60 protein-coding genes (1 of these 60 cut by a window edge) are annotated in these 47,788 nt (G+C 66.3%); 40 read left to right on the top strand and 20 right to left on the bottom strand.

All coding sequences use genetic code 11. The features are described from left to right. The 8 genes from ACFE7K_RS05135 to ACFE7K_RS05100 all read left to right on the top strand — a co-directional run. Positions 1-1,202, top strand: a 1,202-nt coding sequence (locus tag ACFE7K_RS05135; RefSeq protein ID WP_375397095.1) for a hypothetical protein, incomplete at its 5' end; no start/stop codon positions are given. After that, a complete protein-coding gene (locus tag ACFE7K_RS05130; RefSeq protein WP_375397094.1) occupies positions 1,202-1,576 on the top strand; it encodes a hypothetical protein in 375 nt (124 codons plus the stop codon). The genes ACFE7K_RS05135 and ACFE7K_RS05130, both read left to right, overlap by 1 nt. A gap of 88 nt (positions 1,577-1,664) precedes the next feature. Next, positions 1,665-2,666, top strand: a complete 1,002-nt coding sequence (locus ACFE7K_RS05125) for a hypothetical protein (protein WP_375397093.1) — start codon at positions 1,665-1,667, stop codon at positions 2,664-2,666. A 1-nt stretch (position 2,667) separates the two neighbouring features. After that, positions 2,668-3,069 (top strand): hypothetical protein, encoded by a 402-nt coding sequence (locus tag ACFE7K_RS05120; RefSeq protein ID WP_375397100.1) that lies wholly within the window; start codon positions 2,668-2,670, stop codon positions 3,067-3,069. Beyond that, positions 3,060-3,596 carry an RNA 2'-phosphotransferase gene (locus tag ACFE7K_RS05115; protein WP_375397092.1) on the top strand — a complete coding sequence of 179 codons (537 nt, stop codon included), beginning with the start codon at positions 3,060-3,062 and terminating at the stop codon, positions 3,594-3,596. Before ACFE7K_RS05120 ends, ACFE7K_RS05115 begins: the two co-directional genes overlap by 10 nt. Positions 3,597-3,608: 12 nt before the next feature. Further along, entirely contained in the window at positions 3,609-3,875 is a 267-nt protein-coding gene (locus ACFE7K_RS05110; protein WP_375397091.1) for a sigma factor-like helix-turn-helix DNA-binding protein, read from the top strand. A 188-nt stretch (positions 3,876-4,063) separates the two neighbouring features. Next, positions 4,064-4,420, top strand: a complete 357-nt coding sequence (locus ACFE7K_RS05105; RefSeq protein ID WP_375397090.1) for a type II toxin-antitoxin system RelE/ParE family toxin — start codon at positions 4,064-4,066, stop codon at positions 4,418-4,420. A gap of 1 nt (position 4,421) precedes the next feature. Beyond that, positions 4,422-4,742, top strand: coding sequence for an XRE family transcriptional regulator (locus ACFE7K_RS05100; RefSeq protein WP_375397089.1), 321 nt, complete (start codon positions 4,422-4,424; stop codon positions 4,740-4,742). 480 nt (positions 4,743-5,222) lie between these two features. Here ACFE7K_RS05100 and ACFE7K_RS05095 read toward each other — a convergent pair whose 3' ends face one another. Further along, the gene (locus tag ACFE7K_RS05095; RefSeq protein ID WP_375397088.1) at positions 5,223-5,636 is read right to left on the bottom strand and encodes a hypothetical protein; all 414 of its coding nucleotides are present in this window, start codon (positions 5,634-5,636) and stop codon (positions 5,223-5,225) included. Positions 5,637-5,899: 263 nt separating this feature from the next. Between ACFE7K_RS05095 and ACFE7K_RS05090 the strand changes: the two genes are divergently transcribed. The 23 genes from ACFE7K_RS05090 (at position 5,900) to ACFE7K_RS04980 (ending at position 21,028) form a co-directional block, all read left to right on the top strand. Next, positions 5,900-6,607: a flagellar hook-basal body protein gene (locus ACFE7K_RS05090; RefSeq protein ID WP_375397087.1), complete on the top strand. Its 708-nt coding sequence runs from the start codon at positions 5,900-5,902 to the stop codon at positions 6,605-6,607. Next, a complete protein-coding gene (locus ACFE7K_RS05085; protein ID WP_375397086.1) occupies positions 6,604-7,377 on the top strand; it encodes a flagellar hook-basal body protein in 774 nt (257 codons plus the stop codon). The genes ACFE7K_RS05090 and ACFE7K_RS05085 overlap by 4 nt, the downstream gene beginning before the upstream one ends. Continuing rightward, positions 7,377-8,036, top strand: a complete 660-nt coding sequence (locus ACFE7K_RS05080) for a flagella basal body P-ring formation protein FlgA (RefSeq protein ID WP_375397085.1) — start codon at positions 7,377-7,379, stop codon at positions 8,034-8,036. The genes ACFE7K_RS05085 and ACFE7K_RS05080 overlap by 1 nt, the downstream gene beginning before the upstream one ends. Next, positions 8,033-8,608, top strand: coding sequence for a flagellar basal body L-ring protein FlgH (locus ACFE7K_RS05075; RefSeq protein ID WP_375397084.1), 576 nt, complete (start codon positions 8,033-8,035; stop codon positions 8,606-8,608). The genes ACFE7K_RS05080 and ACFE7K_RS05075 overlap by 4 nt, the downstream gene beginning before the upstream one ends. Further along, the gene (gene flgI, locus ACFE7K_RS05070) at positions 8,608-9,744 is read left to right on the top strand and encodes a flagellar basal body P-ring protein FlgI (protein WP_375397083.1); all 1,137 of its coding nucleotides are present in this window, start codon (positions 8,608-8,610) and stop codon (positions 9,742-9,744) included. Before ACFE7K_RS05075 ends, flgI begins: the two co-directional genes overlap by 1 nt. An 11-nt stretch (positions 9,745-9,755) precedes the next feature. Next, on the top strand, positions 9,756-10,103 hold the full coding sequence (locus ACFE7K_RS05065; protein WP_375397082.1) for a flagellar basal body rod protein FlgB: 348 nt from the start codon (positions 9,756-9,758) through the stop codon (positions 10,101-10,103). Next, positions 10,100-10,528, top strand: coding sequence for a flagellar basal body rod protein FlgC (gene flgC / locus ACFE7K_RS05060; RefSeq protein ID WP_375397081.1), 429 nt, complete (start codon positions 10,100-10,102; stop codon positions 10,526-10,528). The genes ACFE7K_RS05065 and flgC overlap by 4 nt, the downstream gene beginning before the upstream one ends. Continuing rightward, positions 10,525-10,842, top strand: a complete 318-nt coding sequence (locus ACFE7K_RS05055) for a flagellar hook-basal body complex protein FliE (RefSeq protein WP_375397080.1) — start codon at positions 10,525-10,527, stop codon at positions 10,840-10,842. The genes flgC and ACFE7K_RS05055 overlap by 4 nt, the downstream gene beginning before the upstream one ends. Positions 10,843-10,894: 52 nt before the next feature. After that, positions 10,895-12,142: a flagellar basal-body MS-ring/collar protein FliF gene (gene fliF, locus ACFE7K_RS05050; RefSeq protein WP_375397079.1), complete on the top strand. Its 1,248-nt coding sequence runs from the start codon at positions 10,895-10,897 to the stop codon at positions 12,140-12,142. Between the two features lie 4 nt (positions 12,143-12,146). Beyond that, complete coding sequence (locus ACFE7K_RS05045; protein WP_375397078.1) at positions 12,147-12,473, top strand: hypothetical protein; 327 nt, start codon at positions 12,147-12,149, stop codon at positions 12,471-12,473. After that, positions 12,470-13,099: a hypothetical protein gene (locus ACFE7K_RS05040; protein WP_375397077.1), complete on the top strand. Its 630-nt coding sequence runs from the start codon at positions 12,470-12,472 to the stop codon at positions 13,097-13,099. Before ACFE7K_RS05045 ends, ACFE7K_RS05040 begins: the two co-directional genes overlap by 4 nt. Then, positions 13,096-14,397 (top strand): FliI/YscN family ATPase, encoded by a 1,302-nt coding sequence (locus ACFE7K_RS05035; protein WP_375397076.1) that lies wholly within the window; start codon positions 13,096-13,098, stop codon positions 14,395-14,397. Before ACFE7K_RS05040 ends, ACFE7K_RS05035 begins: the two co-directional genes overlap by 4 nt. Further along, positions 14,394-14,843: a hypothetical protein gene (locus ACFE7K_RS05030; RefSeq protein WP_375397075.1), complete on the top strand. Its 450-nt coding sequence runs from the start codon at positions 14,394-14,396 to the stop codon at positions 14,841-14,843. Before ACFE7K_RS05035 ends, ACFE7K_RS05030 begins: the two co-directional genes overlap by 4 nt. Further along, positions 14,840-15,607: a hypothetical protein gene (locus ACFE7K_RS05025; protein ID WP_375397074.1), complete on the top strand. Its 768-nt coding sequence runs from the start codon at positions 14,840-14,842 to the stop codon at positions 15,605-15,607. The genes ACFE7K_RS05030 and ACFE7K_RS05025 overlap by 4 nt, the downstream gene beginning before the upstream one ends. Before the next feature lies 1 nt (position 15,608). Next, positions 15,609-16,052: a flagellar hook assembly protein FlgD gene (locus ACFE7K_RS05020; RefSeq protein WP_375397073.1), complete on the top strand. Its 444-nt coding sequence runs from the start codon at positions 15,609-15,611 to the stop codon at positions 16,050-16,052. A 1-nt stretch (position 16,053) separates the two neighbouring features. Further along, positions 16,054-17,238 carry a flagellar hook-basal body complex protein gene (locus tag ACFE7K_RS05015; protein WP_375397072.1) on the top strand — a complete coding sequence of 395 codons (1,185 nt, stop codon included), beginning with the start codon at positions 16,054-16,056 and terminating at the stop codon, positions 17,236-17,238. A gap of 14 nt (positions 17,239-17,252) precedes the next feature. Beyond that, positions 17,253-18,017, top strand: coding sequence for a FliM/FliN family flagellar motor switch protein (locus ACFE7K_RS05010; RefSeq protein WP_375397071.1), 765 nt, complete (start codon positions 17,253-17,255; stop codon positions 18,015-18,017). 85 nt (positions 18,018-18,102) lie between these two features. Further along, positions 18,103-18,321, top strand: coding sequence for a FliM/FliN family flagellar motor switch protein (locus tag ACFE7K_RS05005; protein ID WP_375397070.1), 219 nt, complete (start codon positions 18,103-18,105; stop codon positions 18,319-18,321). Then, positions 18,318-18,665: a hypothetical protein gene (locus ACFE7K_RS05000; protein ID WP_375397069.1), complete on the top strand. Its 348-nt coding sequence runs from the start codon at positions 18,318-18,320 to the stop codon at positions 18,663-18,665. Before ACFE7K_RS05005 ends, ACFE7K_RS05000 begins: the two co-directional genes overlap by 4 nt. Continuing rightward, a complete protein-coding gene (gene fliP, locus ACFE7K_RS04995) occupies positions 18,662-19,381 on the top strand; it encodes a flagellar type III secretion system pore protein FliP (RefSeq protein WP_375397068.1) in 720 nt (239 codons plus the stop codon). The genes ACFE7K_RS05000 and fliP overlap by 4 nt, the downstream gene beginning before the upstream one ends. Then, entirely contained in the window at positions 19,378-20,112 is a 735-nt protein-coding gene (locus ACFE7K_RS04990; RefSeq protein WP_375397067.1) for a sigma-70 family RNA polymerase sigma factor, read from the top strand. Before fliP ends, ACFE7K_RS04990 begins: the two co-directional genes overlap by 4 nt. A gap of 46 nt (positions 20,113-20,158) precedes the next feature. Then, the gene (locus tag ACFE7K_RS04985) at positions 20,159-20,671 is read left to right on the top strand and encodes a hypothetical protein (RefSeq protein WP_375397066.1); all 513 of its coding nucleotides are present in this window, start codon (positions 20,159-20,161) and stop codon (positions 20,669-20,671) included. Positions 20,672-20,677: 6 nt separating this feature from the next. Beyond that, on the top strand, positions 20,678-21,028 hold the full coding sequence (locus ACFE7K_RS04980) for a hypothetical protein (protein ID WP_375397065.1): 351 nt from the start codon (positions 20,678-20,680) through the stop codon (positions 21,026-21,028). Between the two features lie 19 nt (positions 21,029-21,047). Here ACFE7K_RS04980 and ACFE7K_RS04975 read toward each other — a convergent pair whose 3' ends face one another. Genes ACFE7K_RS04975 through ACFE7K_RS04955 form a run of 5 tightly spaced genes read right to left on the bottom strand, consistent with a single transcriptional unit; the run spans position 21,048 to position 26,363 of the window. Continuing rightward, positions 21,048-22,190, bottom strand: coding sequence for a tetratricopeptide repeat protein (locus ACFE7K_RS04975; RefSeq protein ID WP_375397064.1), 1,143 nt, complete (start codon positions 22,188-22,190; stop codon positions 21,048-21,050). A 7-nt stretch (positions 22,191-22,197) separates the two neighbouring features. Then, positions 22,198-24,219: a flagellar biosynthesis protein FlhA gene (locus tag ACFE7K_RS04970; RefSeq protein ID WP_375397063.1), complete on the bottom strand. Its 2,022-nt coding sequence runs from the start codon at positions 24,217-24,219 to the stop codon at positions 22,198-22,200. Next, on the bottom strand, positions 24,212-25,276 hold the full coding sequence (locus ACFE7K_RS04965; protein ID WP_375397062.1) for a flagellar biosynthesis protein FlhB: 1,065 nt from the start codon (positions 25,274-25,276) through the stop codon (positions 24,212-24,214). Before ACFE7K_RS04965 ends, ACFE7K_RS04970 begins: the two co-directional genes overlap by 8 nt. Before the next feature lies 1 nt (position 25,277). After that, positions 25,278-26,042: a flagellar biosynthetic protein FliR gene (locus ACFE7K_RS04960; protein ID WP_375397061.1), complete on the bottom strand. Its 765-nt coding sequence runs from the start codon at positions 26,040-26,042 to the stop codon at positions 25,278-25,280. A 6-nt stretch (positions 26,043-26,048) separates the two neighbouring features. Next, the gene (locus tag ACFE7K_RS04955; protein WP_375397060.1) at positions 26,049-26,363 is read right to left on the bottom strand and encodes a flagellar biosynthetic protein FliQ; all 315 of its coding nucleotides are present in this window, start codon (positions 26,361-26,363) and stop codon (positions 26,049-26,051) included. A gap of 208 nt (positions 26,364-26,571) precedes the next feature. On the opposite strand from ACFE7K_RS04955, the gene ACFE7K_RS04950 reads away from it, so the two are divergent. The 8 genes from ACFE7K_RS04950 (at position 26,572) to ACFE7K_RS04915 (ending at position 33,978) form a co-directional block, all read left to right on the top strand. Then, on the top strand, positions 26,572-26,841 hold the full coding sequence (locus tag ACFE7K_RS04950) for a hypothetical protein (RefSeq protein WP_375397059.1): 270 nt from the start codon (positions 26,572-26,574) through the stop codon (positions 26,839-26,841). Continuing rightward, the gene (locus ACFE7K_RS04945; protein ID WP_375397058.1) at positions 26,838-27,983 is read left to right on the top strand and encodes an acyl-CoA dehydrogenase family protein; all 1,146 of its coding nucleotides are present in this window, start codon (positions 26,838-26,840) and stop codon (positions 27,981-27,983) included. Before ACFE7K_RS04950 ends, ACFE7K_RS04945 begins: the two co-directional genes overlap by 4 nt. 108 nt (positions 27,984-28,091) lie before the next feature. After that, the gene (locus tag ACFE7K_RS04940) at positions 28,092-29,135 is read left to right on the top strand and encodes an enoyl-CoA hydratase/isomerase family protein (protein ID WP_375397057.1); all 1,044 of its coding nucleotides are present in this window, start codon (positions 28,092-28,094) and stop codon (positions 29,133-29,135) included. A gap of 24 nt (positions 29,136-29,159) precedes the next feature. Beyond that, on the top strand, positions 29,160-29,933 hold the full coding sequence (locus ACFE7K_RS04935) for an enoyl-CoA hydratase (RefSeq protein WP_375397056.1): 774 nt from the start codon (positions 29,160-29,162) through the stop codon (positions 29,931-29,933). A gap of 3 nt (positions 29,934-29,936) precedes the next feature. After that, positions 29,937-30,821 carry a 3-hydroxyisobutyrate dehydrogenase gene (gene mmsB, locus ACFE7K_RS04930; RefSeq protein ID WP_375397055.1) on the top strand — a complete coding sequence of 295 codons (885 nt, stop codon included), beginning with the start codon at positions 29,937-29,939 and terminating at the stop codon, positions 30,819-30,821. Further along, on the top strand, positions 30,818-31,276 hold the full coding sequence (locus tag ACFE7K_RS04925; protein WP_375397054.1) for a GreA/GreB family elongation factor: 459 nt from the start codon (positions 30,818-30,820) through the stop codon (positions 31,274-31,276). The genes mmsB and ACFE7K_RS04925 overlap by 4 nt, the downstream gene beginning before the upstream one ends. A 55-nt stretch (positions 31,277-31,331) precedes the next feature. After that, the gene (locus ACFE7K_RS04920; protein ID WP_375397053.1) at positions 31,332-32,996 is read left to right on the top strand and encodes an MFS transporter; all 1,665 of its coding nucleotides are present in this window, start codon (positions 31,332-31,334) and stop codon (positions 32,994-32,996) included. Continuing rightward, positions 32,968-33,978 (top strand): alanine racemase, encoded by a 1,011-nt coding sequence (locus tag ACFE7K_RS04915; protein WP_375397052.1) that lies wholly within the window; start codon positions 32,968-32,970, stop codon positions 33,976-33,978. The genes ACFE7K_RS04920 and ACFE7K_RS04915 overlap by 29 nt, the downstream gene beginning before the upstream one ends. 105 nt (positions 33,979-34,083) lie before the next feature. Here the strand turns inward: ACFE7K_RS04915 and ACFE7K_RS04910 are convergent, their stop codons facing one another. After that, the gene (locus ACFE7K_RS04910) at positions 34,084-35,067 is read right to left on the bottom strand and encodes an alpha/beta fold hydrolase (protein ID WP_375397051.1); all 984 of its coding nucleotides are present in this window, start codon (positions 35,065-35,067) and stop codon (positions 34,084-34,086) included. A 98-nt stretch (positions 35,068-35,165) separates the two neighbouring features. On the opposite strand from ACFE7K_RS04910, the gene phaR reads away from it, so the two are divergent. Further along, positions 35,166-35,741 carry a polyhydroxyalkanoate synthesis repressor PhaR gene (gene phaR / locus ACFE7K_RS04905; RefSeq protein WP_375397050.1) on the top strand — a complete coding sequence of 192 codons (576 nt, stop codon included), beginning with the start codon at positions 35,166-35,168 and terminating at the stop codon, positions 35,739-35,741. Between the two features lie 3 nt (positions 35,742-35,744). Here the strand turns inward: phaR and ACFE7K_RS04900 are convergent, their stop codons facing one another. From ACFE7K_RS04900 to ACFE7K_RS04840, 13 genes are all read right to left on the bottom strand, one after another. Next, complete coding sequence (locus ACFE7K_RS04900) at positions 35,745-37,199, bottom strand: hypothetical protein (protein ID WP_375397049.1); 1,455 nt, start codon at positions 37,197-37,199, stop codon at positions 35,745-35,747. 8 nt (positions 37,200-37,207) lie between these two features. Continuing rightward, entirely contained in the window at positions 37,208-38,422 is a 1,215-nt protein-coding gene (locus tag ACFE7K_RS04895) for an aspartyl protease family protein (protein WP_375397048.1), read from the bottom strand. A gap of 98 nt (positions 38,423-38,520) precedes the next feature. Next, on the bottom strand, positions 38,521-40,032 hold the full coding sequence (locus ACFE7K_RS04890) for a CpaF family protein (RefSeq protein ID WP_375397047.1): 1,512 nt from the start codon (positions 40,030-40,032) through the stop codon (positions 38,521-38,523). Between the two features lie 57 nt (positions 40,033-40,089). Next, entirely contained in the window at positions 40,090-41,409 is a 1,320-nt protein-coding gene (locus tag ACFE7K_RS04885; protein ID WP_375397046.1) for a glycosyltransferase, read from the bottom strand. 23 nt (positions 41,410-41,432) lie between these two features. Then, positions 41,433-41,690 (bottom strand): ATP synthase F1 subunit epsilon, encoded by a 258-nt coding sequence (locus ACFE7K_RS04880; RefSeq protein WP_375397045.1) that lies wholly within the window; start codon positions 41,688-41,690, stop codon positions 41,433-41,435. Positions 41,691-41,770: 80 nt separating this feature from the next. Beyond that, on the bottom strand, positions 41,771-43,243 hold the full coding sequence (atpD, locus tag ACFE7K_RS04875; RefSeq protein ID WP_375397044.1) for a F0F1 ATP synthase subunit beta: 1,473 nt from the start codon (positions 43,241-43,243) through the stop codon (positions 41,771-41,773). 56 nt (positions 43,244-43,299) lie between these two features. Then, complete coding sequence (locus tag ACFE7K_RS04870; protein ID WP_375397043.1) at positions 43,300-43,647, bottom strand: DUF2442 domain-containing protein; 348 nt, start codon at positions 43,645-43,647, stop codon at positions 43,300-43,302. Further along, positions 43,587-43,817, bottom strand: coding sequence for a DUF4160 domain-containing protein (locus ACFE7K_RS04865; RefSeq protein WP_375397042.1), 231 nt, complete (start codon positions 43,815-43,817; stop codon positions 43,587-43,589). The genes ACFE7K_RS04870 and ACFE7K_RS04865 overlap by 61 nt, the downstream gene beginning before the upstream one ends. 3 nt (positions 43,818-43,820) lie before the next feature. Continuing rightward, complete coding sequence (locus ACFE7K_RS04860) at positions 43,821-44,708, bottom strand: F0F1 ATP synthase subunit gamma (protein ID WP_375397041.1); 888 nt, start codon at positions 44,706-44,708, stop codon at positions 43,821-43,823. Between the two features lie 29 nt (positions 44,709-44,737). Next, entirely contained in the window at positions 44,738-45,133 is a 396-nt protein-coding gene (locus tag ACFE7K_RS04855; protein ID WP_375397040.1) for a hypothetical protein, read from the bottom strand. 49 nt (positions 45,134-45,182) lie between these two features. Beyond that, positions 45,183-46,712, bottom strand: a complete 1,530-nt coding sequence (atpA, locus tag ACFE7K_RS04850) for a F0F1 ATP synthase subunit alpha (RefSeq protein WP_375397039.1) — start codon at positions 46,710-46,712, stop codon at positions 45,183-45,185. A gap of 9 nt (positions 46,713-46,721) precedes the next feature. Continuing rightward, on the bottom strand, positions 46,722-47,327 hold the full coding sequence (locus ACFE7K_RS04845; protein ID WP_375397038.1) for a F0F1 ATP synthase subunit delta: 606 nt from the start codon (positions 47,325-47,327) through the stop codon (positions 46,722-46,724). 164 nt (positions 47,328-47,491) lie between these two features. Continuing rightward, positions 47,492-47,788 carry the 3' portion of a hypothetical protein gene (locus ACFE7K_RS04840; RefSeq protein WP_375397037.1) on the bottom strand. Its footprint extends 285 nt past the window's final position, so only the last 297 of its 582 coding nucleotides appear in the window; the start codon falls outside the window, past its right edge; the stop codon is at positions 47,492-47,494.

The following is a 47,788-nucleotide window of genomic DNA, read 5'->3' as shown; positions in this document are numbered from 1 at the left end:
GGATCGGCCGGCAACTGGCCGCCACCATGGCCGGCGGCCTCGCCAACGCCGCCGCGCGCAGCCTGATCGACGGCACCGACTTCGGCGACAATGTCCTCGCCGCGCTCCCGGATGTGATCGGGCAGACGATCGGGAGTCTGGTGGCCGATGGGGTTGCGGGGAGCGGCCGTAAGTCGGGCAAGATGTCCGCTGGCGAGGCGGCGTTCTTGGCCGAGGCGGAGACGAGCGCCAATGCGGTGCCGGCGGCGGAAGCGAACCTGGCTTATGCTGCGGGCGCCGCCTCGGCGGGTGCTGGCGCTCAGGGCAGGGACAATGGCAACGATATCGTCGTGACCGGCACGCGGTTGCGCGATGCGGTCTATCGGCCGGGGATCGACAATGGGCTGTTCTTCCGGGTGCAGGAGACCGAGCCCAATCCGCGGGCGCGGATGGGCGGCAATGGCGGCCCGCCATTGGAGGACTGGCGGATATTGCGCCAGTTGAGCCAGCCGCTGCCGACCGGGCCATCGGGGGCGCTGTTCGGGGTGCTCGACAATCTGCTCGACATCACCGGTCCGGCGGTCGAGCTTCAGAGCGACCTGCTCGATTTGTCGATCCGCAACAGCATCGGCGAGATATTGTCGATCGACCCCGACCATAACTGGCCGGACCGGTTGGGGGCGTCGGGCGCGGAAGGCCAGTCGCTGCGCTGGAAGCTGGCCAATGCCGACTTCTATCGCGGCGAGCTGGCGGCGACCAAGTATATCGTTCAAGGCGATGTCGGCGCGCTCCAGAACGAGACGCTCCGGGTCTATCAGGGGTTCGTCGATCAACGTTACGAACAGGCGCTCAACGAATTTAAGGCCGGAACGTTGACACCCTCACCCGGCTGGTCGCCCGAGCAGGCGATCGGCAGCAGGATGGACGAACTGGCCAGACGCGATATGCGTGCCTGGTATGCCCAGCATAGCATCAACCCCGGCTTCGACATCAACGTCACCGTGAACAACCGGCTGGCGACCCAGCCCGAGGGTGGCTATCGCATCCCCGATGTCCGGGTCGGCGGGGTGGTGTTCGATGCCTCGCTCAGCGCCAAGCAGAGCGGCGCTGCGCAAATCCGGGGATATTACTCGTCACCGGTTGTGAAGACCGTGATCATAGTGAGGCCGACAATGATGACCAATGGTGGTGCTTATGCCCTTCCGAGAAGCGGGGGACGCTGATGGGGATCCAGAGAGTATTTTACATCCCGAAGACACTGGGCGAATTAGCAGATCAGTTCGCCGGCATGGCAACAGACGCTCCGGAATATAAAGGCATCTATGACCCCATCTATGAACCTCATGATGGCCCCGCGGGCGAGTTCGCGGCGACGCGCAAGGGGTTGGCGAACGTGCGATCTAAACTGGGCGAGCGTGGCTACGAGTATCTGCTGGCGCGGATCGAGGAGAACTGGGCGCGGTTGCAGACGGGTGACACGGAGGACCTGCGCCAGCTCAAGCTGAGCTTCGGGGAGATGATCCACTTCTTGCGGACGAAGCAATACAAGGCAGCGGACCTGGCGGGCGACTGGGCGGAGCATACGGAGGTTCGCTGATCTGTCGGCGGCCTCGGGCGGCCTCGCCGACTTCGACTGGAGCGCCGACGATGCCCCGCTCACCCGCATCGACTCGTCCGCCATCGCCATGGCCACGGCACTCGACCTGGGCGGCGGCGGCGGCGACATCGTGGTCACCGGACGGCGGGGCCTGGCCGTGACGAACGGAACAGGATCGATATATTCGTCGGCGGTGATGGCGACCCGGCTGCAGGCCGAGGCGATTTGGTCGGCACGAAATGCGGGGTTGTCCAACGCCGACCCAGAGGCGCTTATCCGCATGGCCACCGGTGGCGATGGCCAAGGCGGGCCGGCAGCCTTGGCCGGGGACATCGTGGTCGAGGGCACGCGCAAGTTCGGCGCTGCGGCGGCCAACGTCATACTCGACATCCAGGAGAAGATCGACACGGTCTACACGCCGTTCGAGCGGCAGGTGGTGCAATACGGGTTCGCTGCGCTGCGCGGCGGCCCGATCGGGGTGGTCGCCACCTATGGCATCAACACCGCCATCGAGCGCCTGACCACGATCCCCTCGGTCGGGGAAACGATCAACGGCCTGGCCACCAGGATCAGCGAGACCGCGCTGACAATCGTCAGCGACACCTCCATCGGCCTGGAAAACGACAGTACCCGTAGAGACCGCGATACCGCCCTGGTCATCGGTGCCGCAGGCACCCTGCTCGGCATCACCGCCCTAGGCAAAATCACGCTAAACCGCATCGGAAGGGTCGGCGCAGGAAGAACAGTGCTGGGCGAGGCCAATTTCGCCCAGAAGTCTTTCAAGGCTACTTTCAGCGAGGAAGGGGCATTTGCTGGCCGGAGGGTAAGCGATGTGGCTGGTGATATTCGTGCTGGCCGCATCTCGCCTTCTGACGTGCCGCTTGATTACATAGTGCGCGAGGGTAAACCCATCATCCTGAACACGCGGTCCGCACAGGCGCTCGAACAAGCAGGTGTGCCGAGAGGGCAATGGAATGGCATCAACAGAACCGGTAATGCGGAGTTTGAATTGCGACTAGACGGGCAGTTGAACCGCAACAGGCTTGGTCCCCAAGGGACCCCGACCGTTCGACCAGGGAGTGGACACTAGCGTGAACAACAGCAACCGGACTGCACTATACGAGATACCAGTCCCATCTACAGATTTTATCGCAGACGCGATTTTGTGCGGAAACGTAATACGTTACGGATACGAAAGTGAGGGCCATAACGTAAAATCAGGTCTCATCTTTAACAAAGTGAAGGCAAAAAGAACTCGCGCAGAGGGAGCATGCACCAAATGGCACATAGAAGGTGCATATGATACCCTAGTAGAAATTGAAGAATCGGAATGGATTAATGAAATCCTAGCCGAAACTCTAATTAGTAGAGAGAAGAGCGGTGAAGTGTGGGAGCTTCATCACTATCTTATATATATAGATGGGTCGGGCTGTATTGAAGTTGTCGCGGCATCTTGGAAGGTGCTTGACGAGGAACGAGGGTCGTGGACTTAACCCCCTTGAGTCGCATCGTCTCACATGCCCTTCGCCACGAGCCGTGGCTGTATGAGCTGGAACTAGACGATGGTGGGTGGGTGTCCGTGGACGCCCTGCTTGCTGCGCTTCGCGCTGAGAAACCTGCTTGGGCGGGTTTGAGCAAGGCCGATCTGTCGCGAATGATCGAGCAGTCGGAGAAGAAGCGCCACGAGCTGCGCGCTGGTGAAATCCGTGCGCTATACGGCCACTCGACCGCCCAAAAGCTCATGAAGGAACCTGCTCAGCCGCCTGTCGTGCTGTTCCATGGCACGACCCTCGAAACCGCAAGGCGGATACGGGAAGAAGGGCTGAAGCCGATGGGGCGGCAGTATGTCCACCTATCGATCGACACGATCACTGCCGAGCAGGTTGGCAAGCGCAAGACCCCCGAGCCGGTGATCTTGCATGTTCGGGCGGACGAGGCATACAAGGCCGGCGTCCCCTTCTACCGTGGGAATGATCTGGTCTGGCTCGCCGATGTCATCGCGCCTGAATTTATCGAGTGAGGCTGCCGAGGTGTGCTGACGCAGGCACTGATCGGTGCCCGCTTCGACGGGCTGCCGGCGTTGCCGCGCACGGTGTTCCTGCTGCGTCACCTGAACGGTCTGGAGGGGGCGGCGATCGGGGTGCGGCTTGGCATCGCGGCCGAGGACGTGGAGCGCGAGCTGGCGGATGCGCTGCGGGTGCTGGCGTGGGGATCAGCCGAGGCCGAGGCCGGCGTCATGCCCGTCGATCGCGCCGAGCTGTGCGCCGTCGCGGATGCCGAGCGCGTCGGTGAGGGCTGAGCGGCTGTCGGTATAGACCGCTGCGCTCGCCCTGGCGCGGCTGATCGCGACATAGGCGGACCTGGCATTGACGGTGTTGGCGCGGAACGCTTCGAGGTGAGCGATGACGTGGGTGGCGGTTGCGCCCTGGGCGCTGAACATAGCTTGCAGCCTATGGACAAGCCATAGCTTATAGGCTATATCCAATCATGCCTTGGACGGTGTTCTATCATGATGCTTTCCTCCTCGAGATGGAGGCGCTGGACGAGTCCGTGCAGGAGGGGCTGTTAACGATGGTCGAACTGTTGACGCTGAGTGGTCCGTCGCTTGGTCGGCCGCATGCCGATACGCTGGCTGGTTCGAAATACGCCAGCATGAAGGAACTGCGGTTCCGGGCCGATGACGGGGTATGGCGGGTGGCGTTCGCGTTCGACCCCCTGCGCCAGGGCATCGTCCTGGTCGCCGGCGACAAAAGCGGGGTGGCGCAAAAGCGGTTCTACAAAAGGCTGATCGCCAGGGCCGATGCCCGGTTCGCCGAACATCTCGATAGCTTGAAGGACGACTGACATGCCACGCACGCACGACGACATCATGGCGACCCTGCCCAGGGAACGCCGCGACCGTATCAAGGCTCGCGCGGCCGATCTGCACCGCGAGGTGGAGGGGTTGAAGGCGCTACGCCTGCTCGCAGACCGCAGCCAGGAACAGATCGCCCAGGCACTGGGGGTCAAGCAACCCTCGGTCCTCAAGATCGAGCGCCAGACCGACCTCTATCTCTCGACACTCAGGCGGTTCGTCGAAGCAGCGGGCGGCACGCTCGAATTACGGGTCGAACTGCCCGGCAAGGGGGTCATGCACCTCACCGGAGTGGGCGAACTCCACCCCTGATCGCTGCCTGTCTCTGCACGGTAACCACGTCAGGGGGCGCAGTCCGTTGCAACGCCGATCGCGCCCCGCTCGGCCCCGGCAATACCCTGATCTGCCTCGGGATTATTGCCGGCTGCACCTCAACCCGTCGCGGGGTGCTCTGTGGCCGCAGAGAGGGCCTTCCACGGCTGTCCTACAAGCCAGAACCCTGCGATAACCCGCGTCCCGCTCTTTGACCCCGCTGCCTCCTTCAATCTTCACGCGCCGTTTCAAGTGCGGTGTGCGCGAGCTTCGCTAACTTTGCGGGCCTACAGCCTACGGCCACGCCGGGGGCTATATTCAACACCGCGCCTTGACCGCGTGAATCTGCGTGCGCTCCCCCGGGCAAGCTTACGACAACCGCGACCTCGTGAACTTTCGTGACTTTTGGCGCCCGCCCCATCACCACGCGACGGGGCAGACCGATAGCGCATCGCCGGACGGTCGCTGCACAGCGTGCCGCTACAGCAGCTTGACTATCGCCGCCATCGCCGCAAGCTGGCCCAGCATCAGCGGGATCAGCCAGCGGATCAGCCCGGCATGCAGATCGCGCATCTCGATGCGCAGGCCGTTCGCCGACTTCTCGATCTCGCCGCGCAAGTCATGGTTCGACTTCTCGATCTCGCCGCGCAAGTCATGGTTCGACTTCTCGACCTCGCTGCGCAGCTTCGCGATCTCGCCGCGCACGTCGTGGTTTGACTTCTCGATCTCGCTGCGCAGCTTGTCGACGGCTTCGTTGAGGTCGAGCTTGGTGACCAGCGATTCGCGCACCGCTTCGGACAGCGCCTCGGCCTGGACCTCGGCCTGCTCTTCCGAAAACCCCGCCGCGCGCAGCCGCTTGGCATAACGCAACGTGTCGATCGCCAGACTGCTCATCGCCCTACCCTAAAACAGTCCGCGTTGATTTTCCACTAGCATCGCGACCCCCGCCGCCCCCGACGCGCCGGGATCTTGAACTTCAGGTCTCGTTGCAGGCAGGGCAAGCCGCCGGGCTGCTCAAGCCATTGGCGGTAAAAGCCGGTCGTCGCTGTGACGCGACGGGGCTGACGGGCCGATGGCGCGAGACCCCATATCTCAATCAAGACGGCTTGACTAAATCTCTCATAAAGAACCATTACGGATCGAAATCGGGGGGTGCGATGTCGGGGTTGATCGATACAGCGACCATGATAATGCGCGCGTCGTCGCAGCGGATCGATGTCGCTGCGATCAATGTCGCCAATGTCTCCACGTCGGGCTTCAAGCGGCAATTGCGGGGGGCCGACGCCATGGCCTCGGCCACCGCGCCGTTCGATGCCGCGCTGGCCCGGGTCCGCGTCGATCTCGCCGCCGGCAAGCTGATGGATACCGGCCGGCCGCTCGACCTTGCAATCAACGGCGACGGCTATTTCCAGCTGCGCGCCGGCGACCGGCTGGTCTATTCGCGACAGGGCGGTTTCGCGCTTGCCGCCGATGGCCGGGTGCTGACGCCCCAGGGCTACGCACTGCAACAGGTGGGCGGCGGCGACCTGGTGCTCGACACCGCGACGTTCAAGGTGGCGGGTGACGGGACGGTGCTGGACGGCGACCGCGCGCTCGGCCGGATCACCGTGATGCGCGCCCGCGAGGGGAGCGATGCCGAGGCGATCGACGGCGCGCTGTTCGCCATCCGTGACGATGCGGTCGAGGATGTCGCGGCGCCCTCGCTGCGCCAGGGGGCGCTCGAGGCGTCGAACGTGTTGCTCGGCGACGAGATGATCTCGATGATGGGGGCGTTGCGCGGCGCCGAGACGGGCGCGCGGCTCGTTCAGGTTTATGACGACCTGATGGGCAAGGCGATCAGCACGTTCGGGCAGGTCGGGCGATGAACGGCGCCTTCTATGTCGGCGCGGTCGGGCTGCAGGCGCAGGAACGCGCGCTCAGCGTGATTTCGAACAACATCGCCAACATCAACACGCCCGCCTTCAAGCGGTCCGACATCCGCTTTTCGAGCGTGCTGGCGACCCGCGCCGACGCCGACGTGCCCAGCGCGTCGATCGACAGCGGGTTCTCCGCCGCCGGGGTGATGGCCAGCGCCACGCCGGCGATGGACGTCGACGGCGAGCTGCAGGCGACCGGCAAGCCGATGGACCTGGCGATCCGGGGGCGGGGCTTCATCGAACTGATGGCACCGGGGGGACAGACGTTGCTGTGGCGCGGCGGCGCGCTGAAGGTCGATGACGAAGGCATGCTGACCGCGGCCGGCAGCGGATTGCCGCTCAAGGCCGCCATCTCGGTGCCCGCCGACACCATCTCGATCACGGTCGCCGGCGACGGCAAGGTCAGCGCGGTCAACGCGAGCGATGCCGCCCCGGTCGAAATCGGCCAGATCGATCTGGTCACCGCCGACGACATGGGCGGCTTCGAGGCGTTGGACGGTGGGCTCTATCGCGTTGCTGACGATGCCAGGCTGCGCTCGAACACGGCGGGTGAGGATGGTGCGGGTATGCTGGTCCAAGGCTCCGTCGAGCGCTCGAACGTCGAAATGACCACCGAGATGGTTTCGCTGATGCTGGTCCAGCGCGCCTATGCGGCCAACGCGCAGATCGTCCAGGCGGCCGACCAGCTGATGGCGATCGCCAACGGATTGCGTCGCTGATGCCGTCGGCGGCGATGATCGCGGCGATCGGGCTCGGCATCGTGGCGCCCGCCGATGGCGCGCCGATACGGGTCCGGGATCGCGCGATCCGGATGGCGGACGTCGTGCGCCTGCCCGCCGAGTCGGACTGGCGGCGGCTGGCGGCGGTGGAGATCTGGCGCATCCCGGCGGGGCAGGGCGGCGTGACGCTGACCCGTCGAGCGATCGCCGCCCTGATTAGGCGGGCGACGCCCGGCATCGCGCTCGCGGACGCCGGCCCGGGCACGATCGAGTTCCGCGCCGGAGTGTCGGCACGGCCCGTCATCCGCAAATGCTACGTCCTGATCGCCGCAGCGGTCGCGGGGGCGACGATAGATCGCAAGGCCGTGACGCCGGGCCCCTGCGGCGGCGGCAAGGTCGATACGGCCTGGGATCGGGCGGCGGGGACATTGGTCGCCGGGCGCGCGTTTGCCGCCGCCACGTCGATCGGCCCGGTCCGCCCGCCGGCCGCGCCGCTGGTGATGCGCGGCGACGTCATGACATTGGTCTCTCGCGCCGGGGCGGTGACGATAGAGCGCGGCGTGACCGCGCTTCAGCCCGGTCGCGCCGGCGAGAAGGTGTTCGTGCGCGACAATTCGGGAAAAGTGTTCGCGGCACCGATTGCGGGAGTGCCGCAATGATCCGGCTAATCATTGCATCCGTTCTGGTGCTATTCGCCGGCGCGAGCTCGGCGTTCGCCGAAGACCTTTACAGGCGCGGCAATTGGTCGGCGATGAGCGCCGATCGCAAGGCCAGCGTGGTCGGCGATATCCTGACGGTGGTGGTATATGAAAACGCCCAATCGTCGAACTCGGCGAAGACCGACTCCAAGCGCAATACCCAGGTCGGCGGATCGATTTCCGGGGGGCGGCTGGACGAAAGCGGCGGGCTTCAGGTCGGCGGCGGTTATTCCGGAGGGGGCGCGGTAACCCGCAGCGACAAGCTCGTCGCCCAGATCAGCGTGATCGTACGCGGCATCCGCGCCAATGGCGACCTGCAGGTCTCGGGTCAGCAGTCGATGCGGATCAACGGCGAGAACACGCTGATCGGAATCGAGGGCATCGTCCGTCCGGAAGACATCATGGCCGACAATCGCGTTCTGTCCAATCGCCTTGCGGAGGCAAAGGTCATCTATGGCGGCAAGGGCTTTGTCGCCCTCAGCGCCAAGCCGGGCCTGATCAGTCGCGTGTTTCGCTTCCTGGGTCTGGGTTGATGCGCTCGGTCCTGCGGTGGCTGGCGCTTCCCTGCGGCGCGCTGCTCCTGGTGCTGGGGGCTGGTCCGGCACCGGCGGAAACGGTGCCTCTCTCCGGGCTCGGCCGGTTTCAGGGTTGGCGGGACAATGCCTTGATCGGCTATGGGCTGGTCACCGGCCTGGCAGGGTCCGGCGACACGCGGCGCAGTGCGGTGACGCGGCAGGCGTTGCGCAACGTCCTGGGTCGGCTGGGGACGACGGTGGGCGATGACCAGATCAGCAGCCGCAACGTCGCGGTCGTGATCGTCACCGCGACGCTGCCGGCCTCGGCCAATGTCGGCGACCGGCTGACCGTCACCGTGTCGTCGATCGGCGACGCGCGCAGCCTGGCGGGCGGGACGCTGTTGATGACCCCGCTAATGGGGCCGGACCAGCGCGTCTATGCCCTGGCGCAGGGCGCGCTGCTGGCGGGCGGCTATGATTTCAAGAGCGACCTGAATCGTGAACAGCGCAATTATCCGACCACTGCCCTGCTGGAAGCAGGGGCAACGGTGGAAACGGCGGTCGACGCCCAATTGCTCGGAACCGACGGCACTGTCGGCTTTGTTCTGGGAGAGCCGAGCTTCGAGGGCGCGCAACGCGTCGCTGCGACGATCAACGGGCAGTTCGGTCCGGGCACCGCATCGGTAAGGAACGCCGACGAGGTGCGAATTTCGTTTCGCGGGACGCCGGACGGCTTTGCCGAATTCATGGCGCGACTGGAAACGCTGCGGGTCGAACCGTCGCGATTGCCGCGCATCGTCATCAACGAGCGCACCGGAACCATCGTCGCTGGGGGCGATGTCCGCATCTCCAGCGTCGTCATCGCGCAGGGTGATCTCAAGGTGACGATCACCGGCGAGCGTAGCGCCTCTCAACCGAACTTTGCCGGCGGCTTTGCCAGCGATCTGGAGAATGTCGGCAGCCTGGTGGTGACCAACACCAAGCTGACCGTCGAGGACCGCAAGCGCGACACCGTGGTCAGCTTTACCAACACGACGGTCGCCGACCTGGTCCAGGGACTGTCGCGGGCAAAGGTGGATACGCGCGCGATCATCGGCGTGCTTCAGGCGATCAAGGCCGCAGGCGCGCTCCATGCCGCCATTCTCGTGCAATAGGCGACCCCAGGATGAATCCCGTTTCCGCTGCCCTCATCACCAAGTCGCTCGACGGCCTGTCGATGCGGCTTGACGTTACCGCGGCTAATATCGCCAACGCCAATTCCCGCACCTATCGGCCCTCGCTGGTGACGTTCGAGCAAAGCCTGCGCGTTGCCGCGACCCGCGGGATCGACGCGATCAACGTGGTCCGGCCGCGTGTCGAGGCGATGCCGGCGGCGCGTTTCGGCGATGAACCGCGGATCGACCTCGATCTCGATACCGCCGCCGCGACCGCCGGCCGCTATTCGGCGCTGATCGAGATGCTCGGGCGCGAAATGGAAATTGCGCGCACCGCGATCCGCGGCGGCCAGCAATGAGCGATGCAATGGCGATCAGCCGGTCGGGCCTCGACGTCGAGTGGCAGCGGTTGCAGGTGATCGCGCAGAACCTGGCGAACATGAATACCAGCCGGACCGCATCGGGCGATCCCTATCGCGCGATGCGGGTCGTGTCGGGGCCCGATATCAGCTTTGCCGATGCCTTGGCGCGGCGCGACGACGCCGCGCCGGTGCCGGTCAAGGTGCTCGATGTGGAGGCAATGCCGGGCGGCATGCGACGCATCTATGATCCGACCGACCCGTCGGCTGGTGCCGATGGTTTCGTGACGACGCCCAATATCGATCAGGCAGCGGAAATGACGCTGATGATCCGGGCATCGCGGGCCTATGAGGCAAACCTTTCCGCGCTGGCGATCGAGCGCCAGATGTTTTCGCGCGCGCTCGACCTTGGACGATCGGCATGATGTCGGTCGCGGCGATCGATCCGGTGCTGGCGGGGGCGCCGATGCTGACGTCCTTGGGCGTCGCCCCGGTCGCCTCTCCCACCCCTGCTGCAACCGGCGGCTTTGGCGAAATCCTGGCGGCCGGTATGCAGGGGGTCGAGAAGAAGATCGCCACCGCCGACGATCTGGTGCGCCGGTTCACGCTCAACGAGGGCGTTCCGGTCCACCAGGTGACCTATGCCCTTGAGGAGGCACGGCTGTCGGTGGAGCTCGCCATGCAGGTGCGCGGCCGGCTGCTCGACGGCTATCGCGAAATCATGAACATGCAGCTGTGACGCGTCTCCGGAATATTTTGTGACTGCCGAAACACAGGTCCGGCGCCTCCCGTTGCGCGTTGTCTTGCTGGTGTTCGCGATCATCTTCGCGACGCTGGCGCTGGGGTATTTCCTGTTCCTGCGCGTCGACTACAGTCCGGTCTTTACCCAGCTTCGCCCGGCCGACGCTTCGGCGATCGTTGCCCAGCTTGGCGCAAAGCAGATCGACTACCGCCTGCGGGACGGCGGTACGACCGTGATGGTGCCGAACGACCAGGCCGACCAGGCGCGCCTTGCCGTCGCCGGATCGGACATCCCGCTGAAGGGCGGCGTCGGGTTCGAGCTGTTCAACAAGTCCGACATGGGGCTGACCGATTTTGCCCAGCGCATCAACTACCAGCGCGCGCTGCAAGGCGAGCTGGAGCGGACGATCATGATGCTCGACGATGTCGAGACCGCGCGCGTCCACCTGGCCATACCGGAACGTTCGCTGTTCCGCAGCGACCGCAGCAATGCGAAAGCGGCGGTGGAGATCGTCGCGAAGATCGACAAACGCCTCGACGAGGCACGGGTCGCGGGCATCCAGCGGCTGGTGGCGTTTTCGGTGCCCGACCTGGCGGCATCGGATGTCGTGATCCTGGATGGCAACGGTCGTGTGCTCAGCGCATCGAGCGGGGACGACGCGTTCCTGGCGCCCGGTGCCGAGGAGCAGCAGGCGGTGCAGCGTTATTATCGGGCCCGCGCGCGCGCCGCGCTGGACCAGGCGCTTCCCGGTGTTCAAGTCGACGTCCGCGTCATGGCGTTCAAGGGCGCCGCCGAGTTCGCGCCGCCGACCCCGGCGCCGACCCAGGCGCCGACCCAGGCAATACCCTCCGATCCGGCTTCGGCCCCGACCGCCCCCCGCGACTTTCGCTTGCGGGTGGAGCTTGCCACCAGTTCCCCGCTGAATGCCGAGGATCGTCGGCTGGCGCGCAATGCGGTCGCCTCCGCGATCGCGCTCAACGAAGGAAGCGGCGACGAACTGCTGTTCCAGATCGGCATCGCCACGCCGGGCGCGGCGCCGGCATTGCCCTATCCGGCAACCGCCGCGGCCGATCCGCAAGGTAGTGCGGGCGCGCTGCCAAGCCGGCCGCCGGGCAGCCCGTTTTACTGGCTCGTCGGCGGGATTGCGCTGTTATCGATCGGTGCGGCGGTCTGGGGGAGGATGGCGACACGTTCTCGTTCATTGCCGGCTCGATTATTGCCGGACGAGCGCGCGGCGATGGTCGAACGGCTCCGCGCGGCGCTGCGCCAGAGGGTCGACGCCAATGCCGGCGCCTGATCGGTTGAGCGCCGTGGCGGCCGAGCTTGGCGCGCTGTCCGACACCGACCGTCGCGCGATCCTGAACGCGCTCGACGCAACGGAACGCGCCCGCGTAACCGCCGCGATGCGCCAGCCGGCCGCGCGCGCACCCGAGCCGCTGGCTGGCCGGCATTCTTCCTGGTTCGAAGCCCTGCTCACGGCGACGTCAGATGCTCCCGCGACCGCAGCAGCGCTCGCCGCCCTGACGGAAGCGACCGCGGACACCCTCCGGAAGCCCGATCCCCGGATCCCGGGACAGACGCTGTTGCAGGCGGCGGGCGGCCTGTTCACGCGGCCCCGGTCGCGATGAGCGGGCTGGTCAAGCAATCGGCGTCCGGCGTTGCCGTCACGCCCTTGCCCACAAACGTCGTCCGGCCGCCGGTCGATCCGCTTCTGGCGGAGCTTCGCGGCGAGATTGCACGGCTGGAGCGTGGGTTGCAGGACCTGGGCCGCAAGGCCGCCGAGGACGTGATCATCGCCAGGCAGGAGGGGCGAAGCGACGTCCAGAAAGACGAGGCTGGCCGCACCGCCGCCGTCGAGCACGGTCTTGGCGAGGCGGTGGCGGCCTGGCGCGATCGTCTTGCCAAGCTGGACGGCCTTGCCGCGCTGCTGGCGCGGTCGGCGGTGGAGAAGATGTTCGGTGACAGTCCCGATCTTGCCGACCTGGTCGCCCGCGCCGCCGCGCAGGCGGTGGGTCGGTTCGGTGCCGCGGCGGTCGTTCGGATTCGCGTCAGCACGGCGGATTTCGCCGGTCCCGATGCGATCGGCCGCCTGGCGGCGCGCGCCGACCTTGCCGGAGCGGTCGTGGAAGGCGATGCTCGGCTCGATGCCGGGCAATGCCGCGTCGACCTGAAGCTGGGGCACGCCGATCTCGACCCGCTTGTGCAATGGGCGATCGTCGAGCGCGGTCTGGTGGACATGGCCGGCCTGCCATGAAGACACATCCGCTGCTTGATCGCCTCGACTGGATCGACAGCGCCCCGGCATTCGGCTTTGTCGAGGCGCTGGGCATGGGGTTTGTTCGCGCGTCGGGACCGTCGGCAGCGCTGGGCCATTTGTGCAAAATCGATGTCGTCGCGGGGGAACCGGCGACGGCGGAGATTGTCGCGGCCGACAATCGCGGGATCACCCTCGTGCCACTCGATGGCGAGGGGGGATTTCGGCTAGGTGCCCGGGTCACCGCGACCATCACCGACGATCGGTCGTCCGCGGGCGGCGGCTTTGCCGGGCGTGCCGTCGATGCGCTGGGCCGCGCGATCGATGGCGGCGCGCCGCCATCGATCGACCGTAGCGGCGAAACGGGCATGACCGCGGCGTTGGACCGGGTCAGCCCCACCGAAATACTGGCGACGGGCATTCGGGCGATAGACGGCCTGCTCACGCTGGGTGTCGGCCAGCGGATCGGCATCTTTGCCGCAAGCGGCGTCGGCAAGACCAGCCTGATCGAGCAATTGGCTCGGCAAGTCGACTGCGACCGGTGCGTGCTTTGCCTGGTCGGGGAACGCGGCAGGGAAGTTTCCGCATTGTGGGACCTGGCACGGGCGACGGGGCGTCCCGGTCGCTTCACGATGGTCGCGGCAACGTCCGACGAAAGTCCGGTCATGCGCGCCCGATCGGTCGAACAGGCGCTGGCGCTGGCGGAATATTGGCGCGGTCGCGGCGAGCACGTCCTGCTGCTGATCGATTCGATCACGCGATTGGCAATGGCGTTGCGCGAGATCGGGCTGGCTGCGGGCGCGCCCCCCACGGTCCGCGCCTATACCCCCAATGTCTTCGCCGCGCTGCCCCGCATCGTCGAGCGTTGCGGCGCCGTGCGCGGCGGCGGTTCGATCACCGCCATCATGACCGTGTTGAGCGAGACCGACGATGTCGACGATCCGATCGTCGAGGTCATGAAATCCCTGCTCGACGGGCATATCGTCCTGTCGCGCGGCCTTGCCGATCAGGGACATTTCCCGGCGATCGACATCGTCCGCAGCATCAGCCGCCAGGCCGTACGCCTGATGGCGCCGGACCATGCCCGGGCGGCACGCGAGACCGTCGCGATATTGGCGGCCTATGAGGAAAATCGCATCATGATCGACAGCGGGGTGTATCGCGCGCGGTCCAGCGACCGCATCGATCGCGCGATATCGTTGCGCGACCCGATCGCCGCTTTCCTCCGGCAGCCGGCGGACGAGGCGGTGGACTTCGATGCGGCGGTTCGCGCGCTCAAGACATCGGGCGTCGTATGAGCGCCCGGCGCGCCCTGGCCCAGCTGCGCGATCTTCAGCTGTTGCAGGTGGCCGAGCGCGCCGTTGCGGGAAATGCGCTGGCCGTCGCGCGGGACGAGGAAATGGCGACGATCGCGACGGCGCGGCAGGCGGAGGCCGATCTATCGGCAAGCGCCGATCATTGGTATGCCGCGTTGGCCGGCGTGCATTGTTCACCGGAAATGCGCACGGCATGGGGCGACCAGATCCTTCGCGCCGAAGCGGTTGCGGCGGTGCGGCATCAGGCGGCCGAGGCGGCGGGCCGCGATTGCTCGGATCGCGAGGACCAGTGGCGGACGATCGATGCGAGAACGCGCGCGATCGACCACGCGATGGACGACCTGCGCCGTGATGCCGAACGTCGCGATGAGGAGAAGCGGCTGGCAACGCTGGCGGCGCGCGTGACCTTCGACTGGCTGGCGGCATGACCGCGATCTCGACATCGCCAGCGCCGGGGTGTGCGGACCTAACCGGGCGTCAGACCGACCTGGCCGGGGCGGGCGCTGGCGACGTATCGTTTACCCATGCGCTCATCGCGATCCTCGACCGCGCAATCGGCCGTCGGGGTGATGGTGCCTGGGGTGATCCCGGCGCGGATCGCCGGGCCGAGATGTTCAACGAACACGGGTTCTTCACCGCCCTGGGGCAGGGAACGCCCCTGCCTTGCGTCACTACGGCCGCATCGCCGTCCGGGCAGGACGCATCGGCCGGTGAAGACCTGGTCCAGGCCGCTGGCGTCGGCAATGTCGCGCCACCTGCGGCGACGCCGGCAACGAATGACGCGGTGCCGCCACGGTCGCCATGCGGCGTCTTGATCGATGGCGGATCATCGGAGCCGACCGCATACCGGCCGGCGCGCGCCGGACCGCTCACGCGCTTGGCCGCGATCGCTGCAACCCCGGTGCCGATTGCCCGTGTGGCTTCATCCGGTGATCCGGTCGAGCCCGCCAGCGAAGCGGCGGCCACGCGCCGGCCGGCCCCCGAACGATCGGCGGCGTCGGGGTTGCGGGTAGCCTTGAACACGACCGATGCAGGCGTCGCGATTGCCGTCGCGGGCGGTGAAATTCCCGACGGAGAGCGTGAGGTTCTGCGCGAAGCGGTAGCGCAGGTTCTCGCGCGCCACGGGCTGGTGTTGAGTGAATTGCGCGTGAGCGAGGCCAATGCCGGCGCGCGGCAGGACGGGGGGAAGTAACATGCAGGCAGTCGCGGCCATCTCGCCGGCGTCCTCGGGCGCGACGTCAACGAGCAGCACCGGCAATGCGGCGACCAGCGCTTTCGGCCTTGGCTTTGAATCGCTGCTCAAGATCATCCTGACGCAGCTGACCTATCAGGATCCGCTGAAGCCGATCGACAATTTCCAGTTCGTGTCGCAGCTGGCGCAATTCTCGCAAATCCAGCTTGGGCAGACGACCAACGACAAGCTCGGCACGCTGGTATCGGCGCAGGCGACGCTGCAGGCGGCCGGGTTGCTGGGCCGCACGGTCGACATCCCCTCGGGCGCGACGACGATATCGGGCAGGGTTTCGGCGGTGACGTTCGACAATGGCGACCCGCGCGTGACGATCGAGACCGGCGACCAACAGACTATTTCGGGGCTTTCGCTCAGCAGCATCTCTCAGATTCGCGAAGGGAATTAGGATGTTCGGTTCGATCTATATCGGCTTGAGCGGGCTGGCCGCCTATTCGCGCGGGCTGCAGCAGATCAGCAACAACGTCGCCAATCTGAACTCCCAGGGGTTCAAGGAATCGACCGTCACGTTCGAGAACGTGCTGGGCGCGAACAGCCGCTCGCGTAACGGCTATGCCGGGACCGCCGGCAACGGCGTTCGCAACGGGGAAAGCCGGCTCGACTTCGCGCAGGGCGAGTTGCGCCAGACCGATCGTGACCTCGATCTCGCGATCCAGGGCGAGGGCCTGTTGATGCTGATACGCGGCGATAAGGTCGCCTATACGCGCACCGGGAGCTTCGAGGTCGACAAGAGCGGCTTCATCGTCCTGTCCGGAACCGAGTATCGGCTGGCCACGCTGAACGATGCCGGGCGCCCGCAGACGCTGTCGGTCGACCTGTCGCGGACCAGCGCGCCCAAGGCGACGACCAAGGTCGCCTTTACCGACAACCTCTCGTCCAGCGCGACGAAGCCGGTCACGGTCGGCGGCATCGATGTATTCGATGCGACCGGCGCCAAGCACGTCTGGCAGGCGGTCTTCACCAAGGACGTGTCGGCCAACGCCGCCACCGGATCCTGGAACGTCGCGGTCACTGACGACAAGGGTGCTGCGATCGGCACGCAGACGTTGCGGTTCGGCACGGGGGGAAGCGTCGATCCGACCGCCGCGACGCTCACCTTCAGCGACAGCGTATCGGGCGCGAGCGTCGCCTTCGACTTTTCGCAGGGTGTCACGTCGTTTTCCGGCGGTGACGTGTCGACGCTGCGTGCGTCCGCGGTCGACGGCTATGGGCAGGGGACATTCACGTCGCTCGGCGTCAACGGCCAGGGCCAGCTGGAAATCGGCTATTCGAACGAGCAGAAACAGCAATTGGGATCGATCGCGATCGTCGATTTTCGCGACACGGCCCAATTGTCGCAACAGGCCGGCGGGTTGTTCACGGCACTCGATACGTCGCAGCGGGACATCCTGCCGAGCGGCGACGTTCGCGTGGGCAAGGTGCAGTCGCGGCGGCTGGAGGCATCGAACGTCGACCTCACCGTCGAATTTTCCGATCTCATCCTGGTCCAGCGCGGCTTCCAGGCATCGTCGCAGATCATCAGCGTGACCAACGACATGATCCAGCAGCTCTTCGGCATCCGCGGTCAGAGCTGAAGGGAGCGGCATCGATGATCGCGACCTCCTGTCGTTCGTGGTTGCCCGAGGCAGCGGTCGCGCGGGCTGCGCGTGCTGTCCCGCTGGGTGCTGCCGTGCACGACTGGTCGGCGACGTGGTTCGCCGGCCGGCAAGCGATGGTGGCCGGCGACCCTGCGTTCGGCCGGGGCGTCGATTTAGCCCGCGATACGGCAATCGGCATCGACGACATGCTGGCGATGCTGATGCCCGACCAGACCGGCACCGTCGTCGCTTCCTTGATGTTTGGTGCGCCGGACGATCCGGACGCGCTTACACCGGCCGATCGCGATGCGCTGCTGACGGCGAGCGAACGATGCCTGGCGGATTTGCGCACACGGCTCGCGGAGACGTTCGGGATGTCGCTGGATGTACCGTGGCGGCCCATGACGGCGCCGGCGGCGGACATCGGCTGGCGGACCTATCGCGTCGATGCGGACGGACTTGGCCCCTTGTTGCGGGTGGCGGCCAGCGATGCGCTGATTGCGCGATGGCGGCGAGGGACGCTGCCCGCCGTGGAGGCGCGTGACCCGCTCGGGGCGCTGGCTGCGGCGCTTGCCGACCAGTCCGTGGCCGTTTCGGCGTTCGTCGGCCGGTGCGGCCTGACCGCCAGCGAACTCGCCACCCTGTCGGCCGGCGATGTCGTGATGCTCGATCGCGCGATCGGCGAACCGGTCGAACTGTCGGTCGACGCCGGCCGGGGGCCGATGCGCGGCACGATCCGGCAGCTCGACGATCGCCTCCAGCTCACCATCGTGTGATCCCTCCATCCAGAGTATGACCGTGACCCAGAGCAAGACCGTATCCTCCACCCAAACCCCACCCGGTCGGTCGCTTGCCTCGCGCATGATCGACAATGTCGAGATCGAATTACAGGCGTTCGTCGGCGACGCGCGCATGACCGTGGCGCAACTTGGCGCGCTTGCCGTGGATTCGGTGGTGACGCTGGACGCGGCGCTCAACCGGGCGGCGGAATTGCGGCTCAACGGGGCGATCGTCGCGCGCGGCGAACTCGTCGCGGTGGGGGATAAATTCGGCGTGCGCCTGACCGAGATCGCGGAATGATCCTGCTCGCCGACCAGGCCGCCGGCCGGCTTGGCGGCGGCGGCGGCGTCGACGTGCCGGTTGCGCGGATCGTGGTCGCATTCGTCATCTGCGCGGTGATCGCCGGTCTCGCGATCCTCCTGATCCGGCAACGGACGGGCCGGGGGGACCTGGCAAGGTGGTTGCGGCGGGTGGCGCCGGGACGTGGCGCGGTCGAGATCGTCGAAGTGCGCCGGTTGTCGATGCACGCCGACCTCGGCCTGGTGCGGCACGCCGGGCGCGAATATCTAATCCTGGTCCAGGCCGGCTCCAGCCGTGTCCTGCGCGAGCAGGAACTGGCCGTCGTGAACGACGCGCCGGCATGATCAGGCGGCTGCTCATCGTTGCGCTGGTGATAGCGGCGATCGGCATGAGCACGCCGGCCGCCGCCGCGCCCGTGGCGGCGCCGGCCGGCATGTCGTCCGACGTCATCCGTACGACCTTGATGCTCACGCTGCTGGCGATCCTGCCCGCGATAATGATCAGCATGACCAGTTTCGTACGGATCATCATCACGCTGTCGATGGTCCGCCATGCGTTCGGCATGCCCGAAACGCCGCCCAATGCCGTGCTGATCAGCCTGGCGCTGTTTCTGACCGCATTCTCGATGGCGCCGACCTTGGCCGTGCTCAACAGCCAGGCCGTCCAGCCATTTCTCGGCGGCAATATCGGCGTGGAAGAAGCGATGGCAAAGGGCAGCATTCCGTTGCGGACATTCATGCTGGCGCAAACCCGCGATTCGGACATCGAGGCGATCTATGCGATCGCCCGGGCGCCGGTGCCGCAACGGCCGGACCAGGTCGACATCCTCAAGCTGGCGCCCGCGTTCATCATGAACGAATTGCGCGTGTCGTTCACGATCGGCTTCATCATTCTGCTGCCCTTCCTGCTGATCGACCTCGTGGTCTCGGCCATCCTGCTCGCGCTCGGCATGATGATGGTTCCGCCCGCCACGATATCGCTGCCGATCAAGCTCCTGATGTTCGTCCTGATCGACGGCTGGAGCCTGATCATCCAGGGCGTGTTGGGCAGTTTCAGATGAAGCGCCAGCGCGCATCCGGGCTGGGTCTCCTGCTCGATCCGCTGCGCGCGGAAGCCGCGTTGTGGCGCCGGGCCCGGTTCGAGGACGATACAAGTTCGCGTGAGGCGCTGTTCAACCGGTATCTCGTCCTCGCCCGCTCGGTGGCGGCCCGGCATTTCAAATGGGGGCACCAGTCCACCGACCGCGGCGACCTGGAGCAATTCGCGTATGAGGGCCTGCTGCAATCGCTCGACTGTTACGACCCGCTGAACGGCGTGCCGTTCGGCGTCTTTGCTCGTCCCCGCATCGCGGGTATCGTCTCGGACGGCATGGCGCGCATGTCGGATGTCGATGCTCAGCTCAGCCGGCGCCGGCGGATGCGGCAGGAGCGTGTGCGATCGCTTGCCGCCATTTCGGAAAGGTCGGACGACCCCTTGGCCAGTCTTGCCGATCTGGCGATCGACCTTGCCTTGGGGCTCATGCTCGAAGGAACAGGCATGATGGCAACCGACGGGGGTGCCGACGTCCGGCCGACCGCGTATGAGGGACTGGCCTGGCGTCAGGCGCAGGCGGCGATGGCGGCCGGACTCGTCCAACTGCCCGACAAGGAAGGTATTGTGATCCGCCAGCATTATCAGACAGGACTGACGTTCGCGCGGATCGCCGACCTGTTGCGGCTGAGTAACGGCCGCGTTTCCCAATTGCATCGCAGCGCCATCGAGCGCTTGCGACGGCGCCTCAGGCATTATTGAAGGACCATCCATGACGCTGTGCGGCGATGAACGGCTCCAATCCCTCATGACGGCGATCTCGCACGGCGACGACGATATCGCCCTGGTTGATCGGGCGCTTGCCGATTTTCCGGAAGACCCGCGCCTCCATTTCCTGCGTGGCTCGTTGCTCGCCGGGATCGGCCGGCCGATCGAGGCGCTGTCCGCGCTCAAGGCCGCGGTGACGCTGGCGCCCGATTTGGCCATTGCCCGCTTTCAACTGGGATTCTTCCAGCTGACATCGGGCGAAGCCGCCGAAGCGCTGTCGACCTGGGGGCCGCTGGCGCCGTTGCCGGCGGGCAATTACCTGCGCCTGTTCGTGGGCGGACTGACGTATCTCATCCGCGACGAGTTTCCGCAGGCGACCGAGCAGCTAAAGCTTGGCATCGCCGCCAATCAGGAAAACCCGCCGCTGAACCGCGACATGCAGCTGATCATCGACCGTATCGCGGAGATCGCCAATGATGCCGCAACCACTGATGATGCCGCTTCGGCGACGAGCTTCCTGCTGGGGCAGTTCGTCGGCGGCCGCCCGCATTAGACCGCAATGTCCGAGATAAAGGCGACCGATCAAATTCTGCTGTTGTTGCGCGAGCAGTTGCAGCGCAGCGACCGCGCGCGGACCCGGACGACGGCGCGCGACGAGCATCGCTCCGCAACGCCGCAGGAACGCATCGCGGTGCTGGCCGTGCTCAAGGATCTGCCGGAACGGGATTTCCGGCGGGCGCTGATCCGTAGCCTGTTGAGCGAGCGGCTGGGAGAGGAATTAGTCGCCGATCCCGCTTTCGATGCGGTGACCGGAGAAGTGCTGCGCATCATCGACGATTCGCCCGAGGCGCGCATCTTGCTGGACCGCGTCGCGGGCGATTTCCGCGCGGGTCACGGACGGGAAGATTAGCGCAAGATACCTTCTCGCTTCAGTTTTTGGCGGAGGCTTCCAGTCCCATGCGGGTCAGCGACTGGCCGATGGTCCTGCCGCTGCCGTCGATCGGGGTGTGCAGCGCGCGTTCGACGATCGCCCGGCTTCTGGCGGCATCGCCGCCGGCCGCGGCAAGCAGCGCCAGCGCCAGCGCCGCGGAATAGCATTGGCGGTCCAGCCGCAGCGCGATCTCGACCCGTTCCCTGGCCGCATCGGAATCGCCGGCCAGCATGTCCAGCACCGCCAGCGATCCGTGCGTCTCGGCGAAGGTGGCATCGATCGCCAGCGCGCGCTCGAAGCGGGCGCGGCTGTTGTTCAGGTCGCCGTTGATGAAATGCGACCAGCCGGCCGCGATCCACGATCCCAGATGCGTGCCGAACATCTCGGCGCCCCGGTCGATATCGCCGGGTGCCCTGTCCGGCTGCCCCGCGAGCAGGCTGGCCAAGCCCCGGCCGATCCATGCCCGGGGTGCGCCGGAATTGCGCGCCAGCGCGCGATCGAACAGGTCCTGCGCGGCCGTGGCGTTGTCTCTGCCGAGCGCGAGCGTGCCCAGCGTCGTCAGCGCATCGGGATGGTCCGGTGCCTGTGCCGCGCAATCGGCGGCGAGTGTCTCGTCACCCGTGTCGATCGCCAGCACCGACATGGCCGCGGCCAGTGCGCGGTCGCCGGGGTAGAGCAGCAGATAGGATCTGCCCCGCTCCACCCCCTCGTCTAGCCGGCCGGCCGAATGGAGCAACTGCACCCGGAGCGCCGCCGCCTGGGGCAGCGCCCGGGCGGCGGCATCGTCCAGCACGTCAAGCGCGCCCGCTTCGTCGCCCAGCATCGTTCGTGACCAGGCGAGATTGTAGCGCAGCGCCGGGTCGTCACCGCCTTGCGCGATCATCGCGCCGAACGCGTCCGCGGCCATGTCGAACCGGCCGGCATGTATCGCGGCCAGTCCCGCCAGGTTGCGCTCGCGCGGGCCGGGCGGGACGATCACCGCCGCACGGTCGAGCAGGTCGAGCGCGTCGGCGGGACGCCGGGCATCGATCGCGGCTTCTGCGGCGTCCGCCAGCAGGGCCGGATTGGCCGGGTCCAGCGCCAGATAGCCGAGCAGCTGTTCCAGATTGGCGACCGCCGGATCGCTGGTATCGGTCACCATGCCTCACTTATCCTTCCAGCTTGACCACGTCGAACGACTTCAGGTTGATCCGCATCGGGATTTCGTTCACCGATACCACGGCCAGACCAGGGATACTGCGGCGGGTGAATGCCTTCAGGTGACGCCGCAATTCGCCGCCGCACAGCAGCACCGGTGATCGCCCTTCCTTGTGCATGACATCGGCCATTGCGGACAGGCGGCGGATCAGCCGTTCGGCCAGGCTGGGTTCGATCGGCAGCCCGCCGCCTGCCGCCGCGCCCAGGCCGGAGGCGATCTGGTTCTCGATCCGGGGATCGAGGCTGAGCACCGCCAGATCGGCATGGTCGCCGCGTAATTGGTTGCAGATCGCATAGCTCAGCCGCTGGCGCAGCTGCTCGGTGAGTTCCGCCGGGTCGCGCTGCGTACGCGCCAGATCGGCCAGATGCTCGAGGATGAGGTCGGTGTTCGCGACCGAGACGCCTTCCGCCAGCAAGTTCTGGAGAACGCGCTGGACATCGGCGACGGTGAGCAGGGTGGGGATGAGTTCCTCGACCAGTCCGGGCTGGCGGGTACGGACCTGGTCCAGCAATCGGGTGACGACCGGGCGCGTCAGCAACGTCGCCATTTCGCTGGCGACGACGTCGCCGAACTGGGTGATCAACACGGTCAGCGGATCGACCAATGTCAGGCCGCGGTCGCGCGCGGCCGGTTCCAGCGCGGGCTCGATCCACCGCGCGGGCAACCCGAAGCTCGGGTCGGTGGTCGCGATGCCGTCGATGTCGGGCGGCTTGCCGGCGGCGCCGATGGCCAGCAGACGATCCGGGCGCGCCTCGCCCAGCGTAAAGCGCGACCCGAACAGCCTGATCTCATAGTCGAACGGCCCCAGCCCGCCGCCATCGAGGATGCGCACCGCGGGAAACACGATGCCGACCTTTTTCTCCTGGATGCCGCGCAACCCCTCGATGCGGTCGAGGATGATCGCTTCCTGGGTTTTCCACGCGACCGCCAGTTCCATACCGAACCGGATCTCGATGGTGGCTGGCCCCGAACCGGCCGCCGCGGCAATGTCATCCGCCGCCGCCTGGTCGGTGGCGTCGGCGGCCATGCTCCGCCGCATCCTGCGCCACGCCAATATGGCAAGGACGGCCATCACCAATATCGGCCATTTCGGCATTCCGGGCAGCAACAGGAGCGCCATCAGCACCACCGTCACGATCAGCGGGATGCGCGGCACCGAGGCCAGCTGGCTGAACACTTCGGTCGATAATTCGCGATCCGCCGAAGACCGCGTGACGATGATTCCCGTGGCTACCGAGATGATCAGCGCCGGAAGCTGCGCGGCGATGCCGTCGCCGACCGTCAGCAGGGTGAAATGCTGGAGCGCCTGGCCCCAATCCATGCCGAGCTGGAGGACGCCGACGATCCACCCCGCTACGATGTCGATCAGCAGGATGATGATGCCGGCGATCGCGTCGCCTTTCACGAATTTGGAGGCGCCGTCCATCGCGCCGTAGAAACTCGCTTCACGCTCCAGTTCGGACCGCCGCCGGACGGCTTCGGATTGCTCGATAAGGCCCATGTTGAGGTCGGCGTCGATGCTCATCTGCGCGCCGGGCATCGAATCCAGCGTAAACCGGGCGGCGACTTCCGAAACCCGCTGCGCCCCCGACGTCACGACGATATACTGGACGACCACGAGGATTGCGAAGACCACCAGGCCGACGACGAAATTTCCTTGCACGGCAAACGTCCCGATCGATCCGATCACCTGGCCGGCGCTCGCACCGGTCAGGATCAGGCGGGTCGCGGCGATGTTCAGCGACAGGCGATACAGCGTGGCAACGAGCAACAGCGACGGAAAGGTCGAGAACTCGACCGGCTTGGCGACGTAGAAGGTGAGCAGCAGGATGGTCAGCGCCAGTCCGAAATTGGCGATGATCGACAGATCCAGCATCGCCGCGGGGATCGGCGCGAACAGGATCACCAGGATCAGGAAGACCGCCGCGACCAGCAGCAGGTCGCGATTGTTCCGCAGCAGGCGATCAATCATGCCGCGCTTCCCCGATTTTGAAGTAAAGTTCGGCTACGGCGTGATAATGGGCCGCGCCGATCTCGCTGCCGACCTTTCCCGTACGGAACAAGGCGCGCGCGAGCATTGGCGATTCAAGGATCGGGATGCCCAGGCGAACCGCGGCGGCCTTCAGCTGCACGGCGTGGCGGTCGGCGCCCATCGCCCTCACCACGGGGGCATTTTGCGCGCCGGGTGAATAGGCCAGGGCGATTGCGAGATGATGCGGATTGACCACCAGCATGTCCGATCCGGGTAGGTTGCCCAGCCCCTGCGTCTGCTTGACGAACGCTGCGTGGAGTTGCTTGCGCTTGTTCTTCAGGCGCGGGTCGCCCTCGCGCTCCTTGTGTTCCCGGCCGACCTCACGCTTGCTCATCCGCATCAGCTTGGCGAACTCGCCGCGCGCCATGACCTGGTCGATCACCGCCAGCGCGATGGCGGCGAGGATGAAGAGCAGCAGGAGCCGCATCCCGGAATGGTCGAGCGCGTCGACCAGCTTCGGCGCGTCGGTCAGCCGTGCGTTCGCCCCGGCCAGCGCGGTGCGCACCGCAAACACCGCGACGGATGCATAGACCGTCATCTTGAGGATGCTTTTCGCCGCCTCCTTCAGCATCCTGACCGACAACAGGCGTTTCAGCCCCATGGCCGGGTTGAGCCGTGTGAAATCCGGCTTGAGCGGGGTGGCGCTGAACACCAGCCCGCGCATCTGGACGATCTCGACGAGGAGAACGACGGCAATTACGGTGCCGCCGAACAGCACCACCGGCTGCAATACCGGCCACAGCCCGCTTGTGGTCAGGCCCGCCCCGGGGCGCGCGCTCCCCGCCGAACCGATCCCGGAGAGCAGGGCCCGCTTCATCTCGACCGCCAGCACGGCGATCAATCGGGGGCCCGCTGCGGTCACGAATGCCGCCAGTCCGATGAGGCCGGCAAGAAACCCCAGATCGAGCCCGCGCGCCACCATGCCTTTTTCACGGGCACGCTTGAGCTTGAACGGGGTGGCGTGTTCGGTGCGGTTCTGTTCCTGCCCCTCGGCCATGTCAGCGCGCCGTCACCAGGTGCGGCGCGGCCTCCAGCGCGGTGCGGAGCAGCCGCACGAAAAGGGCGCCCGACAATCCGGTCGCGGCGGGCAGCAAGGCCAGCGTCACCAATGCCTTGACCTGAAAGCCGAGCAGGAGGACGTTCATCTGGGGCAGCGTGCGCGACATGAACGCGATCGCCATATCCGCCAGGAACAGCGCGACCATGATGCTTCCGCCCAGCCCGCACGCGATGACGAACACCGCCGACAGATAACCCAGCAATCCGCCCAGATCGCCGGTCACCGCCGCCGTTCCCAGCGGCACCGCCTCGATCGAAGCGGCCCAGATCGCGAGCATGTCGGCCAGCCCGTCGCCCGCGAAGAAGATGGCCGCCGCGGCATAGGCGAACAGGGTGCCGACCAGCGGCATCTGGCCCCTGGTCGTCGGATCGACCAGCACCGCCAGCCCGAAACCCGCCTGGATATCGAGCGAGCGCCCGACCGTCAGCAGCGCGGCAAAGGCGAATTGCAGCGCCAGGGCAAGACCGATGCCCAATACCAGCTCGCCGATCGCGGCGGCGGCTATGCCGTTCTGGCGAAAGTCGGATTGCCAGGTATGCTGCGGGTTGGCGGCGGCCATCCAGGCGGAAAGCGCGATGCTCAGCAATATCCGGACGATGGCGGGCACGCGCAGCAGGGTGAAGGGCGGCGAGAAGCCGAAAGCGGGGACCACGCGCAGCGTCAGCAACAGAATGGCGATCGCCTGGTCGGTCAACGAAACCATGGCGGATCAGTGCGCGACCGTCGGGATCAGCTGATACAGCGCACTGGCGAAATGCGTCACGCGGCCCAGCATCCACGGCCCGATCGCGATCAGCATGAAGGCCGCGACCAGGATCTTCGGCACATAGCTGAGGGTTATTTCTTGCAACTGCGTGGTCACCTGAAACACGCTCACGATCAGTCCAACCAGAAGCGTCGCGATCAGCACCGGCCCGGCAACCACCAGGCTGCTCCACAACATTTCGTTAAGCAGGCTGAGTGCCCGATCTCCACCCAAATCAGCCCCCCGTCGGCAGAATCGATGCCGCCGCGAATTAACCATTATTAACGGGCACGTCGACCAAAAACGAGCCTTCCCAACATTATGCCGTCGCATGACACCCGCTGCGCTCCCGGGCACGTTGACCGGAATGCCGGCGTGGGAGAAAGGGGTGGTCGGCGCGCGTTGGTATGATCCCGGCGACGCTGTGGTCGCGCGACGGCCGTTCGCCGATCGCGTCCGCCATCGGAAGGTTTAGTGAGACAGAAAGATGCCCATTTCCCCCTCTCGCCTCCTGCTTCCCGGCCTGGCCCTGCTCGCACTCGCCGGCTGCTCGCGCGGTGCCGCCCCGGCCAATAACGAATCCGCCATGACGCGCAACGACGCCATCACCGACCTGGACGAGAATGCGGTTGATGCCGGCCTCGCCAACATCGTCGATGTCGGCCCCAGCGAGGGCGACGGCAGCGAGGGCAGCGGCGATGAACCCCCTGCCAGGCCCGCCCCCCGGCCGACATCGCCGGGAGCACCGAAACGGTGACCGGCCAGTTCGACCTGACCGACGACCAGCGCGATATCCAGGAACTCGCGCGCCGGTTCACCGCCGATCGCATCACCCCGTTCGCCGCCGAATGGGACGAGCGGCACATCTTCCCGCGCGACACGATCAAGGCCGCCGCCGGACTCGGCTTCGCGGCGATCTATGTCGGCGAGGATAGCGGCGGGATCGCACTCGGCCGGCTGGAGGCGGCGCTGATCATGGAGGCGATGGCCTATGGCTGCCCCGCGACGTCGGCGTTCATCTCCATTCACAACATGGCGGCGTGGATGATCGACCGGTTCGGGTCGGCCACGGTCAAGGACAAATACCTGCCCGATCTGGTGACGATGGACCGGATCGCCAGCTATTGCCTGACCGAACCGTCATCGGGATCGGACGCCGCCGCGCTCAAGACCAAGGCAGTTCGCGACGGCGATCATTATGTCGTCACCGGCTCGAAACAGTTCATCTCGGGCGCGGGCGAGAACGAAATCTATGTCACGATGGTCCGCACCGGGCAGGAAGGCCCCAAGGGCATTTCGTGCCTGGTGATTGAAAAGGACATGGCCGGCGTCAGCTTTGGCGCCAACGAACGCAAGCTCGGCTGGCATGCCCAGCCGACGCGCCAGGTGACGTTCGACGGCGTGCGCGTGCCGGCGCATAACTTGGTCGGCGGTGAGGGCGAGGGCTTTCGCATCGCGATGATGGGGCTGGACGGCGGGCGGCTCAATATCGGGGCATGCTCGCTGGGCGGCGCGCAACGCTGCCTCGACGAGGCGATCGGCTATACCCGCGACCGCACGCAGTTCGGCACGGCGATCGCCGATTTCCAGAACACGCAGTTCACGCTGGCGGACATGGCGACCGAGCTGGAGGCGGCGCGCGCGCTCCTCTATCTGGCGGCGGCCAAGGTGACCGCCGACGCTCCCGACAAGACACGGTTCGCCGCGATGGCCAAGCGGCTGGCGACCGATACCGGATCGAGCGTGGTCGACCGCGCGCTGCAGCTGCATGGCGGCTACGGCTATCTGATGGACTATCCGGTCGAGCGGTTCTGGCGCGACCTGCGCGTCCATTCGATCCTGGAGGGCACCAACCAGGTGATGCGGATGATCATCGGCCGCGAGCTGACCCGGCGGTGACGGCTGTCCTACATGCCCGCCGCCTGTCACCCTTCCTCCGCCGCGGGGGCGGCCCCGCATCATGCTTTTTCTTTTCCCCATGTGGACGAGCTTCGTGAAATTTCTCCGATGAGCGACGACGTGCTGACCTTTGCCGACGGCCGCGTCGGCCGCATCCGGCTCAACCGGCCGCAGGCAATTCATGCGCTCAACACAGCGATGTGCGCCGCTGTGCTCGACGCGCTGGCGCGCTGGCGCGACGATCCCGCCGTCGAGGCGGTGATGATCGACCATGCCGAGGGCCGCGGCTTCTGCGCGGGCGGCGACATCCGGCTGCTGGCCACCAGCGGCGCCGGTGACGGCGACGCGGCGCGCGCGTTCTTCCATGTCGAATATCGGATGAACCATCGGCTGTTCACTTTTGCCAAGCCGATCGTCGCGTTCATGCACGGCATCACGATGGGTGGGGGCGTCGGGATCAGCCAGCCCGCGGCTTATCGCGTCGCGACCGAGCACACCCGTCTGGCGATGCCCGAAACCGGGATCGGGCTGTTCCCCGATGTCGGCGGCGGCTGGTATCTGTCGCGCCTGCCCGGGCGGATCGGCCAATATCTCGCGCTGACCGGGCACCGGCTCGATGGCGCGGAATGCCTGGCGCTGGGCCTTGCCAGCCACTTCGTCGCCGCCGAGCGGCTGGACGCGCTCAAGCAATCGATCGCCGCCAACCCCCAGGCGCTGCCCGGCCTGCTCGACGCCGTGGCGAGCGACCCCGGCCCGGCGGCCCTGCTCGCGCATCGCGACGCGATCGACCGCCTGTTCGCCCCCGACGACCTCGAAGATGTCTTCACCGTGCTGGAGGCCGATGGCGGCGCGTTCGCCGCGGCGACGCTGGCGACGCTCCAGACCAAGTCGCCGCAGGCGATGAAGGTCAGCCTGAAGCTGCTGCGCGACGGTGCGACGATGCCGACGTTTGAGGACGAGATGCGCCAGGAATATGCGGTCGGCAGCCGCGTCGTCCAGCGTCACGATTTCGTCGAGGGCGTGCGTGCGCTGATCGTCGAGAAGGACAATGCGCCGCGCTGGGACCCGCTTACCATCCATGACGTGACCGACCATTTGATCAGCCAGATCTTCGCGCCACTGCCCGACGATCTGGCATGGACGCCCGGATAAGGCCTCGCCCGCGACGGAGATGACATGACCTACGAAACGATCCTGGTGGAAGCGCGCGGCCCGGTGACCCTGGTGACGCTCAATCGGCCGCAGGCGCTCAATGCGCTCGATGGCCAGGTGCTGGCCGATCTGATCGCGGCCTTTGCGGCATTCGATGCCGACGCGACGCAGGGCTGCGCGGTCCTCACCGGCAGCGCCAAGGCGTTCGCCGCGGGCGCCGACGTCAAGGAACTCGCCGACCTGACCTTTGCCGACGTCTACGGCTCGAATCGTTTCGCCGGCTATGAACGCGTCACCGCGACGCGCAAGCCGATCATCGCCGCGGTCGCCGGCTATGCGCTGGGTGGCGGATGCGAACTGGCGATGATGTGTGACTTCATCATCGCCGCCGACACCGCGCAATTCGGCCAGCCGGAAGTAAAGCTGGGCGTCACCCCGGGCATGGGCGGGTCGCAGCGGCTGGCCCGCGCGGTCGGCAAGGCCAAGGCAATGGATCTGTGCCTGACCGGCCGGATGATGAAGGCCGAGGAGGCCGAGCGCGCGGGCCTGGTCAGCCGTATCGTTCCGGCCGCCGACCTGATCGACGAGGCCATCGCCGCCGCGACCGCGATCGCCGGGATGGCTCCGCTGGCGGTGCTGGCCAACAAGGAAATGGTCAACGCCGCGTTCGAGACGACCCTGGCGCAGGGGATCCTCTTTGAACGGCGCCTGTTCAATGGCCTGTTTGGCGGCGGGGACCAGAAGGAAGGCATGACCGCGTTTGTCGAGAAGCGCACGCCGGTCTGGACGGGGAAATAGGCCGTGGCACGCGTCGGGTTCATCGGGCTGGGCAACATGGGCGGCGGGATGGCCGCGAACCTGGCCGGGAAGGGGCATGACGTCTGTGCCTTCGACCTGAGCGAGGAGGCGCTGGAGCGGGCCGGGGCGGCGGGATGCCTGCCCCGTGCCAGCGCGGCCCAGGCGTGCGATGGCGCGGAGGCGGTCGTCACCATGCTGCCCGCCGGCAAGCATGTCGAAGGCGTCTATGCCGAGGCGGTGTTCGGCAACGCCCCGGCATTGGCGATCCTGATCGACTGTTCGACGATCGACGTCGCGACCGCGAAACGCGTCGCGGCGTCGGCGACCGCCAAGGGTTACGCAATGGTCGACGCGCCCGTATCCGGCGGCATCGCGGCGGCCAATGCCGGGACGCTGACGTTCATGGTCGGCGGCGCGACCGAGGCGTTCGACCGCGCGGAACCTTTTTTGAAGGACATGGGCAAGGCTGTCATCCATGCCGGCGCGGCTGGCACCGGTCAGGCCGCCAAGATTTGCAACAACATGGTGCTCGGCGCGGAGATGATCGCGACCTGCGAGGCGTTCCTGCTCGCCGAGAAATTGGGGCTCGATCCTCGGAAATTCTACGACATCGCCAGCGTCAGTTCGGGCCAGAGCTGGTCCTTGACCAGCTATGCGCCCTGGCCGGGGGTCGGGCCGGAAACCCCCGCCGACCGCGATTACCAGGGCGGCTTCGCCACCGCGATGATGCTCAAGGACCTGCGCCTGGCGGCGGCGGCCGCCGCCTCGGTCCATGCCGATACGCCGATGGGCGCGCGCGCCGCCGAACTGTACGAACGGTTCAGCGCGGCCGGCAATGGCGCGCTCGACTTTTCGGCGATCATCCGGATGCTCGGAGGACGCGCATGAGCGTCGCCTTTCGCCGCGACTCCGACGAGGAGCATAAGGAACCGCGCTTCGAGCTGCCGATCCCCGCCGGCCCCAATGTGGTGACCCCCGCCGGCCCGGCGATGATCGCCGCGCGGATCGCCGTCTTGGAGGGCGAGGAGCCCGCCGACGATATCCGCCGCGACGAGATCGCCCGCGCTTTGCGCTATTGGCAAACCCGCCGGGTCACCGCAATCGTCGCGCCGCCGCCGCCGGTCGACGAAATCGCGTTCGGATCGCGCGCGCGGATCCTGGTCGGCGGCCGGGAGCGCATCGTCGCGATCGTCGGCGACGACGAGGCCGACCTCGCAGCCGGCCGCATTGCCTTTTCCGCGCCGCTTGCCCGCGCGCTGATCGGCGCGGCCGAGGGCGAGAGCATCACGATGCCGGGCCGCGACGACACGATCGAGGTCGTGGCCCTGCTCGGGACGGCGTGAACCGTTTGCCGTGGCCACGCTTCGCGCTACACCCGAACGAAACGGGGAGGAAGTGATGACGACGATCGCGGCCGAGGGCCTGCCGGCAGAGCCCAGCGCTGCGGACATCCGGCTGGTCATCACCGCCTCGTCGCTCGGCACCGCGTTCGAATGGTACGATTTCTTCATCTATGGGACGCTCGCGGCCAGCGGCATCATCGGCCGCACTTTCTTCCCCGCCGGCAACGAGATGGTCCAGACCCTGCTGGCCTGGGCGGGGTTTGCGGTCGGCTTCGGTTTCCGGCCGCTGGGCGCGATCCTGTTCGGGTTCCTCGGCGACCGGCTGGGACGCAAATACACCTTCCTCGTCACCATCACGCTGATGGGCGTGGCGACCGCCGGGGTCGGGCTGGTGCCGTCGGCGGCGTCGATCGGCCTGTGGGCGCCGGCGATCGTGATCCTGCTGCGGATCCTCCAGGGGCTGGCGCTGGGCGGCGAATATGGTGGGGCTGCGATCTATGTCGCCGAACATTCGCCGCCGGGCAAAGCGGGGTTCTATACCAGCTTCATCCAGGCGTGCGTCGCCGGCGGCTTTATCCTCAGCCTGGCCATCGTCCTCCTGACCAAGGCGGCGGTGACGCCCACGGCGTGGGACGGCTGGGCGTGGCGGTTCCCGTTCCTGTTCTCGCTGGCGCTGCTCGCGATATCGCTGTGGATGCGGCTGAAGCTGTCGGAAAGCCCGGTATTTTGCGCGATCAAGGCGCGGGGCGAACTGGTCCGCAACCCGTTCGTCGCCAGCTTCACCTATTCCGGCAATCTGAAACGGCTGTTCGTCGCGCTGTTCGGCATCGCCGCCGGGCTTACCGTCATCTGGTACACCGCCTTGTTCAGCACGCTGCAATTCCTCCAGTCGACGATGCGCGTCGACGAGACGATGGCCCAGCTCATCGTCGGGTTCGGCGGCGGCGCCGGGCTGTTCTGGTTCATCCTGTTCGGCCGCCTGTCCGACCGGGTCGGCCGCAAGGCGCCGATCGTGATCGGCTATGCGATGACGCTGGTGCTGCTGTTTCCGATCTTCTGGACGATGGGCAGCGCCGCCAATCCAGGGTTGGCCCGCGCCGCGCGTCGCGCCCCGGTGATCGTCACCGGGCCGCATTGCGCCTATGATCCGTTCGCCGCCAAGCAGGCCGACATATGCGGCCGGCTGCTCGATTATTTTTCGAAGAAGGGCGTTGCCTATACCAAGGAGGTGACCCCCGCGATCGCCGTCACCATCGGCGGCGATGCGGTCGCCGACACCAGTCCGGCCGGCCTCGACGCGGCGCTGGCCGCCGCCGGCTATGACCTCGCGCGCGTCCGCCCCGATGCCCGGCACATCGCCGTCATCCTGTTCGCGATCCTGGTGATGGGCGCGCTGGCGGGAGCGACCTATGGCCCGGTCGCGGCGTTGCTGGCGGAAATGTTCCCGCCAGCGATCCGCTACAGCTCGATGTCGATCCCCTATCATCTCGGCACTGGCTATTTCGGCGGTTTCCTGCCCTTCATCAGCCAGTATATCGTCGCGCGCACCGGCGATCCCTATGCCGGCCTGTGGTACACGATGGCGGTCGTCGCGGTCGCGTTGCTGGTATCGCTCTGGGGGCTGAAATGGCGCGGCGAGACGTTCGCGGGCGATGCTGGCGCGAATGCATCGGCACGGCTATCCGCCGACCATGTCCCCTCCGCTACGCCTGATCCGTGACGCCGGCGCGCTCGCCGCCAACTGGCGGACGCTCGCCGCACTGAGCGGCGGCGCGGCCTGCGGTGCGGCGGTCAAGGCCGACGGCTATGGGCTCGGCGCGGCCTGGGCGGCGCGCACGCTGGCAACGGCGGGATGTCGCGACTTTTTCGTCGCGACCTGGGCCGAGGCGGAGGCACTGGCACCGTTGGATTTGCCCGCTTTGTCGGTGCTCCACGGCGTGCGTGAAGACGACATGGCCGGCGCCATGACCGGCATCGCCCGGCCTGTGCTCAGCACGCCGGCCCAGGTCGCGCGCTGGCGGGCGGCGTGCGGCGGCGCGTGCGACGTGATGATCGATACGGGCATGAACCGGCTGGGACTGGCGGAGGATGCCGCCAGCCTGCTCGACGGCCTGGCGGTCGAGACGCTGATGAGCCACCTCGCTTCGGCCGACGAGGACTCGCCGCTGAACGCCGTGCAACGCGCGCGGTTCGTCGGTGCAGCCGCCGGCATCACGGCGAAGCGTCTGAGCCTCGCCAATTCGGCCGGCATCGCCTTGGGCAGCGACTATGCATTCGACCTGACCCGCCCCGGCCTGGCGCTATACGGCGGCGTCCCCCGCGCCGAACTCGCCGGCCGGATCGCGCCGGTCGCGCGGATCGAAGCGCAGGTGCTGCAACGCCGGCACGTCCCCGCCGGCGCCACGATCGGCTACAATGCGACCTATCGTGCAGCCACGCCGGTCGAGGTCGCGATCCTCAATATCGGCTATGCCGACGGGTACTTCCGGGGGTTTTCGGGAACCGGCCGGGCATATGCCGGCGACGTCGCCTGCCCGGTGCTCGGCCGCGTGTCGATGGACCTGGTGGCAGTCGACGTGAGCCGGGCCCATGTCGGGGAAGGCGACTGGCTGGCGGTGGACTTCGACCTGCCGGACGCGGCGGCGGCGTCAGGCATGTCGCAATATGAATTACTGACAGGGCTGGGGAATCGTCTTGGCTGAAGGTCGCATCAATCCTTGCGACGTGCAAACGGCCTTCTGACGAAGACAGCGCTCGTCTAAAGGTCACTGGGTGGCAATGCTGACTAAATGTCGCGCCTGAATAATCTATTGGGCCCGCAACCACGCCGCCAGCGGCTCCCACAGCGCCGCACGGGCGCGGCTGCCGACGATCATGCCGACATGGCCCAGGGCCAGGTCGCGGCGATCCGCCAGTCCGGCGGCGCTGGCGCGGGGTACGATGCGGTCGGTGGTCGACACAAATTCCAGCGTCGGGCACGGCAGGGCTTGGGGATCGACCACCCTGCCGCCAACGGACCAGCCGCCGCGCCCGGTGCGGTCGCCGCCGATGAATTCCTCGAACAGCTGCCGTCCCGCCGCCAGTGTCAGCGCCGCGCCGCTATTGGCCCAATCCTCCATCGCGACGAAGGTGCGTGCGGCATCGCTCGCCGGGTCGAGTGCCCCGAATGCCTCGTATTTGGCGATGATGCGTGCCGGGTCGAGCCGCCAGAATCCCGCCTGCAGAACCTCGGCGGGCACCAGTCCCATCGCCTCGCACCCCGGCCGCGCCGCCTCCCATAGCATGGCGAGATCGGCGCGCGCCGCGTCGCCGAACCCCTCGAAATGCCACGGCGTTGCGATCGCCACGCAGCCCGCGACGTGCATGCTCGCCGCCGCCGCCAGCGCCATTGTCCCGCCCAGGCAATAGCCGACTAGGACCGGCGGCTCGGCAAGGCCGGCGATCAGCGGCAACAGGATGCGTTCGACATGTCCGGTAATGTCCAGCGCGGCATCGGCGGGCTGCGGCGTTCCCCAGTCGAGCAGGTACGGATGCGCGCCCTCGCGGGCCAGCCAGCGCAGCAACGACGTTGCGGGCGACAGGTCGAGGATCAGCGCCGGATTGATCAGCGACGGCACGAAGATCACTGCGCGCCCGATGCCGCCATAATCGTACAGCCGTGCCGTGCCGCGGCGATCGATTGCCGTCATCGGCTGTGGCGGCGGCCCGCGCAGCGCTTGCTGATAGGCGCGCAATCCGGCGAGCGCGGCCGTCCGGCGTTCGCGCGATGCTGCGGTTTGTTCGCGCAGCATATCCAGGAAAAGTGGCAACGGCCGGGGGCCATGCTGCACGTGTTGCGGCGCATCAACTAAGGGTGTTATAGCAACCGGTATCACCAGGGGCGCTCCACATGAAAAAGCAGGCTGCCGGCAATGGCCCGGTCATCATCAAGAAATACGCCAATCGTCGGCTCTATAATACCGAAAGCTCCTCTTACATCACGCTGGACCATCTCGCAGGGATGACTCGTGAAGGCCGTGACTTCAAGGTCGTCGATGCCAAGTCGGACGAGGACATCACGCACAATGTCCTGACCCAGATCATCATGGAAGAAGAATCACGCGGCCAGACGATGCTGCCGGTCAACTTCCTACGCCAGCTCATCTCGATGTACGGCGACTCGATGCAGGCGATGGTACCCGGCTATCTCGAAGCGTCGATGAACAGTTTTCGCCGCAACCAGGAACAGTTCAAGTCGGCGGTGGAGGGCGCGTTTGCCAATTCCCCCTTCGCCGAAATGGCCAAGCGGAACCTCGCCATGTTCGAGGCAGCGACGCAGGCCTTCAAGCCCAACATCGGCGGCGCGGCGCCGACCGTACCGGCCGACGAGGCAGCAGGCATGGCGCCGGTCATGGGCGGCGATGATGTCGCCGCGCTGAAGGCCGAGCTTGCCCGCCTACAGGATAAGATCGACCGTATCGGATAACGATTATCGCCGCAGCGCAAGGTCGCGACGCAGATAGACGATGGTGCGATACCCCGAACGTGGCGTTGCCATAACCGGGCGGTAATCGGCGGACAGCGCCGCCTTGACCAAGCGCAGGCTGGCCGGATTCCAGATCGACAGCCGCCGATCGGACGTCACGATTACCGGCGGACGGTTGGCAAGGATCCGCCGTACCTCGGCTGCTTCGTCAATACCGGTAGCGCCTCGCTCGGTCGTGTAGGCGAGCAGATTGGGAAAGGCATAGGCCGTCGGCAGGCAGACGCGGGCAAGCTGGTAGGTGATGGTGTCGCCGATGAAGACATAGGGACAGCCCCGCCCGGTGCTGTTGCGCTGGACCAAAGCGGCCACGGTGCGCGCGCCGGCCGCATCGTCGGAACGCATCTCCCAGGCAATCCCGTTGACCGCCAGTCCGATCGCCAGCATCGCCACGCCCAGCCGCGGTGATCGTCCGAACGCCTCCCCGGCCGTCACCGCGAGCGGGGCGAGCAGCGGCAAGGCATAATGATCAAAGAAGGTCCCGATCGCCAGAAAGCCGACCAGTGCCGCGCCGATCCAGCCGGCCGCGATTGCCGTCTCCGGCGACCAATCCCGCCGGCGCCACCCCAGGGCCGCCGAGGCGATCAGCGGCGACAGGATCGCGCCGATTCCGAGCAGGCGCATCGCCAGCTGATCGGCCGGATAGCCCGCCCGCAATCCGATCGACGTCACGTTGGCAAACCAGAAGGCGGCAAAGGCTTGGGTTCCCAGCAGGCGATACCAGACTATCGCCCCCAGCGTCGGCGCCAATCCGCACGCGGCCCAGCAGAGCCCGGCCAAGGCAACCCGCCGCCAGCCTGCCCCCGCGCGACGCAGAAACACCAGGTGGACGATGCCGATATAGACGCCCTCGATCGCCGGCGTATATTTAAGCTGGATGGCGATCCCGCCCAGCAGACAGGCGAACGCGCCCCATGCCAGGATCGCCCATTGTCGTCCGGCGGCGGCGCGGAGGGGCAGGTGCAGCGCGACCAGCGCCGCCATGGCGACGAATAGATTGTAGAAGACGGGCGACTGCCCCCCACGCCCGCCAAGCGCCGACAGCCAGACCAGATAGGCGGCGCCGGCGGCCACGGCCCCCGCCGGGCTAGCCCCCACGCGTCGCGCGGCCCGATCAACGATCAGCGCCGTCGTGGCGGCGAACCCGGTCGCGACCAGTTGATAGGCAAGGATGCCGTCCCCCGGCAGCGCGCGAATCGCGGCGTAGAGCAGGAACAGCCCGATCGGCTTGCGATCCCAGATGTCGAGATAAGGCGTTGCCCCCGACCACAATCGGTCGCCGACCAGCAGGTAATATTGCTCGTCGACATGGATCACCGGATTGCCGAAGTCGATCGCGCGAACCAGCAGCGCGAGCGCGGTCATCGCCACTATCACCTGCCACGGTCGCCACCGTGCCACGGCAATGGTCAATAGAATCGCTCCAGCGTCAGCGACCGCGACGATCCGCCGCACAGGCCCAGCTCGACCATACGGCCCGGCACGCCGATCGGCCAGTTGGCCAGCGCCGTGCGCGGATAATCCGCGGCGATGCGGACGCCATCGATGGCGCAGATCTGGTCGCCGACGCGCCATGCCCCGCCCGCGGCGGGACCCCCGCGCATGACATGGATTACGCGCAGCCGGTCGCCCGCCATGGTGAACAACAGGCCGCTGGTCGACTTGATCGGCGGCTTGTCGGCATCGGGGTTGGCCGCAAGCACCATCCTGCCTGCTAGGGGATCAAGCAATACCCGATAGCGCTGGAGGAAACCCATGCCGATCCGCCCGCTGACCCCCAATCGCGCCGAAAAGCCGCCTTGCGGCTCGATCCGCGTTTCGGCCCCGCGCAAACGCGTTGCGCCGATCGACACCGCCGGCAATTCGGTGAGTTCGGTCAGCACCGGACCCGCGACGCTGTACGAGATCGTCGTGGTCGACGCCGGCAACGCCACCCCCAGCGACCGCCACGCCTCGGTCGAGAGCGTCACTGTCGCGCCGTCGCCGGTATCAACGATTACGGGTTTAAGCCGTCGGCCGCCGATCGTCAGGTCGGTGACATAGACCTGCTGGCGGGGGGAGATCGCCAGCGGCGCAGCATCGCCGACAAAGGGCAGCCGGCCGCTGGGCAGCAAGCGGAACCGGCGGTTGGCAAAATCGATGTCGAGCGCATAGCGCGCGATCAGGTCGCGCCCGATCAGCGCATCGACAGGTGTCGATCCGCCCGTCGCATCGTCGGGCAGTGTCACCACCGCCATACGCCCGCCGCTGCGCGTCATCCCGCCGATGGTGATCGCCCGGCCCTCGGCCCAGCCGAAGGTGACGCTGCCCGCGACCGCCTCGGCCGTCTGGACCCCACGCGGCCTGATCCCCGCCGCCAGGGCCCAGCGCGCCGACAGCACCGAATTGCTTACCCCGGTGTCCAGGATCCCGGTCGCCGTGCGGCCGTCGATCGTCATCGCAAAGCGGATCTGATTGCCCGGGGTCAGCTCGAACGTCACCCACTGCGCCTCGCTGTCGGCCGCCAATACCGACCGGTCGGGCTGGAAGGCCGCTTCCGGCAGCGGCCGACCCGCGGCGTTTGCCGCGCCAAGCGCGGCGAGCAGGTAAAGGAGAGAGGATGCAAAGGCAAGGTGGCGACGCATCGCCATCGTGTAGCGCGACGCGGGAGACGCGAAAATGGGGTTAGCCGGCGGTTAACCGCGAATGTGGGTCCCCCGGCAAAGACCTGATATCAGGCCGGTCAGAGGCAAGCCTCCAGATAGGCCTGGTCAAAGCCGAATTGCCGTGCCTTTTCCAGGGTATAGGGGCGCAGGCCCATCGAGCGGTACTCGCCGACGATCTTGCCTTCCGCGGATTCGTCGAGATATTCGAACTTGAACAATTCCTGGGTGACGATCACCGGGCCTTCCATCCCGATCACCTCGGTGACGTTGGTCACGCGTCGCGACCCGTCGCGCAGGCGCTTTACCTGAACGATCAGCTCGACCGAATCGGCGATCTGACGGCTGATCGCTTCCTTGGGGATCTTGATGTCTCCCATCATCACCATGTTTTCCATGCGGCCCAGGCATTCGCGCGGGGAGTTGGCGTGGAGCGTGCACATCGATCCGTCATGGCCCGTATTCATCGCAGCGAGCAGGTCGAAACATTCCGACCCGCGAATTTCGCCCAGAATGATGCGGTCCGGTCGCATGCGCAGCGCATTCTTGACCAGATCGCGGATGGTGATCTCGCCCTGACCTTCGAGGTTGGCGGGGCGCGTTTCGAGCGGCAGCCAGTGTGGCTGCTGGAGGCGAAGCTCGGCGGCATCCTCGATCGTCAGCACGCGCTCGCCCGGGTCGATCATCTTCGACAAGGCGTTGAGCATCGTCGTCTTGCCCGACCCTGTACCCCCCGAAATGACGATGTTGAACCGGCAGGCGCCGGCGATCTTCAGCGCGGTCGCCATCTTCGGCGACATCGAGCCGAAACCGGCCATCATGTCGAGCGTGATCGGCTTGTCCGAAAATTTGCGGATTGAGATAGCGGTGCCGCGCAGGGATAGGGGCGGCACGATCACGTTGACGCGGCTACCGTCCTTCAGGCGGGCGTCGGCCAGCGGCGTGGTCTGGTCGACACGCCTGCCGACCGAGTTGCAGATGCGTTGCGCGATCTGGAACAGATGTTCCTCGTCGCGAAACTGGATCGGCGCGATGATCAGCTGGCCCTTCTTTTCGATATAGGTCTGGTCGGGACCGTTGACCATGATGTCCGAAATGTCGGGATCGGCGAGCAGCTCCTCCAGCGGCCCCAGGCCGAGCAGCTCGTCGACCAGCACCTTTTCCAGCGCAAACTGCTCGCGACGGTTGAGCGTCAGCTTCAGTTCGGCAAGCACCTCGCCGATGATCGGCCGAAATTCCTCGGCCAGCTCGTCCTTGTTGAGCGTGGCAGCCGCTTCGGGATCGACGCGCTCAAGCAGGCGCGGCAATACCTGTTCCTTGATCTTGTGGATCGACGCCTCGAACCCCTCGCCGCGCGAGGTGCCGGCCTCCCCGCTGGCATTCTGGCGCTCGGCCAGGCGCGCCATCGCGTCCATCGGCGCGCCGGGCGGGACCAGCGGATCGCCGTCCACACCCCCTGGAAGCGGGGGGAACTGCTCGGTATGGTCAGCCTCCAGGCGGCCCCCGCCGGCGCCCTGCATCGGCCGGGCGACCCCGAAGGCGGGGCGCGCTCCAGGTCCCGCCGCGCCCGGTCGACGCCCGAATGCACTCATTCCACCCGTTTCCTTATGCTCACCTCCACATGATAGGGCCCAGAGTTTGATAATTGCCTAACCATCTCGCCCGGCGAAGCCCGTTGTACGACGGTGCGGCGTCTGAGGGAGCGACTCGCCCATAGCCACGCCGCGCCGCCAAGCGGCCTTGCGCGTCAGCCAGTTGATGAACTCCGCGTGCGCGGCTCGGGGAGAGAAATGAGCCTCGGCGACGTCAAGCGCGCGTTTCGCCAGGGTCGCGCGCGCCGTCGGATCGGCGCATAGATCGGCGATAGCGGCGGCGAACTCTTCGGGGGCGTTGGCGGCGCGTACTGCCTCGCCCGCAATCGCCTCGACTCCCTGGAGGGTGATGCCGGTGGCGACGATCGCCTTGCCCTGCGCCAAGGCCTCAATCAGCTTTACCTTGAGCCCCGAGCCATAGGTCAACGGCGAGATCACCACCCCGGCGCCCGCGTAAAGCGTGTCGAGATCGTCGACGAGGCCGAGAAACTGCACGCCTTGCGGCGACGGAGCGGCGATTCCGCGCGCCACGGTACCCGCAATGTCCAGCCGCGCCGCCGGCCGCGCCGTCCGGACGAGCGGCCAGACGTGGTCGAACAGCCATTGCAGGCCGATCACATTGGGGGGAGTGTTGCTGCCAACGAACAGAATGCGGTCATCCTCGCCCGGCTGGGGCGTGGCGTGCGTCGCGTAAGACATGGGTGCAAGGATCGCCGCAACCCCGGGCACCGCGCGGCGAACAAAGTCGGCCTCGTTCTCCTGGATCGCGATCACCGCGTCGGCGCGAGCAAAGCAGGCTGCTTCCTCCTCAACCGAGATCGCGCCGATCGAATCGTCGGCACCCAGCCGCGCCGCGCTTTGCGTCCGGGTATGATAGAGATCGTGCATCACGATCGCGCTGGCGCGGGGCGGGGCGGGAAGCGCGGTCAGCCCCTCGATCTGAAACATGTAGTCGGCAAGGACAATATCGTCCGGGTTCACCGTCCGCCGCACGAAAGCATAGTCGGCCTCGGTCCAAGGGGTAGAGATTGCATGCGGGAGCTTGCGGTCGCGCGCCCAGTCGGCGCTGATGCCCGCCCGCCGCGCGACCCCGGCTATCACGCCGATCGCCGCGGCGAGATAGACGCGCGGGTTGAGCACGATCAGCGTGTCGCCGAGGCGCAGCGCGCCGCGAACGGCGTGGCTGGCGAAGAGCTTCATCGCCGGCTTTAAGCGCAGGATCGGCATGCGGCCAAAGATGACCGGTGACGGCTGGACAAGGTGGGGTTCCAGCCCCGCGGCACGGACCGCCTCGGCGAGGTCGAGCAGATAGGCGGAGCTGCCGTTGGTCCGCCCCACCAGCCGTTGCCGGCTCAAAAAGACGACCCTAGGACGCATCGCCGGCGCGTTTGGCAAAGACTTCAGGTTCCGGCCTGTTCGGCCAGCACTGTCAATCCGGCCTTCGACACTTCGGCAAAACCGCCCTGGATCGACAGCATTTCGGGCTCGCTCTTGTCGGTCTTGTAGATATGCAAGCTGCCGTCGCGGATCGTTGACATGAACGGCGCGTGGCCTTCCAGGACGCCGAAATCGCCCTCGGCACCGGGAACGACGACCTGGTACACCTCCTCGGACCGGAGCAGCTTTTCGGGCGTGACGAGTTCGAAATGGAGGGGCATGGCGACCTTAGAATTTGATGGCTGCGATGATCAGCCCGGCCGATATGACTTGGGAGCCGGGAACGAGGGGGAAGAGTCGATCAGGCCTCCGCCGCCATCTTCTCCGCCTTGGCGATTGCGCCGTCGATGCCGCCGACCATGTAGAACGCCGATTCGGGCAAATGGTCGTACTCGCCGTTCACCACCGCCTTGAAGCTGCGGATCGTATCCTCGATCTGCACGAACTCGCCGGGGATGTTGGTGAACACTTCGGCGACGTGGAACGGCTGCGACAGAAAGCGCTGGATCTTGCGCGCGCGCGACACGGTCAGCTTATCTTCCTCGGACAACTCGTCCATGCCCAGGATCGCGATGATGTCCTGCAGCGACTTGTACTTCTGCAGGATCGACTGGACCGCACGCGCGGTGTCGTAGTGATCCTGGCCGACGACGCGCGGCTCGAGCACGCGACTGGTCGAATCGAGCGGATCGACCGCCGGATAGATACCGAGTTCGGAGATCGCACGATTGAGGACGGTCGTCGCGTCCAGATGGGCGAAGGACGTCGCCGGCGCCGGATCGGTCAGATCGTCGGCGGGGACGTAGACGGCCTGGACCGAAGTGATCGACCCCTTGTTGGTCGAGGTGATCCGCTCCTGCAGCGCGCCCATGTCGGTCGATAGCGTCGGCTGATAGCCGACGGCGCTCGGAATGCGCCCCAACAGCGCCGACACTTCCGCGCCCGCCTGGGTGAAGCGGAAGATGTTGTCGACGAAGAACAGCACGTCCTGGCCTTCGACGTCGCGGAAATATTCGGCGATGGTCAGCCCCGATAGCGCGACGCGCGCGCGGGCGCCGGGGGGCTCGTTCATCTGGCCGTAGACCAGGGCGACTTTCGATCCCTCGCTGATCGCATTGCCCTCGGCGTCCTTGGCGATCACGCCGGCATCGAGGAATTCGTGATACAGGTCGTTGCCCTCGCGCGTCCGCTCGCCGACGCCGGCGAACACGCTGGTGCCGCCATGGCCCTTGGCGATGTTGTTGATCAGCTCCTGGATCAGCACGGTCTTGCCGACGCCGGCGCCGCCGAACAGGCCGATCTTGCCGCCCTTGGCATAGGGCGCGAGCAGGTCGATGACCTTGATGCCGGTGACCAGGATCGCATTTTCGGTCGACTGGTCGACGAACAGCGGCGCGTCGGCGTGGATCGGCGAGGTCAGCTCGGCATCGACGGGTCCGCGCTCGTCGATCGGCTCGCCGATGACGTTGAGGATGCGGCCCAGCGTCTTGGGGCCGACGGGGACGCGGATCTGCGAGCCGGTGTCGGTGACGTTCTGGCCGCGGGTCAGCCCCTCGGTCGAATCCATCGCGATCGTGCGGACGGTGTTCTCGCCGAGGTGCTGCGCGACCTCGAGTACCAGCCGGTTGCCGTTATTGTCGGTCTCCAGCGCCGAAAGGATCGCCGGGAGGTTGTCCGGGAAACTCACGTCGACGACCGCGCCGATCACCTGGCTGATGACGCCGACATTGTTGGTCGTCGCGGGCTTTTCTGCGATGGGGGCGGTGGTGGCCATTTCTTTCCTCGTTCCAATTTAGTCGCCAGCATTGCTGGCAGCGTTGTCCATTGCGGTTATCGCAGTACCCATTCGCCATGAGCCTTGATGCCGTCATACATCGTATCCGGCGCCATATCGGGTTCCTCGTTCGGCCAGCTGACCGCGCCATGCGCGACGCCGACGCGCGCGAAATAGGCCGGGTCCGAAAGTTTCGCGAAGGGACCGCGCAGATAAGAAGGCTCGAACCGCACCTTGCCTTTCAGCCCGTTCTCGAATCCGACCGCCAAGGTCAGCGGCGCGATCGCTTCGACCTCAATCACGTTCCAGATCGGCTCGCCGACGCTGACGATCTCGTCATCGTCTATTTGGGGCGGGAGCTGATCCAGACCTGCATCAACAAATCGCCATTGAATTCCATCCATCGCCGCACCTTGCGTATCGACCTCTTGTCCAAGTCGCCCTGTAGCATCGTGCCCGTCGCAATGTCGAACTTGGCCCGCCGACTCCCCGCCGTCACGTGGAAGTGTGGCGGCGGGTGATCGTTCGTGTAAATCTCGATCCGGAGTCCGGCGATGATGATGACCGTCGGCATTCACTAGAGCGCCTCCGCCCCGGAAATGATCTCGACCAGCTCGGTAGTGATCGCGGCCTGGCGCGCGCGGTTGTATTGGATCGACAGGCGCTTGATCAGGTCGCCGGCGTTGCGCGTGGCATTGTCCATCGCGGTCATCTTGCTGCCCTGTTCGGACGCCGAATTCTCGCGCATCGCGCGGAACAGCTGGATCGCGACGTTGCGCGGCAACAGGTCGGCCAGGATTTCCTCCTCGTCGGGCTCGTATTCCACCGCCGCGTCGCTCGTCAAATTTGACGATCCTGACGCTTGTGAGGATAATTTTACCGGGATGACCTGCTGTTCGGTGGGCTCCTGGGTCAGTACCGACTTGAAGTTGGAATAGAACAGATGCGCCACGTCGAATTCGCCCGCCTCGAAGCGCGCGATCAGGTCGTCGGCATAGCCGCGGGCGTCGGCGAAGCGGAGCTTGTCGAGCGCGCCGGGCTCGATGCCGTGGATCATCAGGTCGCGATACTGGCGGTCGAGCACCGCACGGCCCTTGCGGCCGATCGTGTAGAACTTCACGGTCTTGCCGGCGGCAATCATCTCGGCCGCGCGACGGCGGGCAAGGCGCGCGATGTTGGTGTTGAACGCGCCGGCCAACCCCTTGTCGCTGGTCGCGACCACGAAGAGGTGCACCTGGTCCTTGCCGGTGCCGGCGAGCAGCCTGGGTGAGTTGGGTCCGACCGTGATCGTCGAGGCGATCGAGGCGACCACCTTTTCCAGTCGCACGGCATAAGGACGCCCGGCCTCCGCCGCTTCCTGGGCGCGGCGCAGCTTGGCGGCGGCGACCATCTTCATCGCCTTGGTGATCTTCTGCGTCGACTTCACCGAGCCGATACGGATCTTGAGGGCTTTCAGACTAGCCATTTTGGGAGAACCCTATCACTTAACTCTCGTCACGAGCTTCGAATTATAAGAACACCTTCACGTATTTCATCAAATGCCCGTCTCATTTCATCATTTGATAAACCTTCGGGGTTTATAGCACGTGACATTTTGTCTACAATAGTTTCAGAATCGTCCGCCGACTTCTTCAAATTCGCCGCGCCCGATAGAACTTGCTCAATGCCCTTTAATGTTCCCGGCCGACAATTGGTTGTATCAACGCTCTGGAAGGCAATCTTAATTTCTTGGGCATTTCTGCGCCAATCTGAAGACATTCTGTTTTCTATGACCTCAGTATTTACTTTAGCGAGGTTTGACAAAACTCTCGACTTACAAGCTTCACTCGGATCGATGTTCGCGCATGAAGTGACAGACAACGTCGCGACAAATATAACCACGTATCTCATCAGTGTCATATCGGCCTCCGAAGTAGATTACGGCTAAAAGGCTCGTCCGTTATGCAAACGTCTTGCCGAACGCGTCGAGCGCAGCCTTGAGCTGGTCGCGGGTGCCGTCCTTCAGGTCCTTGTCGTCGCGGATCGCCTTCAGCACGTCGGCGTGGTTGGCGCGCAGGTCGGCGAGCATCGCCGCCTCATAGCGCACCACCGCTTCGACCGGCACGGTATCAAGGTAGCCGGCGGTGCCGGCGAAGATGGAAGCGGTCTGCTCCTCGAACGGGAGGGGGCTGAATTGCGGCTGCTTGAGCAATTCGGTCAGGCGCGCGCCGCGGTTGAGCAGCTTCTGCGTCGAGGCGTCGAGATCAGAGCCGAACTGCGCGAACGCCGCCATCTCGCGATATTGGGCCAGCTCGAGCTTGATCGAGCCGGACACCTTCTTCATCGCCTTGGTCTGCGCGGCGGAACCCACGCGCGACACGGACAGGCCAACGTTGATCGCCGGGCGGATACCCGCGAAGAACAGGTCGGTTTCGAGGAAGATCTGGCCGTCGGTGATCGAGATCACGTTGGTCGGGATATAGGCCGACACGTCGCCCGCCTGCGTCTCGATGATCGGCAGCGCGGTCAGCGACCCGCCGCCCATCTTGTCCGACATCTTGGCGGCGCGCTCAAGCAGGCGCGAATGGAGGTAGAAGACGTCGCCGGGATAAGCCTCGCGGCCCGGCGGCCGACGCAGCAGCAGCGACATCTGGCGGTACGCCACCGCCTGCTTCGACAGATCGTCGAACACGATCAGCGCGTGCATGCCGTTGTCGCGGAAATATTCGCCCATCGCGGTGCCGGTGTACGGCGCCAGGAACTGCAGCGGTGCGGGCTCCGACGCGGTTGCGGCGACGACGATCGAATAATCCATCGCGCCGTTCTCGGTCAGCGTCTTGACCAGCTGGGCGACGGTCGAACGCTTCTGCCCGACCGCGACATAGACGCAGTAAAGCTTCTTCGATTCGTCGTCGCCGGCGTTGACGCCCTTCTGGTTGATGAAGGTGTCGATCGCGACGGCGGACTTGCCGGTCTGGCGGTCGCCGATGATCAGCTCGCGCTGGCCGCGGCCGACGGGCACGAGCGCGTCGATCGCCTTCAGGCCCGACTGCATCGGCTCCGACACCGATTGGCGCGGGATGATGCCGGGCGCCTTCACCTCCACGCGGCTGCGCTGGTCGCTGACGATCGGGCCCTTGCCGTCGATCGGGTTGCCGAGACCATCGACGACGCGGCCGAGCAGGCCGCGACCGACCGGCACGTCGACGATCGTTCCGGTACGCTTGACGACGTCGCCTTCCTTGATCTCGGCGTCAGAGCCGAAGATCACGACGCCGACATTGTCGGCCTCCAGGTTCAGCGCCATGCCCTGCACGCCGTTCGAGAATTCGACCATCTCGCCTGCCTGGACATTGTCGAGCCCGTGGATGCGCGCGATGCCGTCGCCGACCGACAGCACCTGGCCGGTCTCCGAGACTTCCGCCTCGGTGCCGAAATTGGCGATCTGGTCCTTGATGACCTTCGAGATTTCTGCGGCGCGGATATCCATCGGTAACTCTTAGCCTTTCATCGCGTGCGCGAGGGAATTCAGACGGGTGCGGATCGACGAATCGATCATCTGCGAGCCGATACGGACGACCAGCCCGCCCAGCAGCGACTTGTCCACCGACAGATCGACGGCGACCTCACGGCCGACGCGCTGGCGCAATTGCTGCTTCAGCTCGACGACCTGCTCCTCGGCCAGCGGGTGCGCGCTGGTCACCTCGGCGGTGGTCTCGCCCCGCCAGCGCGACGCCAGGCCGCGAAACGCGCGGATGATCGCGGGCAATTGGCTCAGCCGCCGATTGGCGGCCAGCACACCCAGGAAATGCGTGGTGGTGAGATCGAGCGCCATCGCGCCGGCGCTGGCGGCGACGCCCTTGCCGGCATCGACGCGGCTGATCAGCGGGCTGGCGGTCAGGGCCTTGAAGTCGGGCGATTCGTCGAGCGCGGCGCGCACCTTGGCCAGGCTGGCCTCCACCGTGGGAATCGACTTCGCCTCGCGCGCGAGCTCGAACAGCGCGGTGGCATAGCGGCCCGCCAGGCTCGCCTGTATACCGCCGCTCAAAGTACCGCTGGACGACTCCACGCGATTCCGGTCCTTCTCATCAGGAAATGGCCCCATATGAAAAGAGGGCGGCCCCGGCGGGAGCGCCCTCGATGGGTTGGCGCGCGGTTAGCATCGGGGGGGCGGCGTTGCAACCCCGGCGACCACGGCCTGGCCGCCAGGCCACGGTATTGCGGGGCGTTTCGAGACGGCGGGAAACACGGTGATGTCCGTGAGCCGGCTCAGGTGGCGGCCGGGACGTCGGTCGTCGGCCGGGCATCGATCGTCTTGCACCCCGGCTGGGTCGTCGGACGGAACGAGGACAGCGCGAGTTGCAGGATCGGCCGGTTCCAAAGCTCGTAATTGGTCTTGCCGGGTAGCAAGGTGCAGACGCTGGTCCGCTCGGCGCGCGTCTTGCCGGGCAACGGAATGACGATCAGCGCGCCGTAATCGAGCGGCACCGACCATCTGCTTTCCACCGTCATGGTCAATTTGCCGAGCGCATAGGGCGCGACCGTGACGCGGACCTGGCCGTCGGC

This window comes from uncultured Sphingomonas sp., from assembly GCF_964244265.1.
In the GTDB taxonomy this organism is placed as follows: domain Bacteria; phylum Pseudomonadota; class Alphaproteobacteria; order Sphingomonadales; family Sphingomonadaceae; genus Sphingomonas.
Note: the sequence above shows the minus strand (reverse complement) of the source record. Positions and strands in the feature narration are given on the sequence as shown.

Bases quoted from the DNA above. Each gene is read 5' to 3' on its own strand.
- ACFE7K_RS05100 (WP_375397089.1), top strand. From the start codon at position 4,422: ATGCCACGCACGCACGACGACATCATGGCGACCCTGCCCAGGGAACGC.
- atpD (WP_375397044.1), bottom strand. From the start codon at position 43,243: ATGGCCACCACCGCCCCCATCGCAGAAAAGCCCGCGACGACCAACAAT.
- fliP (WP_375397068.1), top strand. From the start codon at position 18,662: ATGATCAGGCGGCTGCTCATCGTTGCGCTGGTGATAGCGGCGATCGGC.
- ACFE7K_RS05055 (WP_375397080.1), top strand. From the start codon at position 10,525: ATGATGTCGGTCGCGGCGATCGATCCGGTGCTGGCGGGGGCGCCGATG.
- ACFE7K_RS04935 (WP_375397056.1), top strand. From the start codon at position 29,160: ATGACCTACGAAACGATCCTGGTGGAAGCGCGCGGCCCGGTGACCCTG.
- flgI (WP_375397083.1), top strand. From the start codon at position 8,608: ATGCGCTCGGTCCTGCGGTGGCTGGCGCTTCCCTGCGGCGCGCTGCTC.
- ACFE7K_RS04960 (WP_375397061.1), bottom strand. From the start codon at position 26,042: ATGGTTTCGTTGACCGACCAGGCGATCGCCATTCTGTTGCTGACGCTG.
- ACFE7K_RS05090 (WP_375397087.1), top strand. From the start codon at position 5,900: ATGTCGGGGTTGATCGATACAGCGACCATGATAATGCGCGCGTCGTCG.
- ACFE7K_RS04980 (WP_375397065.1), top strand. From the start codon at position 20,678: ATGTCCGAGATAAAGGCGACCGATCAAATTCTGCTGTTGTTGCGCGAG.
- ACFE7K_RS05035 (WP_375397076.1), top strand. From the start codon at position 13,096: ATGAAGACACATCCGCTGCTTGATCGCCTCGACTGGATCGACAGCGCC.
- ACFE7K_RS05025 (WP_375397074.1), top strand. From the start codon at position 14,840: ATGACCGCGATCTCGACATCGCCAGCGCCGGGGTGTGCGGACCTAACC.
- ACFE7K_RS04925 (WP_375397054.1), top strand. From the start codon at position 30,818: ATGAGCGTCGCCTTTCGCCGCGACTCCGACGAGGAGCATAAGGAACCG.
- ACFE7K_RS05085 (WP_375397086.1), top strand. From the start codon at position 6,604: ATGAACGGCGCCTTCTATGTCGGCGCGGTCGGGCTGCAGGCGCAGGAA.
- ACFE7K_RS04985 (WP_375397066.1), top strand. From the start codon at position 20,159: ATGACGGCGATCTCGCACGGCGACGACGATATCGCCCTGGTTGATCGG.
- ACFE7K_RS05095 (WP_375397088.1), bottom strand. From the start codon at position 5,636: ATGAGCAGTCTGGCGATCGACACGTTGCGTTATGCCAAGCGGCTGCGC.
- ACFE7K_RS05080 (WP_375397085.1), top strand. From the start codon at position 7,377: ATGCCGTCGGCGGCGATGATCGCGGCGATCGGGCTCGGCATCGTGGCG.
- ACFE7K_RS05075 (WP_375397084.1), top strand. From the start codon at position 8,033: ATGATCCGGCTAATCATTGCATCCGTTCTGGTGCTATTCGCCGGCGCG.
- ACFE7K_RS04855 (WP_375397040.1), bottom strand. From the start codon at position 45,133: ATGAGATACGTGGTTATATTTGTCGCGACGTTGTCTGTCACTTCATGC.
- ACFE7K_RS05020 (WP_375397073.1), top strand. From the start codon at position 15,609: ATGCAGGCAGTCGCGGCCATCTCGCCGGCGTCCTCGGGCGCGACGTCA.
- ACFE7K_RS04965 (WP_375397062.1), bottom strand. From the start codon at position 25,276: ATGGCCGAGGGGCAGGAACAGAACCGCACCGAACACGCCACCCCGTTC.
- phaR (WP_375397050.1), top strand. From the start codon at position 35,166: ATGAAAAAGCAGGCTGCCGGCAATGGCCCGGTCATCATCAAGAAATAC.
- ACFE7K_RS05125 (WP_375397093.1), top strand. From the start codon at position 1,665: ATGGCCACGGCACTCGACCTGGGCGGCGGCGGCGGCGACATCGTGGTC.
- ACFE7K_RS04885 (WP_375397046.1), bottom strand. From the start codon at position 41,409: ATGCGTCCTAGGGTCGTCTTTTTGAGCCGGCAACGGCTGGTGGGGCGG.
- ACFE7K_RS04895 (WP_375397048.1), bottom strand. From the start codon at position 38,422: ATGCGTCGCCACCTTGCCTTTGCATCCTCTCTCCTTTACCTGCTCGCC.
- flgC (WP_375397081.1), top strand. From the start codon at position 10,100: ATGAGCGATGCAATGGCGATCAGCCGGTCGGGCCTCGACGTCGAGTGG.
- ACFE7K_RS05105 (WP_375397090.1), top strand. From the start codon at position 4,064: ATGCCTTGGACGGTGTTCTATCATGATGCTTTCCTCCTCGAGATGGAG.
- ACFE7K_RS04865 (WP_375397042.1), bottom strand. From the start codon at position 43,817: ATGCCGACGGTCATCATCATCGCCGGACTCCGGATCGAGATTTACACG.
- ACFE7K_RS05000 (WP_375397069.1), top strand. From the start codon at position 18,318: ATGATCCTGCTCGCCGACCAGGCCGCCGGCCGGCTTGGCGGCGGCGGC.
- ACFE7K_RS04920 (WP_375397053.1), top strand. From the start codon at position 31,332: ATGACGACGATCGCGGCCGAGGGCCTGCCGGCAGAGCCCAGCGCTGCG.
- ACFE7K_RS05015 (WP_375397072.1), top strand. From the start codon at position 16,054: ATGTTCGGTTCGATCTATATCGGCTTGAGCGGGCTGGCCGCCTATTCG.
- ACFE7K_RS05010 (WP_375397071.1), top strand. From the start codon at position 17,253: ATGATCGCGACCTCCTGTCGTTCGTGGTTGCCCGAGGCAGCGGTCGCG.
- ACFE7K_RS04910 (WP_375397051.1), bottom strand. From the start codon at position 35,067: ATGCTGCGCGAACAAACCGCAGCATCGCGCGAACGCCGGACGGCCGCG.
- ACFE7K_RS05005 (WP_375397070.1), top strand. From the start codon at position 18,103: ATGATCGACAATGTCGAGATCGAATTACAGGCGTTCGTCGGCGACGCG.
- atpA (WP_375397039.1), bottom strand. From the start codon at position 46,712: ATGGATATCCGCGCCGCAGAAATCTCGAAGGTCATCAAGGACCAGATC.
- ACFE7K_RS04870 (WP_375397043.1), bottom strand. From the start codon at position 43,647: ATGGATGGAATTCAATGGCGATTTGTTGATGCAGGTCTGGATCAGCTC.
- ACFE7K_RS05040 (WP_375397077.1), top strand. From the start codon at position 12,470: ATGAGCGGGCTGGTCAAGCAATCGGCGTCCGGCGTTGCCGTCACGCCC.
- ACFE7K_RS04890 (WP_375397047.1), bottom strand. From the start codon at position 40,032: ATGAGTGCATTCGGGCGTCGACCGGGCGCGGCGGGACCTGGAGCGCGC.
- ACFE7K_RS05065 (WP_375397082.1), top strand. From the start codon at position 9,756: ATGAATCCCGTTTCCGCTGCCCTCATCACCAAGTCGCTCGACGGCCTG.
- ACFE7K_RS04860 (WP_375397041.1), bottom strand. From the start codon at position 44,708: ATGGCTAGTCTGAAAGCCCTCAAGATCCGTATCGGCTCGGTGAAGTCG.
- ACFE7K_RS04880 (WP_375397045.1), bottom strand. From the start codon at position 41,690: ATGCCCCTCCATTTCGAACTCGTCACGCCCGAAAAGCTGCTCCGGTCC.
- ACFE7K_RS04845 (WP_375397038.1), bottom strand. From the start codon at position 47,327: ATGGGGCCATTTCCTGATGAGAAGGACCGGAATCGCGTGGAGTCGTCC.
- ACFE7K_RS04950 (WP_375397059.1), top strand. From the start codon at position 26,572: ATGCCCATTTCCCCCTCTCGCCTCCTGCTTCCCGGCCTGGCCCTGCTC.
- ACFE7K_RS04970 (WP_375397063.1), bottom strand. From the start codon at position 24,219: ATGATTGATCGCCTGCTGCGGAACAATCGCGACCTGCTGCTGGTCGCG.
- ACFE7K_RS04975 (WP_375397064.1), bottom strand. From the start codon at position 22,190: ATGGTGACCGATACCAGCGATCCGGCGGTCGCCAATCTGGAACAGCTG.
- ACFE7K_RS05030 (WP_375397075.1), top strand. From the start codon at position 14,394: ATGAGCGCCCGGCGCGCCCTGGCCCAGCTGCGCGATCTTCAGCTGTTG.
- ACFE7K_RS04990 (WP_375397067.1), top strand. From the start codon at position 19,378: ATGAAGCGCCAGCGCGCATCCGGGCTGGGTCTCCTGCTCGATCCGCTG.
- ACFE7K_RS04915 (WP_375397052.1), top strand. From the start codon at position 32,968: ATGTCCCCTCCGCTACGCCTGATCCGTGACGCCGGCGCGCTCGCCGCC.
- ACFE7K_RS05130 (WP_375397094.1), top strand. From the start codon at position 1,202: ATGGGGATCCAGAGAGTATTTTACATCCCGAAGACACTGGGCGAATTA.
- ACFE7K_RS04955 (WP_375397060.1), bottom strand. From the start codon at position 26,363: ATGGTTAATTCGCGGCGGCATCGATTCTGCCGACGGGGGGCTGATTTG.
- ACFE7K_RS04940 (WP_375397057.1), top strand. From the start codon at position 28,092: ATGAGCGACGACGTGCTGACCTTTGCCGACGGCCGCGTCGGCCGCATC.